The organism is Psychrobacter vallis (assembly GCF_904846715.1).
GTDB classification, from domain to species: domain Bacteria; phylum Pseudomonadota; class Gammaproteobacteria; order Pseudomonadales; family Moraxellaceae; genus Psychrobacter; species Psychrobacter vallis.
In genome coordinates, this window is sequence record NZ_CAJHBU010000002.1 from 230,686 (window position 1) to 288,356 (window position 57,671).

The 57,671-nt window shown below is 42.6% G+C and carries 42 protein-coding genes (1 of these 42 running past the window's edge); 22 read left to right on the top strand and 20 right to left on the bottom strand.

What is annotated here, in order from left to right:
• Window positions 1–309 precede the first annotated feature (309 nt).
• The 5 genes from JMY02_RS02305 to JMY02_RS02325 all read left to right on the top strand — a co-directional run bounded on the left by JMY02_RS02305 (window position 310) and on the right by JMY02_RS02325 (window position 12,289).
• The gene (locus JMY02_RS02305) at window positions 310–2,367 is read left to right on the top strand and encodes a hypothetical protein (RefSeq protein ID WP_201594779.1); all 2,058 of its coding nucleotides are present in this window, start codon (window positions 310–312) and stop codon (window positions 2,365–2,367) included.
• A gap of 643 nt (window positions 2,368–3,010) precedes the next feature.
• A complete protein-coding gene (locus JMY02_RS02310) occupies window positions 3,011–3,475 on the top strand; it encodes a hypothetical protein (protein ID WP_201594781.1) in 465 nt (154 codons plus the stop codon).
• A gap of 42 nt (window positions 3,476–3,517) precedes the next feature.
• On the top strand, window positions 3,518–5,620 hold the full coding sequence (locus JMY02_RS02315; RefSeq protein WP_201594784.1) for a hypothetical protein: 2,103 nt from the start codon (window positions 3,518–3,520) through the stop codon (window positions 5,618–5,620).
• 128 nt (window positions 5,621–5,748) lie between these two features.
• Window positions 5,749–11,076, top strand: a complete 5,328-nt coding sequence (locus tag JMY02_RS02320) for an SdrD B-like domain-containing protein (protein ID WP_201594786.1) — start codon at window positions 5,749–5,751, stop codon at window positions 11,074–11,076.
• A gap of 433 nt (window positions 11,077–11,509) precedes the next feature.
• Window positions 11,510–12,289, top strand: coding sequence for a hypothetical protein (locus JMY02_RS02325; RefSeq protein ID WP_201594788.1), 780 nt, complete (start codon window positions 11,510–11,512; stop codon window positions 12,287–12,289).
• Window positions 12,290–12,373: 84 nt separating this feature from the next.
• Here the strand turns inward: JMY02_RS02325 and JMY02_RS02330 are convergent, their stop codons facing one another.
• The 4 genes from JMY02_RS02330 to glpK form a co-directional block, all read right to left on the bottom strand.
• On the bottom strand, window positions 12,374–13,066 hold the full coding sequence (locus JMY02_RS02330; RefSeq protein ID WP_201594884.1) for a TetR/AcrR family transcriptional regulator: 693 nt from the start codon (window positions 13,064–13,066) through the stop codon (window positions 12,374–12,376).
• A 236-nt stretch (window positions 13,067–13,302) separates the two neighbouring features.
• Window positions 13,303–14,331: an endonuclease/exonuclease/phosphatase family protein gene (locus JMY02_RS02335; RefSeq protein WP_201594790.1), complete on the bottom strand. Its 1,029-nt coding sequence runs from the start codon at window positions 14,329–14,331 to the stop codon at window positions 13,303–13,305.
• A 280-nt stretch (window positions 14,332–14,611) separates the two neighbouring features.
• Window positions 14,612–15,085 (bottom strand): hypothetical protein, encoded by a 474-nt coding sequence (locus tag JMY02_RS02340; RefSeq protein WP_201594886.1) that lies wholly within the window; start codon window positions 15,083–15,085, stop codon window positions 14,612–14,614.
• A 502-nt stretch (window positions 15,086–15,587) separates the two neighbouring features.
• On the bottom strand, window positions 15,588–17,180 hold the full coding sequence (gene glpK, locus JMY02_RS02345) for a glycerol kinase GlpK (protein WP_201594792.1): 1,593 nt from the start codon (window positions 17,178–17,180) through the stop codon (window positions 15,588–15,590).
• A gap of 428 nt (window positions 17,181–17,608) precedes the next feature.
• Here glpK and JMY02_RS02350 point away from each other — a divergent pair, with 428 nt between their 5' ends.
• The 5 genes from JMY02_RS02350 to JMY02_RS02370 are packed head-to-tail and all read left to right on the top strand — an operon-like array spanning window position 17,609 to window position 24,019.
• Window positions 17,609–19,270, top strand: coding sequence for a TolC family protein (locus JMY02_RS02350; protein WP_201594794.1), 1,662 nt, complete (start codon window positions 17,609–17,611; stop codon window positions 19,268–19,270).
• Between the two features lie 44 nt (window positions 19,271–19,314).
• Window positions 19,315–20,262, top strand: a complete 948-nt coding sequence (locus JMY02_RS02355; RefSeq protein WP_227678375.1) for a YihY/virulence factor BrkB family protein — start codon at window positions 19,315–19,317, stop codon at window positions 20,260–20,262.
• A 47-nt stretch (window positions 20,263–20,309) separates the two neighbouring features.
• Window positions 20,310–21,503, top strand: a complete 1,194-nt coding sequence (locus tag JMY02_RS02360; protein WP_201594798.1) for an HlyD family secretion protein — start codon at window positions 20,310–20,312, stop codon at window positions 21,501–21,503.
• Between the two features lie 3 nt (window positions 21,504–21,506).
• The gene (locus JMY02_RS02365; RefSeq protein WP_201594800.1) at window positions 21,507–22,826 is read left to right on the top strand and encodes an ABC transporter permease; all 1,320 of its coding nucleotides are present in this window, start codon (window positions 21,507–21,509) and stop codon (window positions 22,824–22,826) included.
• A complete protein-coding gene (locus tag JMY02_RS02370) occupies window positions 22,826–24,019 on the top strand; it encodes an ABC transporter permease (RefSeq protein WP_201594802.1) in 1,194 nt (397 codons plus the stop codon). Before JMY02_RS02365 ends, JMY02_RS02370 begins: the two co-directional genes overlap by 1 nt.
• A 68-nt stretch (window positions 24,020–24,087) precedes the next feature.
• Here JMY02_RS02370 and sthA read toward each other — a convergent pair whose 3' ends face one another.
• Together sthA and ppsR are read right to left on the bottom strand one after the other, a co-directional pair.
• Window positions 24,088–25,737, bottom strand: coding sequence for a Si-specific NAD(P)(+) transhydrogenase (sthA, locus tag JMY02_RS02375; RefSeq protein WP_227678376.1), 1,650 nt, complete (start codon window positions 25,735–25,737; stop codon window positions 24,088–24,090).
• Window positions 25,738–25,891: 154 nt separating this feature from the next.
• Window positions 25,892–26,761 (bottom strand): posphoenolpyruvate synthetase regulatory kinase/phosphorylase PpsR, encoded by an 870-nt coding sequence (gene ppsR / locus JMY02_RS02380; RefSeq protein WP_201594890.1) that lies wholly within the window; start codon window positions 26,759–26,761, stop codon window positions 25,892–25,894.
• A 603-nt stretch (window positions 26,762–27,364) separates the two neighbouring features.
• Between ppsR and ppsA the strand changes: the two genes are divergently transcribed.
• The 6 genes from ppsA (at window position 27,365) to JMY02_RS02410 (ending at window position 33,017) form a co-directional block, all read left to right on the top strand.
• Window positions 27,365–29,749: a phosphoenolpyruvate synthase gene (gene ppsA / locus JMY02_RS02385; RefSeq protein ID WP_201594804.1), complete on the top strand. Its 2,385-nt coding sequence runs from the start codon at window positions 27,365–27,367 to the stop codon at window positions 29,747–29,749.
• A 114-nt stretch (window positions 29,750–29,863) separates the two neighbouring features.
• Window positions 29,864–30,847: an RDD family protein gene (locus tag JMY02_RS02390; RefSeq protein WP_201594806.1), complete on the top strand. Its 984-nt coding sequence runs from the start codon at window positions 29,864–29,866 to the stop codon at window positions 30,845–30,847.
• 233 nt (window positions 30,848–31,080) lie between these two features.
• Window positions 31,081–31,485 (top strand): 30S ribosomal protein S6, encoded by a 405-nt coding sequence (gene rpsF / locus JMY02_RS02395; protein ID WP_021814818.1) that lies wholly within the window; start codon window positions 31,081–31,083, stop codon window positions 31,483–31,485.
• Between the two features lie 16 nt (window positions 31,486–31,501).
• Window positions 31,502–31,732 (top strand): 30S ribosomal protein S18, encoded by a 231-nt coding sequence (gene rpsR / locus JMY02_RS02400; RefSeq protein WP_010198808.1) that lies wholly within the window; start codon window positions 31,502–31,504, stop codon window positions 31,730–31,732.
• A 20-nt stretch (window positions 31,733–31,752) separates the two neighbouring features.
• The gene (rplI, locus tag JMY02_RS02405; RefSeq protein WP_021814819.1) at window positions 31,753–32,262 is read left to right on the top strand and encodes a 50S ribosomal protein L9; all 510 of its coding nucleotides are present in this window, start codon (window positions 31,753–31,755) and stop codon (window positions 32,260–32,262) included.
• Window positions 32,263–32,777: 515 nt separating this feature from the next.
• Window positions 32,778–33,017, top strand: coding sequence for a hypothetical protein (locus tag JMY02_RS02410; RefSeq protein WP_201594808.1), 240 nt, complete (start codon window positions 32,778–32,780; stop codon window positions 33,015–33,017).
• 67 nt (window positions 33,018–33,084) lie between these two features.
• Here the strand turns inward: JMY02_RS02410 and JMY02_RS02415 are convergent, their stop codons facing one another.
• Genes JMY02_RS02415 through cobT form a run of 3 tightly spaced genes read right to left on the bottom strand, consistent with a single transcriptional unit; the run spans window position 33,085 to window position 35,597 of the window.
• The gene (locus JMY02_RS02415; RefSeq protein ID WP_201594810.1) at window positions 33,085–33,648 is read right to left on the bottom strand and encodes a histidine phosphatase family protein; all 564 of its coding nucleotides are present in this window, start codon (window positions 33,646–33,648) and stop codon (window positions 33,085–33,087) included.
• 33 nt (window positions 33,649–33,681) lie between these two features.
• A complete protein-coding gene (gene cobS, locus JMY02_RS02420) occupies window positions 33,682–34,503 on the bottom strand; it encodes an adenosylcobinamide-GDP ribazoletransferase (protein ID WP_265087942.1) in 822 nt (273 codons plus the stop codon).
• Between the two features lie 41 nt (window positions 34,504–34,544).
• The gene (gene cobT, locus JMY02_RS02425; protein WP_227678384.1) at window positions 34,545–35,597 is read right to left on the bottom strand and encodes a nicotinate-nucleotide--dimethylbenzimidazole phosphoribosyltransferase; all 1,053 of its coding nucleotides are present in this window, start codon (window positions 35,595–35,597) and stop codon (window positions 34,545–34,547) included.
• 222 nt (window positions 35,598–35,819) lie between these two features.
• Here cobT and JMY02_RS02430 point away from each other — a divergent pair, with 222 nt between their 5' ends.
• Together JMY02_RS02430 and JMY02_RS02435 are read left to right on the top strand one after the other, a co-directional pair.
• Entirely contained in the window at window positions 35,820–37,178 is a 1,359-nt protein-coding gene (locus JMY02_RS02430) for a GntP family permease (RefSeq protein ID WP_201594816.1), read from the top strand.
• 31 nt (window positions 37,179–37,209) lie between these two features.
• Window positions 37,210–38,346: a glycerate kinase gene (locus tag JMY02_RS02435; RefSeq protein ID WP_201594818.1), complete on the top strand. Its 1,137-nt coding sequence runs from the start codon at window positions 37,210–37,212 to the stop codon at window positions 38,344–38,346.
• A 105-nt stretch (window positions 38,347–38,451) separates the two neighbouring features.
• Here the strand turns inward: JMY02_RS02435 and JMY02_RS02440 are convergent, their stop codons facing one another.
• From JMY02_RS02440 to JMY02_RS02470, 6 genes are all read right to left on the bottom strand, one after another.
• The gene (locus JMY02_RS02440; RefSeq protein WP_040642715.1) at window positions 38,452–38,790 is read right to left on the bottom strand and encodes a RidA family protein; all 339 of its coding nucleotides are present in this window, start codon (window positions 38,788–38,790) and stop codon (window positions 38,452–38,454) included.
• Window positions 38,791–38,849: 59 nt separating this feature from the next.
• Window positions 38,850–40,097, bottom strand: a complete 1,248-nt coding sequence (locus tag JMY02_RS02445) for an NAD(P)/FAD-dependent oxidoreductase (protein ID WP_201594820.1) — start codon at window positions 40,095–40,097, stop codon at window positions 38,850–38,852.
• Window positions 40,098–40,413: 316 nt separating this feature from the next.
• The gene (locus tag JMY02_RS02450) at window positions 40,414–42,744 is read right to left on the bottom strand and encodes a DEAD/DEAH box helicase (protein ID WP_227678377.1); all 2,331 of its coding nucleotides are present in this window, start codon (window positions 42,742–42,744) and stop codon (window positions 40,414–40,416) included.
• A 33-nt stretch (window positions 42,745–42,777) separates the two neighbouring features.
• The gene (locus JMY02_RS02460; protein ID WP_201594822.1) at window positions 42,778–44,091 is read right to left on the bottom strand and encodes an ATP-binding protein; all 1,314 of its coding nucleotides are present in this window, start codon (window positions 44,089–44,091) and stop codon (window positions 42,778–42,780) included.
• A gap of 23 nt (window positions 44,092–44,114) precedes the next feature.
• Window positions 44,115–46,508 (bottom strand): tellurite resistance TerB family protein, encoded by a 2,394-nt coding sequence (locus JMY02_RS02465; RefSeq protein WP_201594824.1) that lies wholly within the window; start codon window positions 46,506–46,508, stop codon window positions 44,115–44,117.
• Window positions 46,509–46,626: 118 nt separating this feature from the next.
• The gene (locus JMY02_RS02470) at window positions 46,627–48,783 is read right to left on the bottom strand and encodes an ATP-dependent helicase (protein ID WP_201594826.1); all 2,157 of its coding nucleotides are present in this window, start codon (window positions 48,781–48,783) and stop codon (window positions 46,627–46,629) included.
• Window positions 48,784–49,194: 411 nt separating this feature from the next.
• On the opposite strand from JMY02_RS02470, the gene ychF reads away from it, so the two are divergent.
• The 4 genes from ychF to JMY02_RS02490 all read left to right on the top strand — a co-directional run bounded on the left by ychF (window position 49,195) and on the right by JMY02_RS02490 (window position 53,636).
• Window positions 49,195–50,286: a redox-regulated ATPase YchF gene (gene ychF, locus JMY02_RS02475; protein WP_201594828.1), complete on the top strand. Its 1,092-nt coding sequence runs from the start codon at window positions 49,195–49,197 to the stop codon at window positions 50,284–50,286.
• A 143-nt stretch (window positions 50,287–50,429) separates the two neighbouring features.
• Window positions 50,430–50,990 carry a hypothetical protein gene (locus JMY02_RS02480; RefSeq protein ID WP_201594830.1) on the top strand — a complete coding sequence of 187 codons (561 nt, stop codon included), beginning with the start codon at window positions 50,430–50,432 and terminating at the stop codon, window positions 50,988–50,990.
• Between the two features lie 174 nt (window positions 50,991–51,164).
• Window positions 51,165–52,622, top strand: a complete 1,458-nt coding sequence (locus JMY02_RS02485; RefSeq protein WP_201594832.1) for a deoxyguanosinetriphosphate triphosphohydrolase — start codon at window positions 51,165–51,167, stop codon at window positions 52,620–52,622.
• A 333-nt stretch (window positions 52,623–52,955) separates the two neighbouring features.
• Window positions 52,956–53,636: a TetR family transcriptional regulator gene (locus JMY02_RS02490; protein WP_021814832.1), complete on the top strand. Its 681-nt coding sequence runs from the start codon at window positions 52,956–52,958 to the stop codon at window positions 53,634–53,636.
• Window positions 53,637–53,798: 162 nt separating this feature from the next.
• Here JMY02_RS02490 and gspK read toward each other — a convergent pair whose 3' ends face one another.
• The 5 genes from gspK to JMY02_RS02515 form a co-directional block, all read right to left on the bottom strand.
• Window positions 53,799–54,878 (bottom strand): type II secretion system minor pseudopilin GspK, encoded by a 1,080-nt coding sequence (gspK, locus tag JMY02_RS02495; RefSeq protein WP_201594834.1) that lies wholly within the window; start codon window positions 54,876–54,878, stop codon window positions 53,799–53,801.
• Window positions 54,879–54,929: 51 nt separating this feature from the next.
• The gene (gene gspJ, locus JMY02_RS02500) at window positions 54,930–55,754 is read right to left on the bottom strand and encodes a type II secretion system minor pseudopilin GspJ (RefSeq protein ID WP_201594836.1); all 825 of its coding nucleotides are present in this window, start codon (window positions 55,752–55,754) and stop codon (window positions 54,930–54,932) included.
• Window positions 55,751–56,245: a type II secretion system minor pseudopilin GspI gene (gene gspI, locus JMY02_RS02505; protein WP_201594838.1), complete on the bottom strand. Its 495-nt coding sequence runs from the start codon at window positions 56,243–56,245 to the stop codon at window positions 55,751–55,753. The genes gspJ and gspI overlap by 4 nt, the downstream gene beginning before the upstream one ends.
• Before the next feature lie 3 nt (window positions 56,246–56,248).
• Window positions 56,249–57,088 carry a prepilin-type N-terminal cleavage/methylation domain-containing protein gene (locus JMY02_RS02510; protein ID WP_201594840.1) on the bottom strand — a complete coding sequence of 280 codons (840 nt, stop codon included), beginning with the start codon at window positions 57,086–57,088 and terminating at the stop codon, window positions 56,249–56,251.
• Window positions 57,089–57,245: 157 nt separating this feature from the next.
• A protein-coding gene (locus JMY02_RS02515) for a TetR/AcrR family transcriptional regulator (RefSeq protein WP_021814837.1) crosses the window boundary here: on the bottom strand, window positions 57,246–57,671 show its 3' portion. 258 nt of this gene lie beyond the right edge of the window; the window shows 426 of its 684 coding nt (coding positions 259–684); its start codon lies beyond the right edge, outside the window; its stop codon occupies window positions 57,246–57,248.

Sequence of the window (57,671 nt, forward strand, 5' to 3'; positions counted from 1 at the left end):
TTGATAATAACCCTTTATTATAGGCGCTTATGACGTGGTTGTTTATAGCGATAAGAAAATGATGATATGACAAGTATTTCTTAAATAAATAATGATTAGTGAGCAGGTAAATATTTGCTAAGAATATCATTATTTTCCATAATAACAAATGCGCTAGTACTGGCTACTTATCATCCTATTCAACCTTCTATCTTTTTTAATAAGCTTTTTGCTACATGCTTCGTTATATTTGACTATTTAAGGTTACTAATTTTTACTTTTATTGTATAGTAATTCTAATTTATATAGATTTAGCCTCGAGGTAGTTAGGTGTCCAACAATCAATGTCTATGCTTAAGCAATCGCTTCAAAGACAACATAAATTCATATTCTGTTGTCTTTACTCTGCTATTTTTTATGTTACTAATGTCTAACAGCGCTCACGCTAACTTTGCATCGAATGAAACCTCTGCAAACGGCATGTGTCCTGTTAATCATAAAATGTATTACATTGGCGCTAATCCTCCTGCCTCTACTTCAACTTTTCCTGTAGCCTCCCAAGCGTTGAGCTGGACTGCAGGCAGCACTACTAGGACTTTTACTTTCACTGAGTCATCAGGTAATAAAATATTTAGAATTACCTTCTCCAACATATTAGATAAAACTACAACTACAATTAGTGTACCGTCAAATGCCGAAACACCTTTTTATGATAGCCTTAGCGGTGTAACCACATCAGCCATAAATTTAGTTCATAGCTCTCCAGTATCAACCATTTCTAAAACTAACCATAGTATGGGGATTGCAGTTAACCGATCTACTAGTAAGTCGGGCTATAAAATACAAGACTTGGATTCTGTCACAACGAATAATGCAACGCCATATATAGAACAAGTAGATGTGTCTGCCAATAGCGGTAAACTGACTCATAACAGCAATTTTCATACGATAAACGCGGCTGGCAATATTGTTACTGGTAGAAGAGGACTGAACTGTGGAGTAGGTGCATGTACTATTGATGCAAATTGGGACTACACACTCGCTGATATTGCACTCAATTTGAGGCATAATAACGTCTTAAGTGAAGTAAACAGCCCGCATGCGGTCGGTTATTCAGACTTTTATTTCTGCTTAGCACCACCTAAGTTAATCATTAAAAAAGCACTCAATGGCAACCGTGTCAATGATAGTGATACTAAACGAGATCAATTTGAGCTAACTGCTACCGGAGGCTCAATAGCGACAAACAGCTTTACGACAACTGGCACAGGTTCAACCATCACCAATGGTACTAGCGCTACCCTTAGCTTAGCAGAGAACACAAGTTACATCATTACAGAACGAGCTATGAATGGTACATCACTGGGTAATATAGCAGACTATGATGCTACCTATACTTGCACCAATGCCACGACTGGTAGCACCACCGTTATGCCAACTGCTGCAATGACTTACAACGCCACCGCTAACACTCGCTCATTTACACTTGCTAATGCGACATATGGTGATGAGATCACTTGTACAATTACAAACACTCCGAGATCTTATACTTTTTCGGGTATTGTTTTTAATGATAATGGCGGTATCGTAGATAATAACAACACCAGACAAGATATATCGAGTACCTTTACAGGTAATAGCAGTTACTTTAATGGCATTTATGATAGTGGAAGTGAGCTTGGAATCTATGACAGTACCTTAAATATACGTTTAACCGACTGTAATGGTAATAATATCGTAACCCCCTCATCAAACCCCCAAACTGTCTCAAATCTTTCGACCTCTATAGGAAGATATAGCTTTGTAGTAGCTGCCAGCGCACTAGTCAATAGAACCAAGGTTTGTGTGATTGAGAATGAACCAAGCGTATGGGACTATACCGTAGACACAACTGCTGATAACAGAGAAATTGTACTAACAGCCAACGTCTATGATTATAGCAATTTAAACTTTGGCGAAATCAAAGCCAATAATTCGGCATTAGTACTAATAAAATCACAATATGTGCATGAATGTAATGATAATTTAAATTATCAAAGTATCAGCAGAAATAGCGCTGACCCGACCATAGGTTTCAGTGTCAACTCTATTAGTGGCATCAGTCCAGGAAAGTGTGTTGCCTACGCAGTTCAAGCCTATAATCGTGGACATATAGGACTTCAACAAGTACAAATTCGTGACCAGCTACAAACCACTCCGGTTACCTCGGTGTTTAGACTGCCTGCACCTTTGTTTATTCCTACTTCAGTAGGTAGTCCTTCGGTTAACTATGGCAGCAATGGTGAGATTCGGTCTAATCAATTCGGTTTAGCAGCTGTGCCTCCTGGCAGTACGCAACCAAGCTCAGCAACATTGTACTTCAACACCAAATACGGTCAAACACAATAGGATTTATAGAAAAAATCTATAACCTATAAAAATTGGTCCAGAACGATATAACAGACATTCTTTATCATAAAGATGTCTGTTTTTTTACGCATACGCTAAGTAATGTGGGTAATGTTAGAGATACTTATATTATTAGACCCACTGGTAACGATGATCCTAATATCACGATGTCAACTTCAAATTATGCTCTTGGCATCACTGATATCACCTATATTTTTAAGCAATAAGACGGCAGTGCTTTGATGCCCGCTCAGAATTCCGCAATAAACTTCTCTATCCTACTCTTTTTATAACTACACACAGCAAATATTAAAAGAATTCGGCATATTTTTTATGACAATAATTGCCATCTTACTGACATTTATAGTCAGCTATATGCCTCCCCAGTAATTCTAAGAATGAGCCAAAATATCCATAAAATTATATTTTGGTTTAATGATTGCCATTAGACTGCCTGAAAATACCACTCGTCACTTATAACATGACTCGTTAGCATATTATTTGTAATAATGTAACTAGGTACGCTATATCTTGTTTTTATGTAGTTTATTTGATTCTTTATCATAGATATGGCGCGATTATTGCATACGTGCCAATAGGTAAAATTTTTACCAAAAATTATGGTCTTAGCAAGGATAAAAATATGAACATCTTCAATGCTTTACGTATCGTTTTACTAGCGTCTTTAGCCTCTTTTTCATTACTAAGTGTTGCCCATGCTGATAATGCACTGCAAATGGAACTCACCGCTAATAAAGTCATTAAGAATGCAGAGGGAAAAGTCAGTTATTTACCTGTGAGCACTGCACCAGCAGGCACTACTATCCAATACAAAGCGACTTACACCAATACGATCAATAAAGATATTAATGACCTAATGGTAACGTTACCTATCCCTGCAAATATGATATTTACTGGTGAGGCAAACCCTGCCAGCGCACAAGCCAGTACTGATGGTAAAAACTACGCCGATATGCCACTGATGCAAAAAGTAAATGGCAAGCTGGTCAAAACACCTTTATCTGAATACCGTACTCTACGTTGGAATATCAAACTATTACCAGCCATGAAGTCTGCTGCCGTTGCTCTAAACACAACCGTTAATTAATAAACTATTTTATCTTTCATTTTTGCTCAGGAAAATCACTGAATGAACTCCAATATGTTTAAGTACTCTATACTTGCCGCAGCTATCATTACCTCTTTAGGTATGGTCAGCACAGCCAACGCTGCTAAATCTATAGCCGACTCGACACCTACCATTGATAACGTCGCTACTGCCACTTATAGCATTGGCGGTGTTTCACAAACGCCTGTAGAGTCTAACAAAGTAACCGTTAACATTACGCAAAGTGCGGCATTTAGCTTAACCGCTAAGAATGCAGATGGCGATCTGACCGATGATTACAACACGTCAGTCTCTGTAACACCCAAAGGCAGAGTGGCTTTTAACCATACATTGACCAACTCGGGCAACGTAGAAGATACCTATACACTCGCCTTGGTTCAAGGTGGTAACATCCCAAACAGCCCGCAAGGTGTCGGGTCTTATGACTTTGCTAGTACCAATGTAACTTACGTTATATACAATGCAGACAACACTCAAAAGAGCACTAATACCGTTACAGGAACGGTATTTCAAAACACCAAGATAGTTCTTGCGCCCAATGAACGTGCTGACATTTTGGTTTCTGCTAAAACATCTGGTAACGTTGGTGGTGACTCACAGAACCTAACGTTAACTGCCACCAGTGCATTTTTCACAACGTCTGACACTACCAAAGCGACTTTGACCAATATTAGTAACAGCGTTACAAAAGTACCTGTCTTCAAAATTACCAGTAAAGTAAGCAGTACTCTGAACTTGAATGATCCTACGTCAAAAGTCACTTACACCGTTACCGTGCGTAATGATGAAAATGCTGCATACACTACTAATGCTAACAACATTATGGTTTTTGACGGTCTACCAGAAGGTTTACGTTTAGCAGATCAGCCAAATATCAGCGTCAGCAACAATGCAACCATTACCTCAGGAAATGAAGGTAAAGGTACTAGTAGTTCAAGCGATAGCATTAGAGTCACTTTACTTAACCTTGCACCAGGTCAAGAAGCCACCATAAAATTTGATGTACAGAAGGATCAAGCAGAAGTGTTGGCTGATCCTAAGAATACAATCAATCATGCAGCCGTTACTCTTGATCTTGGCGAAAACCAAGTCATGTATGATACAACTGATGCTACTGATACCAAGCAAAACACGGCTAACTTCTACCCTCTAACTGATGATAGTGAAACTACAGATGGTACGGTAAGCACAGCAGTAGGTAGTGATTCAGCAGCACCGTTAACCTCTAATCAACGTGCCGTTAGCATCGTATCACCTACCAAAATGGACGTTCCTACAACGACCACTGCCACCACACTTGTGACCCATTCTGTGGTAATCAGTAACACAGGTAAAGAAACTGAAGGTGATCAAGTTGGTGAAATTAAGGTGAAGATCACCTCAGAGGCTGATAGTAAAGTGAGCGTGGTCGCAGGATCAGTTGAGTTGGTGTACGATGCTGATAATAATCCAGCCACACCCAATGCTACTTACACGCTTACCAGAGACGGCAATGGTGACTACGACTTCAGTACTGCTAAACCTAAAAATGGTGCGCCAGCTTGGACGGGTATGGTACCAAACTCAACCGCAACCTTTAATTATCAAGTTGAATCTAGCCAAGCCGTTATTGATACCACAGAAAGCATCACTGTCACATTAATTGTTGGCGGCCAAGACGCACCAACTCTAGGCGATCGTATTGTTAAAAACGAAAGTACAGTAAGAGGATTGAAGCTCGTTAAAGAACAAGCGCTCAATGAAAGCTGTACTGCCAATAGTACACTTACCTTTACTCAAGGAGCAATTGCTGCTAAGCCTGGTAATTGTATTGTATATAAAATTACTGCCTTTAATAACTTCTCTGCTGCAGATCCACGCTTTACTTTTGACAACGTGCTCATAACAGATACAACAGACCGTTTTAATAACAAAGCAACGGTACAAAGTGCCAGTACTGCTTATGCATTCCCAGTCAAATTGGGTGATGTGACCAATGGTAATGAAGCACCTGCAACCAACAGCTATAACGCATCTGCTAGCAACTCAGCTGTCAGCGGTACCGTAACCAGCTTAGCACCGCAAAAATATGCAGCAATGGTGTTTGCTGTAAAGATTAACGCTGCAGGCTCTGCAACTCCTTAATACCAGTTTGTTCTGTACCATGTTATTTGTCCTTAAAGGGATAAATAACATGATTACGGTCATTACTCCCTCAAAAAGAAGTAAAAGTAATTTTATACATTCTGTTGGTTTTATTGGATAAGCGACATATGACTCTATCTACCATAACACTGTCTAATCGTTCTTCATTGTGCACAGCGAAGATCTCGGCGCTGTCATTGGCAATGTTGCTTATGCAATCAAACACGGCATTTGCTGCGTCTGATTCACTCTTACAGTTAATCAACAACACGGCGCAAGCCAGCTACAATATTAACAATCAACCAGAGGTAACGATCAGTACAGCCTCAAACCAAGTACAGGTCAAAGTTTCTGAGCTTTCTAAATACGGTATTAGCTTAACTCAGCAACCGTTACGCACGGTCATGCCTAATAGCTTAGTAAACTGGGTCAACGTTCTAAATAATACTAGCTATAGCGATCAGACTGTTGAGCTCACGTTAGATGTATCGCCAACTCTTTCTAATCTAAAAGTTTATCAAGATATCAATAAAAACGGCATCATTGACAGCGCCGATACTGAAGTTATCTTTGACAACTTAAGTGCTCAAATCAAGCTTGGACATAGCGAAAGCATTCAATTTATTGTGCAAGCTTTATCAGATGCTAACGGTAGGAGTGGCGATACTGCTAGCATTAAGCTTGGTGCGGTCGTGTTAGAAGATCCGTCTGTATTAGCCGCTAATGCGACTAACAACCTGCTTATCGTTGAACCTGAAGTAAAATTTACTACCCCTCAATTTGATGGAAATAAAACCACCTCACAAGTTAGTGAAAACATCTATATCGACGCTAACTATGCGCAATGTAATGTTCAATTAGATAAACCAGATCAAGTATGGGTCACGATCACCTCTTTATTGACGGGTGACAAGTACTCATTGAAAGCGATTGAGACTGGTAATAGCACTGGTAAGTATCAGTTGTCCGCACCAACTCAAAACAATGCCAACGCAATCAATGATAGGATTGTTCAAACATTAGCAAACGATACGTTAACTGCCAGCTTGGACGCTTGTATTGCTCCTTCTGTCGGTACTGGTGCCGATCAGTTACCGAGCGATGGCGACTTTACGGTACGTATCGATGATTTAAATACTCAAATCAATATCGTCGATGCCAGTCCAAGTTTAGTAGTCACCAAAGAGAGTGATGTTAAAAGTGCCGAACTTGGTGACTATGTCAATTATACCATTAACATAACCAATAGTGGCAATGCTACTGCCTTTGATGTACAACTAAAAGATGCTTTACCACGTGGTTTCAATTACGCGGATGGTAGTGTACGCGTTAGCCAAACTGCTGATATCGATATCAATAAAGTACAAACCACTGAGTTTAAAGCTGATGGTAGATATCAGGTGTTAAACTTAGGTAACATGGCAAATGGTGAAAGCAAAAAAATTACTTACCGTGTATTGATCGGTGCCTCATCATTAGGCGGTGACGGTATCAATCGTGCAACCGCAGTTGCTAATAATGAACAAGGTCAACGCTTCGCATCAAGAGAAGCACAGTGGAAGATTGACGTAGAGCGCGGCATCATGAATACAGACGGTATCATCGTTGGTAAGGTCTATCATGATATCAACCGTGATGGTATCCAACAAAAAGACGATGGCGAGCTTGGTGTTGCTGGCGTCCGCATCTATATGGAAAACGGCAATTTCATTGTGACCGATCCTGAAGGCAAGTACAACTTCTATGGCGTTAGCGCCAAGACTCATGTATTAAAAGTTGACCGCACTACTCTCCCTAACGCAACTGAAATGGTCACACAAAGCAATCGTAATGCTGGCGACGCGGGTAGCCGTTTCGTTGATTTAAAGTATGGTGAATTGCATCGTGCTGACTTTGGTATTGTTGGCGGGATGGGTGATAGTACTGAGCGTTTGAATTCAGAGCTGATCGCTCGTAGCAAATCAGTGGGTGTTAAAAATAATACGCTTGACCAAGCGGTGAAAACAGAGCTAACCTTAGATCCTGACTACAATCGCGACTTTAATGATAATATTAAAGCCAGCGGCTGTCATATCAACGGTGATCTAGACTTTGGTACTCACTGCGACTCCGCTATCATTAATGAGATCGTCAATCCAGTGGGCAATCGCGTAAATATGGCGGTAACCACTATTGCGCCGCCAGTAGAAAAAGAGCTCGAAGAATACTTAAAAGAAGTGGCTAATAATGATGTGACTTTCATCAACCTAAACGAAGGTCAGCAGCTTAGTACCTATAAGCAAATGGTACAAGTACAAGCACCACTCGGCTCACTATTCACGCTATACGCCAATGGTAAAGCGGTATCAGAGCAACAAATCGGTAAAACTGCTAAGCAAGAAAAGCAAAATGTAACTGCTTTTGACTATTATGCGGTTGATCTACAGCGCGGCAACAACGCATTACGCGGCGTGGCTACCGATATTAATGGCAAAGTTATCTCAGAACAAACGATCAACCTACTAACACCTGACAGCTTACAAGCTATTAATTATCGAACCCAAACGCAGCTAGTAGCAGCCGATGGTATTAGCGAATATCAAATCGTTATCAGCCTAAAAGATCGTGATGGCCGCCCTTATATTGCCTCAACACCCATCACTATCGATACCAACATTGGCCGTATCAACTTGAATGATGGCAGTAAAGATCAGGCTGGTACGCAAGTTATTGTGTCGGGCGGCGAGCTATTAATACCAGTGACTGCCCCAAGCGTACCGGGCAAAGGTGAGATGATCATCGATACTGGTAGCAGCAAACAAATCATCCCATTACAATTCACCGCTCAACTGCGTCCTCTGATCGCAGTGGGTATCGTCGAAGGCGCCATCTCACTCAAAGACTTTGATGGTAGTAGTATTACAGATGCTCAAGGTGCATTTGAGCAAGAGCTCAATGATTTTGCTGGCAATGATGATTATGCCGCCTCTGGTCGTGCGGCTATGTTCCTTAAAGGAAAGGTACGCGGTGATTATCTGCTCACCTTGGCTTATGACAGCGATAAAAAAGGTGAGCGCCTGTTCCGTGATATCGAACCTGGTGAGTATTATCCGGTATACGGTGATTCATCAGCCAAAGGCTTTGATGCGCAGTCTACCAGTAAGCTATATGTGCGTTTGGACAAAGGTCGCTCATTCGCTATGTATGGCGATCTGAAAACACAGATTGACAATGATGAAGGCATCAAACTTGGTCAATATAATCGTACGTTAACTGGTGTAAAAGCCCAATTTGAAGACAATAATACTCGCGTTACTGCCTTTGTAGCAGAAACCAGTACGAGCCAGCGCGTCAATGAGACTCGTGGTTTAGGCATCTCAGGTCCCTACCCATTGGCTGAAAACTTTGACGCGGTATTAGAAAACTCAGAAATTATTGAGGTGATTACCCGTGACGCAAACAATCCTGGGTTGATTATCAGTCGCAAAACGCTTACTCGCTTCGCCGATTACGAGATTGACCCTATTACCCGCAGCTTATTCCTCAAAGCGCCTATTGCCAGTCAGGACATCGAAGGCAATCCTATCTATATTCGTGTTACCGTAGAAGTAGATGAAGGCGGTGAAGAGTATTTAGTCGGCGGTATTGCAGCCAAACAACAGCTCACTGACAAAATAGCGATTGGTGGTAGTTACATCAATAGTGACGACCCGCTGAATAAAGAAGAGCTGGCCAGTGTCAACAGCGTCATCAAGTTCAATGAGCAACTAAAGCTGGTCGCAGAATATGCGATGAACAAAGCTGAAAATCCGAATTTTCAGCCAAGCAATCAGATCAATACGGCAGAATTAAACGGTAATGACGTTGAAGGCAATGCATTACGTATCGAGCTGGACTTTGATAATAAGAAAAATACCCGTGCCAAAGCTTATTATAAAGATACTGACGAAGGTTTTGTGACTGGTGCCTCGCCACAAACTGCTGGCCGTGAAGAATCTGGCATCGAAGCCACACACCTACTCAATGATAAAAACACCGCATTAAAATTAGAAGGCGTGCGCACTAAAGATCATACGACTGAGGCCAATCGTCAAGGCATCTTAGCCAGTATTGAGCAACGCTTAAGTACCAACATCGTTGGCGAGATTGGCGTGCGTTATTATAAGCAAGACGCCACTGCTGCCTCACGCAATACTCAAGCGGCAACAGATGTCGTGGACATTACAGATGATACTGTCTTTAATGATGACATCATCAATCAATCGGCACTCAATAGTGTCAATGATGCTGAAAAAGACATAGAAGGTATCACTGCTCGCGCTCGCATCACCGCTCGCCTGCCCAAGCTTAACAATTCTTTGGTATTTGCAGAGTACGAACAAGATATTGACAACAGTAATCGCAATGCAACTTCTATTGGTGGCGAGACGCCACTAGGTGCATTAGGCCGTTTATATGCTCGTCATGATTTGATCAACAGCCTATCTGGTAGTTATGGTTTGGATGATACTGAAGAGCGTCAACGTACAGTAGTTGGTTTTGATGCCAACTATATGAAAGACGGCAAGGTCTATAGCGAATACCGTATGCGTGACGCTATCAGCGCTCGCGAAGCCGAGGCAGCTATTGGTCTAAAGAACAAATGGCATATCCAGAAAGGCTTAACAGTAAACACCTTGTTTGAGCGTATTGAATCTCTAGAAGGTGATACCGAAAACACCGCAACGGCAGCAGGCATCGGTGTTGAATATCTTGCAAAAGAAGACTATAAAGCCTCTGCTCGTTTTGAGAAACGTTGGGGTGAGACCAGTGATACGTTACTAGGTAGCGCTGGTATTGCTTATCGCTATACCAATGAAGTCACCTTACTGGCCAAAGACATTTACTCGCAAGTCGCCTACGATGATGGTGATCGTACGATTAACCGTTTCCAACTGGGTGCCGCTTATCGTGATTACGATAGCAATCAGTTAGACATGTTAACGAAGCTCGAGTATCGCTTAGATGACAACAACACTGGTGATGACGCATATCAAAAAGACACGGTTATCTGGTCATTGAGTGGTAACTATCACCCCACACGTCCGCTGACCTTATCCGGTCACTATGCTGGTAAGTACACACAGTTTAATGCCGATAATATCAGCAGTGATAATACGGCTCATGCACTTTATACTCGTGGTCTTTATGACATTAGTGAACGCTGGGATGTAGGCTTGCAAGCAGGTACTTACTGGAACAAGCAATCGGATGATATGTCTTATATGCTGGGTGCTGAAGTGGGTTATAGCCCGATGACCAACCTTTGGTTATCATTAGGTTATAATTTCATGGGCTTTGAGGACGAAGACATCGCTTATGATGACACCACCCAACAGGGCGCTTATTTTAGACTACGCTTCAAATTTGATGAAGACTTATTCAAGCGTGATGATCCTCGCAAAAACCAGCGCCTGATGCCTGTTTCTGAACTATAATGTATGTCTATTGTCTCATATTGTCATCATATAACTTTATGGCAATGCGAGCGGTATGCCCTGTTTCATCACGTTATACGACAGATATATTTCATTGAGCGATAAGATCAGTTTCGAAAATAACAAGCACTGACACCAATTGGTTTAGGGCGTGTTTGATAATTCAACCATGGCACTGACAGAGACTATTTTTTAGGCGATTCGAAGGTAAAGATAGTGAGTATAGTCATTCTATACGTCTATTTTTAGCAATGAAGCGGCAAAAAAGAGTCCTGTCCTTTCAGGCTGATGCTAAAACTGCCCCATACTGCGTTGCAAGTCTAGTTAAGGTATTAACATTATCGTAGACTTGCGCCTTGTCTGGAACAATTTTAGCAATCAGCAGTGCCTATTTGTGAATATTCAACACGCCCTAATACAAGGTTTTTGCATTATGTTTAATTCTGCGACCAAAATAAACGTTTGTAAACAAGCTATCTATATCCTGTTATCAGCCGCCTTATTATTGAACACCGCGTTGTCCGCTTCTGCGTCAAGCCATCATTCTCTTGAAGAAACAGCTTTAAAGAATGACGCTTACGATTGCGCCAATGATATTCAAACGCAGGCCAATCATTATAAATATCAAAGTACACACCAACGCGCCATGACGTGTATGTTGACAGAGCTAAAAAACTATCAACAAAAAAACATGACAGCACATCAACAGTACTTTGCTTACAAAGCTCAAGCTTGGCTTAATTATGCCATTCACCAAGACAGTATGAATAGTCGTTCATCTGCAGGTAAGCAAGCAGCGCAAAATGCAGAAACTATTTTGGCAATGTTAAAAAGTGGTAAAGAAAAAGACCTGAATCTCATCCAAGACATCCCTTCTAACTCTGCTTTAATGAGACCGGACCTATGGGCAGTTTTAAATGCCCTTAAGGAATCTGGCGGTATAACATCAGCACCACGTGAGTTAGCTTTTAGCGAAGTTGCCCTGATTTGGGCGGCAACCAATCAATGTCAGCGTGATTGGCGTGAGTCAGGCAGTCATTTTCGTATGGCAGATCGCTGGCTTGAACAAGCACGTGAGGCTTATATCAACGCCCATGATTCGCAAACCAACGTCGTTCTAGAGCAATTAATCGTCCACTACTATGAACAATACGCGCCTTTAGATGCGACCAAAGATGTTTGTCGTGGACAAGTATTAATGCCGATTCATTAAAATGATTCATTAAGACAACCAAAAAAAGCCGACATATAATGTCGGCTTTTTCTATAATAGTATGCTGTTATTTCACAACCTATATTAGCGGTTTTTACGCGGTAGCTTTTCTGGTAAATAGCAACGCAGATACGCGATAAAAGCGGTATTGGCTTCTTGAATATATTCATTGGTAATACTTTGATGACGGCGATAAGACAATGTGAATATAGCATTGATAATACTATAAGCAATCAATAATGTGTCTTGGATATCGTCAAAATTCGGCATTTCATAACGCTCTGCCAAACGCTTATAGACCAAGTCAACGATTTGATGATCAATATCTTCACCAAAGCTATCACCTTCAAATTCAGGCGTGTTGGTATCATAAATAAGCTTGGCTTTGGTTTCATCATTATGAAATATAGTCACACATTGGTCGATAAGTGCGGTTAGATATCCTTGCCATCTGTCGTAATTGCCGACATCAACTGTTTCTACCATTTCTAATATTTCGATAGCATTCAAAAAGCGTAGTGCTAAAAATATTGCTTCGATATTAGGGAAGAAGTGATAAGCAGAGGCTCTTGGAATACCCGCTTCTTCACAAACAGCAGCCAATGTAATATCATTAATGGCGTGTGTTTCACTCAGTTTTTTGGCACCAGCCAAAAGTTTCTGACGGCGCGCACGGCCTTGTTGGCTGGTAAATTTAAACTTATTTGGTACAAGCTTTTTTGCCAGTTCCGAGTCTACCAACACATCTTCGATTTTTTCGTCTTTATTTTCGCTCATCATAAGTCTCTTAATATTACACCCTATTTTATAGATACAATCTTCATTGGATAGTATTTGTCCCAAATTGAAGGATTACTTTTTATTAGCTCATAACGTAGAACCGATACCAGCGCTACTCAAGCTAATGGAAAGGCATCATAAACGCTTGTACACTAGCAAGCAAGGGAGATGAATGGGTTAAAATAATGTATGGGTCAACAATTTGACAAAATTGACCATGCAATGTAATAAAATTAATCGTTCAGTTTAATTTTCGCTCTTATAATACCATGATCGGTGACTCTATCTGCATAATCCCACTTCAAATGGTCATTAAAATAGTCTACTCGTTCAACTTGACCAAGCGAAAACTTGCTATCCGCCAAAAACTCTTCTGAAACAAACAATTGATCAATCACTTCTGGCATGCCCTGATATATATGCGTATAAGCCACATCCTTCATCCAGCCATAACGTGCTTGAATACGAGCAGCATCAAACAAGGCGACATCGCGCATGCCTTTATCATAGTTGACCTCACCAGTCTCAGTCATCAATTGCGTGGTCACACTACCAGTGACATCATTCATATCACCCAATAAGATCAATGGCTCACGAGTATGATGCAAACGCTCAATGATAGACATGCGAATAGATGCCGCTTCTGCTGCACGCATGCACAAACTACGCAGCTTAGCACGGATTCTGATATTTGGATCGTCCATGTCTTCTAGTAGATGACCGTTTTCATCACGCAAGAAAAAAGCACGTTTACTTTTGAGATGCGCGGTAATAATCGTTATTGGCTGACCAAACACATTCACCCGTAATACTAAGGGCGGACGGTTAAAGCGTTGGTAAGGCCCAACATCAGGAATATCAATCACTGCTTTTGGCATGATTTCGTCTAACAAACTGCTCTCTAGTTGTTCAAAGCGACTAATAATACCAACAGCAGGCGTATTCTGTGCCCCTTTGCCTTGTGTATACGGACTCGCACTGTCATTGCTTGCCAATGGAATCACCACATGCTCAGGCTTAAATCCTAACGAAACAGCCAATGCTTCTAGCGCATTACTGTCCCATACTTCTTGTACTGCAATAATATCGGCATGTGCTTTGGCCAATAGATCAGTAATGCCACGTAGCTTATGCTCATATTCTTTATTATTATAGGCGGGAGCATTCTCGTAATAAATGCGATTAGGATTAGCAAAATTCAGCAAATTCGCAGTCGCTATATAAAACTCCTTCTGACTGCTTTTATTGGCGTGGTTGACCATAGACTACCTATTATTATATTTGATGATGGGTTGCTAATCTTAAAACATAGTCAGAAATATAAAGCAAAAAAGCCTCCAAAAGATATCTTTGGAGGCTTCAAAATAGCATATATGCAACTTACTTTGTTCATCAAAATAGCAACATCTACAATCAAGCTAAATTTAGTGATGAGATAGTAAGCTTCTGCATTGTTTACTTACTTAAATTAAATAGGCCATTAGTTATGCCTCATTAATTTTAGCTTATATACCATCATTTCGCTATTATTTTAGCTAACTGTTATTTTGACACGCGGTTCCATGCATCACGTGATGCGCGGCGAGCATCATTCCACTCCATGCGTGACTCACCTTTCACTTCCTGCCATGAACGCTCTAAATCCGCTTCGTGGTCTTCAAAACGAGCATCAGCAGGATAACGAGCGCGGTTGGCATAACCTACTGCATAGGCTGGATGCAAATCACGGTCAAAGTCATGACCTTCTCTGTAATAGTCAGCGTTTGCATGTTCTGCACGCCAGTACGCTTCTTCATGTGTTGGATCGATGGCTTCCGCTGCTGCATGTCCTGCACCGCCACCAACGATAGCACCGATAGCACCACCAATTAGCGTACCTAATGGTCCCGCCATTGTACCGATAGCCGCGCCTGCTGCTGCACCGCCAATACCACCAATACCAGTGCCTACTGGATGCGAACCTGGCTCACCTGTAATAACGTCAGCATTTAAATCTTTTTTGGTCTCTTTTGACATACCTTTAACAGCGCTGCGATCAATCGCATCATGGTCATGGATGATATTGTCATTTTCATGGGCAACAACTCTACTGTTGTCTATCGCATGATCACTGCCAGTCACTCTACGTTCGTTATCGTCAATTATACGCTCTCTGTCACCTACTTCTAGGTAATCATCAGCAATTACATGGTTCTCAGTATCTGTAATACGGCCATCGTTATTCATAATATTGTCCTTAAATGGATTGTTATATATTAGAGTTATTAAGTACTAATTTATTAAGTAATAAAAAAATCAGCAATGTTGCTTGATTCATCTAAAGTATAAGAATTTATAGGTGCGGACAGATAGAACGATTATGTAAGCTGTGTTCGAATTACGAATATCTTGCGTTACAGCCTGTATCTTTAGACTCCTTTTGTATGACAGTTACATTCTTTAAGTAATAATTGATTAAACACTTTATTAAGTGATTGTTGATTAATCTGGTACAGCACTTCATGACGCTACTCAGTATTTATATCACGCTCAACGCTCTATTTATAGCTTGTTGCCACTTATAAAGATGCGCCTCACGCACATCAACAGACATGGTGGGTTCAAAAACTCGATCGACTTGCCATGAGGCTTGCATCGTTGCTTCATCATATAGACCGGTTTTTAACCCAGCAAGTAACGCCGCACCTTTGGCCGTGATTTCTGTATCTTTTGGACGCAGTACCGGCACATCCAGCAAATCTGCCTGAAACTGCATGAGTAAGTCATTATTAGCAGCCCCGCCATCCACTCTTAGCTCGGTGAGTGGCTGAGGACTGTCTTTTTGCATAGCGATCAGTACGTCGTAAGTTTGATAGGCAATCGCTTCTAAAGCCGCTCGCGCAATATGAGCTTTGGTGGTGCCACGGTTCATCCCCGTAATACTCGCGCTGATATCCGAGCGCCAATAAGGAGCCCCAAGCCCTGTAAATGCAGGCAGCAATACTACCTCGCCACTACTATCGACTTGCCGTGCCAAATGTTCAACCTCACCGCTTTGTTGAATCATACCCAGATTATCGCGCAGCCACTGGACAATGGCACCTGCCATAAATACACTGCCTTCTAGGGCATAAGTAACTTCCTTTTTTGGTGGTTGTAACATGCGTCGTCCTGATTGGACGATTTGATCAAATGAGAGACTCTCTGGACGAGTTGACGCAGATTTTCGTTGCCAAGCGATGGTGGTCAATAGTTTATGCTCACTGAGCTTGGGTTTTTGGCCAATATTCATCAGCATAAAACAACCCGTACCATACGTATTTTTGGCCATGCCTGCATCAAGGCAACCTTGTCCAAACAGCGCCGCTTGTTGGTCGCCCAATACCGCATGAATAGGAATCTGTTTGGCAAATAATCCTTTTTTGGTTTTCCCAAAATCACCATCAGAAGACAAAACTTTGGGCAACATACCCATCGGTATCGCAAAAAGAGCACATAAGTCTTCTGACCACGCCATTTTATGGATGTCATATAACAAAGTACGAGAAGCATTGGTCACATCAATGACATGCTCACCACCTGTGAGCTTGTATATGAGCCAACTGTCTATGGTGCCGACCGCTATTTCGCCTTTGTTGGCGCGCGTACGCCATTTAGGATTGTGTTCTAGCAGCCAAGCGATTTTGCTGGCACTAAAATACGGATCTAAGCGTAAGCCTGTGATACGTTGTATGTCACTTGCTATGTCGTCCTGATTGCCATTATTGATGCTGGTAGGAAGCTCAGTCGCAAGGGTTTTACAATAGTTTGCGGTGCGTCTGTCTTGCCAAATGATGGCAGGCGCTAAAGGTTTGCCCGTTTGTTTATCCCAAATAACAATGGACTCGCGCTGATTGGTAATCGCAATACTGTTAACATCGGTAGCGAGTAGTCCTGCTTGGTTAATCACATCATGGGCACAACTGATTTGAGTTTGCCAAATTTGCTGCGCGTCTTGTTCAACAAAATCTGCTTGTGGCGTTTTTAACGTCGTCGGCTGCTGTGCCATTTTAATTGGACGCGCATGATCATCGTATAATATCGCTCGACTTGACGTTGTCCCTTGATCTAAGGCCAAAATATATCCTGCCATTACTCACACCCTGTTTTATCTCACTCATTTATATTTTATAGCTTTCTATTCATCGCTATCACCTATTTATGATGCTTGAGACCGTATTGTAGAAAAACCAGCAAATTCAAAAAATCTCAACACTTAACCTTCTGATCTTTAAGTCAATCTATTTTTATTACCTATTAACAAATGATGATATCATCTAGTATAGAAACAGATGTTTAGCACAAAATTATGATTCGTTCAACGCTATGCAAGAGAATACTAAGCATTGACCGGTCACCATTGTGGTACTACAGTGTACGCCTTATTGTTAATGACAAAATTCCAGTCTCTATTGATAGTCTATAGTATCGTCCCCGATTTAACAGTGATGGGTTATAAACAATGACTCCTGTCAATAACTCTAAAATACCTTGCATTCTAATTAATAGCTTGTGCGACTTATGAAATTTGCCTTATCGACACTGTCTAGTGCTGTAATTGCAGTGACACTTATAAGTCTAACTGTATCTGCCTCCGCTAACGCGAACGAAAATCATAATATTGAATGGCAACATGACATAACACCAGTCGCAGTGACACAAATTATCGACGCTGATAGTGCTGACAGTCAAATTAATACTCAAAATCTAACCGTAGTGACAAATACTGATACTGATAAAGTTGAGCGCCAAACTGGCTTGACTACTTTGATTGACCCTATCACTCATAAAAGTATCGATAACAGTTATCCATTAGAAGTCTCTAGCCTGTTAAGCCTTGAGCAAGCTCAAAATATTCTATTGCAAGTGTCACCAAAAATTGCTGCCAATCAAGCCGCAATTGCCGCTAGCGAATATCAAACGGACGCGCTTAGAACCATAGACAACCCGTTGGTATTTGCCAGAGTATCAGCCAGTGCTTATAACCTAGATACAGATATTGATTTATCCACGCTCAAGAGTGGTCTTATCAATGAGGTAAATGACGGTGTTACCCCTTCTGTTCCTATCCTACCTGACTTGCCAAATTTTGGAGAGTTAATCGGTGAACGTATTCCTGATTCATACGAATTAAAGCGCTCAGGCTCAACGACAGGTGCAGGCATTGGTGTGGCATGGCCAATTTATACCGCTGGACGCGCAGCAGCATTAACGGGAGTATCTAATGCCCGTACCCAAGAAGTGCTAGCAGACAGCATACTCGATAAAAACGAACTATATAACACCTTGATTGAACGGTATTTTAAGGCGCAACTGGCAATCATTGCCGCTTATTTACGTGACGATGCTTATGATACGTTACAGCAGACCGATCACATGGCAGAGCGATTGTTTGAAGAAGGTTTCATCTCACGCGTTGATCGCTTGGAAGCACAATCAGCACTTGCCGACGCAAAAAGCGAATCGGTGAAGGCTAATAATGATGCGCGTCTTGCGATGATGGCTTTGCAGCGGCTACTGCGCACGGATTACCGTATCAAACCCACGACGCCTCTGTTTGTCTCCAGTCGCCCTCTACCAGAGGTCAATTACTTTCAGAATTTAGCACTCACCAACCATCCCAGTCTGCAAAAAGTTGCTGCCAAACGCGCACAGGCTCAGCAACTACATGCGCTATCAGATACCGGTTATAAGCCCACGGTCCTGCTATATGGCTATGGACAAGTCGAAAAAGACCCAAGCTGGGTAGCAGGCGTCTCTGCGAGCTGGAAACTCTGGGGCGGACTTGATAAAACAGCGTCACTGGCATCAAGTAATGCCAAAATACGCCAAGCCGATCTGTCTGAAATTGAGGTCAGTGACAATTTATTATTGCTGGTCGAAAAAAACTGGCATGATGTCAATAATGCTCAGTCCCGTTATCAGGCATTACAAAGCAACGTGGACTTGGCCGCAGAAGTATTGCGTTTGCGTCGATTGGGACTACAAGAAGGCCTGAACACACCTATCGATGTGGTACAAGCACAGACACAATATCTCAAATCACGCACTGAACAAGCGCAATCAGCAAACAGTTATGTACAAGCATTGGCAGCTCTTATGCAAAGCTGCGGTACGCCACTCGCCTTTAACGCTTATCTCAATGCCGCTGACATCCACCTGCCGACTTTGTATACTGAATGATGATTTCATATTAAAAATTATCAGGTATATTGGTAAGCGCTCATATGACTATTATGCAGCTACTAAATGGTCATCCTATAACTACTAATGACCATACTATTAATAATCCTATTGTGAATAACTGTTTTATGAAAAAAATGACTTTCAAATTGACAAGTTGGCTACCGCCTTTATTAAACACATGGCGTATCGCGAATAGCTCTAATATTTGGGCACATTGCGCGAGCGTCGGTTTTTTTGGTTTTTTGTCCATTTTTCCAGTAATGGCTGTATTTGTGCTGCTTTATGGACTCGCATTTTCACCTATTGAGATGCAAGAACAGATCTCACTTTTGCGTTCCTTTATACCTAACACCGTATATGAAGTCCTTGATTCGCGCTTAAGCGAGTTAGCCTCTAACACCTCATCCACACTCACTCTCAGTCTTCTTGTCTCAACCTTACTCGCCCTTTATGCTGGCTCTAAAGGCATAAAATCTTTAATTATTCTTATCAATCTTGCCTTTTATATCACCCAAGAACGTAGCTTAATACAGGGCACGATTCGAGCGGTTGGTTTGACCTTTGCCGCAGTCGTGGTTTTAATCATAGCGATATCCTCTATTGCTATTATTCCTTTAGTGGCAGCTTATTTCCCCTTCCCTCAAGTGGCTAAGACGATTGCGCTTTGGAGTAGATGGCCAATATTGGCTGGTATCATATTCTTAAGCTTTTTAGGCCTATATCGCCTAGCCCCGAACCGTGACGCAGTCGCGCTAAAAAAACTGATACCAGGCGCAACTCTGGCGACTGTTTTTTGGATTATATTATCTGTGTTGTTTTCGATTTATGTGCAAAACTTTAATAACTATAGTGCTGAGTTTGGAGCACTTTCAGCTGCCGTGGTCATTATGCTGTGGCTTTATTATTCAGCATTTATCATCGCTTTTGGTGCTATTTTCAATGCTGAAACCATAGAAAACGCCAAACCTTGTGCTATTCGTGTGTACTAGTAATAAGCCTTTTATTCTCAACTTTGTTACTTTAGGATCTCACCGTCATGACTGAATTACCACACGAATCAGACAACTCCCATCAATCAGATGATGCAACCGAGTCAGTAACCTCTCAAGAGGGAAAAGTTTCAGATAATACCACAGAGGATGTGCCTGAGATTGAGGCAGAACAACCAGTGCCTAGTTATAAACGCACACCAGACAAAACCGATAAATCTATTAAGATAAAAAAAGCGCTTTTTGCCTTAATTTTTCTGATAATAATCGCTGTGATTGCTTATGGTTTATATAAGAGCAATCAACATAGCGAGCCTACAATCGTGACTTTGCAGGGACAGATGCAAATGCAGCAAACGTCCATAGCATCAAAAGTGTCAGGACGTATTGCCCAAATCTTAGTGACAGAAGGCGACACCGTTACTGTCGGTCAACAGCTCATTGAAATGGACTCGCCTGAGATTAATGCCAAAATCAATCAAGCACGTGCTGGCAAGCAAATGGCGCAAAGTCAGTTAGACAAAGCAGAAAACGGTGCTCGCCCGCAAGAGATTGCTCAAGCAAAGGCGGCATGGCAAGCCAATAAAGCGGCATCTGATTTGGCAGAAAATACCTATCAGCGTATCAATCGTCTTTATGAAGAAGGCTTAATGGCACGGCAAAAACGCGATGAGGCCTATGCTCAGTATTTAGCCACTCAAGATCAAACGGAAGCCGCACGCTTGCAATATGACCTAGCAATGGAAGGCACGCGCAGTGAAGACAAGTCCGCTGCGACAGCACAAGTCGCGCAGGTCGATGCCCAACTAGACGAAGCACTAGTGGCAAAAGAAGAGGCCAATTTAAAAAGTCCTATTGCTGGTATTGTTGACAATGTCATTGTCAATGCAGGTGAAGTAGTCGGCCAAGGCGTTCCTATTTTAACGCTGGTCAACACTAATGACCAATGGGTGGTGTTAAACGTCACCGAATCCCATTTAAATAAGTTTGCTATCGGTCAGCAATTTATGGGTACTATTCCCGCGCTGTCATCCGCCAATGAACCTTACACAAGACAATTTACGGTCTACGCCACATCCACGCTCTCTGATTTTGCGACTTGGCGCCCGACTAACAATGATGATGGCTTTGATGTACGTACCTTTGAAGTAAAAGCGCGGCCAACAAATACTGACGACCGTATTCGCTCGGGTATGAGTGTTATTGTGCGTATTGACTCAACCAATCAGACCCAAGAGTAAGTCATGAGCCTAACTAAGCTAAGTGGGGCTTTTATACGCAGTGCTGCCTACGAGCGACGGTTTTTAACCAAGAATCCATGGGACTTCACCATGGTAGTCTGGATACCGTTGATAACGGTATTAGTCATTTGGTGGATATTTTCACAAACTCAAATTACCGACTTGCCCATTGGAGTCATAGATCAAGACAACAGTCCTGTTGCCAATACCGCCGTACGTTACTTAGAAGCCAGTCCTACTCTGACGGTGAGACAGCTTTATTACTCAAATGCTGAGGCAGAAGCAGCGATCTTGCAACGTGATATTTATGCAGTTGTGATTATCCCTGAAAACTTTTCTCGCAATATTTTATCTGGCAAACCTGCCCCATTAATTTTGCAAGTAAACGCTCAGTATGGTACACACTCGGGTATCATTCAAACCAGTGTTCAAGCCGTCGCTGGTACATTATCAGCAGGCGTTGAGATACAACAGTTAGTCAAACAAGGCATCGCACCAACCCAAGCGGCAATTGCTTACTCACCAATTAAAATACAGCGCATCAGCCTATTCAACGCAGCAACCGACTATCAGCAGTTTTTAGCATCAACCGTCATCCCTGCTCTATTGCACATTTTGGCAATGGTCATCGGTGCGACGACCATTGGTCGTGAATTGCGTGACAAAAAACTTGGTCACTGGTATCGCTTTATCAATACGGAGATTTCTGATAAAGCTTTTCTCACGAAAAATGAAACAACATCAGCGTTAGAAACAGCTCAAACGAACAATAGTCAACATTTTAATAATAAAGGCAAGCTGCCTAACAAACATCTCGAGCAAGTAAGTGTCGTAGTTTTATTATTTGGCTTGTTGGGTAAATACCTTTGGCCAATGTTGGCTTATAGCATTTGGGCAATGCTGGCTTTATTGCTATCTAGGCCTCAAGAGTCCATTGCCATCGGCTCAATCCTTGCTACTTATGCCGGTTTAATACTACTAATAATGCTATCCTTTTGGCTCGGCGCTATTTTTACTTTAAGCTCATTTTCATTACGAATGGGCTTGTCTGCTACTGCTTTTATTTCCGCCCCTTCTTATGCGTTTGCAGGTGTCACTTTCCCCTATATCGCTATTAGCAGCAGTGCTCAGCATTGGTCAAACGCCCTACCGCTCACTCACTATCTAAAATTGCATGTTGCTCAATTGCAGATGCACGCGCCTGCTGCCGTATCATTACCGATTGTCTATGGGCTGACCATCGCAACGATGATTGCGATGAGCTTGACTGCTTTATTAACCAAACGCGCACTGGCGCACCCTGAACGCTGGGGAGCACGCTGATGTCATTATCGCCAAAAGATCATTTATCTACCGAAACGACAGCTGCAGACTCATACTCATCACAAAAATTTTTAGACAGTTTTTTGCAGACTATTAAAGATATCTTTTCTGATAAAGGTGTGCTTTTATTATTAATGATTGCGCCCGTTATTTACGGTTTCTTTTATCCTTGGCCCTATTCGAGCGAAGTGATCAATCATGTGCCAGTGGGTATCATTGATAAAGAAAATAGCAATCTGTCAAGTACCCTCATCCGTTATGCGAGTGCCAGTCCGCAGTTAGATACACGGCGTTTTATCGATGAGCAAACGGCCAAAGAAGCCATGTGGTCAAACGACATCGCTGGATATATGATCATTCCAAGTGGACTGGAGCAACAAATACTGTCTGGAAAATCCGCAAGTGTCAGCGTTCTTGGCAACGGTGGTTATTTTTTGTTGAACAAAAACGTACAAATGGGGTTTTTACAAGCAGTCAGCACGGTTTCAGCAGGTATTGAGGTCAAAAAAAGCGTGGCGCAAGGGGCATATTCAGCTACCGCAGCAGCCAACACTCAAGCTGTGCCGTTGAAAATTATCCCTTTATACAATCAAACTGAAGGTTATGGTGCTTACGTCGTACCAGCAGTCTCTATTCTTATTTTGCAGCAAACCCTTTTGATCGCCACAGCAATGCTAATTGGCACGTGGTATGAGCAACGTCGTCATATGACCAGCATAAGCGGCTGGCTTGGGCGTATTGTAGCGCTTAGTATGTTCAGCTTTATAGTCGGCTGCTTTTATTATGGCTGGGCATTTGAGCTCCATCACTATCCACGTGGACAAAATATGATCGGAAGTTTGTTATTTTTAACACTGTTTTGTCCGACAGTAGCCACACTTGGATGCTTACTGGGGCTCTGGTTTCGACAACGTGAGCGCAGTATGCAACTCTTAATCTTTAGCTCACTGCCCATGTTTTTTGTGAGTGGCTATCCATGGCCCGCAGATCAACTTCCAGAGTTGCTACAAATCATACGTTGGCTCATACCAACAACGCCTGCCATCAATACATCTGTCCAACTGAATCAAATGGGTGCCAATGTCTCGCAAGTTGCTATGGGATTTTACGCATTGATAGCATTGTGGGCGTTTTACTTTGCCTTGCTCATGTTGGTTCGCCGGCACCTTTCAACAAGAATCGATAAAAGATGAACAAAAAAAGCGCCTACAATACCAGTAGGCGCTTTTTTGTTCACAGTATCTTCTAAACACTTTATAAATTAAAACACTCGATTCAAGCCGTTCAATGCCGCCACGCGGTAAGCTTCTGCCATCGTTGGATAATTGAATGTGGTATTGACAAAATACTCAAGCGTATTGTTACTCTTACATTTCATTACTGCTTGTCCAATGTGAATAATCTCTGAAGCATGATTGCCGTAGCAATGGATGCCTAATATCTCTAACGTCTCACGGTGGAATAGTATCTTTAGAACGCCAGTACGCTCACCAATGATTTGCGCACGAGCAAGATGTTTGAAAAATGCTTGTCCCACTTCATAAGGTACTTTTTCATCGGTAAGCTCTTGCTCAGTTTTACCAATACACGATATTTCAGGAATCGTATAAATACCAGTCGGGACACTTGATACTGGCTCAGCATCTCTATCACCTACCATAAAGGCGGCGGCGCAGCGCCCTTGGTCGTAAGCGGCAGACGCGAGCGACGGCCAGCCGATGACATCACCAGCGGCATAAATGTTTTCGATCTCAGTACGATAGGTGTCGTCAACTTTTAATTGACCACGGCTATTGGCATTCAGACCGATGGCTTCTAAGTTTAGACTTTCCGTATTACCCGAGCGTCCATTTGACCAAAGAATGGCATCAGATTTGATTTTTTTACCACTTTTTAGATGCAAAATTACATAATCATCATGGGTTTCAAGGTGATCAATCTCTTCATTGCTGCGGATAAGGACACCAAATTGTCTAAAATCGTGGGCGATAGCATCACTGATTTCACTATCTAAATAACTGAGTAGCTGATCTTGGTTATTGATCAAATCAACTTTGTAACCAAGCCCTGTAAAGATAGAGGCATACTCACAACCAATCACGCCAGCACCATAAATAATGATTTTTTTGACGATATAGTCCATTTGTAGGATTTTATCAGAGTCAAACACACGTGGATGATTAAAATCTAAAATGTCAGGACGATATGGGCGACTACCCACGGTCACAATGGCTTTGTTAAAGGTAATGGTTTCAAAAACATTGTCATCGGTTTCGATACGTAAAGTATGGTTATCGATAAAACTTGCCCAACCTTGAATAACTTCAATGCGGTTACGTTCATAAAAACGTGTGTGCGTATTTACCTGACGGCGTATCACTTGACGGGCATTGGCCAGTACGCTATTGAGAGGTACTTGCTTATACTCCATCGCCTTGGTAAACATAGGGTCACGGCGAAAGTTAATTAAGTTAAATACCGATTGGCGTAGTGCTTTACTCGGAATGGTACCCACATGCGTAGAGTTGCCACCAACTTGGTCACGCGGATCAACGACCACCACTCTTTTACCAGACTTGGTCAGCTTCATCGCAGCAGCTTCACCAGCAGGGCCTGCTCCTAATACAACAGCATCATACTCATACTCGTGATCGTCACTTTTTAAACGGCGAGAATCTTTAGCAAAACCAGATTTGATGTCAATACGGATATCATCGAGCGGATTGATAAGATCGGGGTGATGCATGACATCATCAGTGACTTGCTCATGAGTCTGCGCAATTTTTTGTTTCTCACTTTGCCCTTCAGTGTGCTCAGGACTGGGCACACGACCACTCTCTTTATTCGATACTTCAGTATGAGTATCCTCATCGATATTATTAGTAGCGTCGCTTGTTTTTTTACTTACCATCATGTCCTCTTTATGCGTATTTATTTATCGTTTAAACCAATAAGTGAATTTATACATAGATGAGTCGAAATTTTAATACTAAGGCATGCTCACCATACGTTTTGACACTACATTTTGCAATGTCCAATACCCAGTCAGTCGTTGTTATCCTTTATCAACCGATGCGGCGCTTAAGACCTGTCATCTGCAAAATACGCGTGGCGATTTCTTCAACAGACATCTCAGACACATCTAAGCTTGGAATACCATGGGTAATATAAATCCCTTGTATCGCGCGCTGCTCTTGCTGACATTGCTGATAGCTTGAGTAACGACTGCCTGCGCGGCGTTCTTGACGAATTTTGACCAAACGATCAGTGTCAATCAGTAGGCCAAATAGCTTGTCTTTGTGTGCGCGTAATGCTTTTGGTAATTGATTGTCATACAAATCATCCTCGGTCAAAGGATAATTGGCGGCGCGAATACCAAATTGTAATGCTAAATATAATGAAGTTGGCGTTTTGCCCGAGCGAGACACCCCAATCAAAATAATATCGGCCGCATCATAATGACGCGTTCGCGCACCATCGTCATTGTCTAAGGCAAAATGAACCGCATTGATGCGTTCTTTATAAGTCTCAGAGTCTACATCATCATGCGCATGACCTGAGTGTCCATCTGGCTCTACTCCTGTCTCTTCTGCGACGCGCCCAATCAAACCTTCATACATATCTAAATTACAGCTTTGAGCAGAGTTAATCTTTTCACGAATATCAGGGTTAACAATCGTATCAAACACCAAAGGCAACAAGCCATCTCGTTGATAGGCCATATTGATTTGTTTGACCGCCTCTTCTGCGCCTTCTAAACTATCTACATAAGGCAATACTCGTGTCTCAAAAGGTACTGAGGCAAACTGACTCAAAATAGCGCGGCCAAGGGTTTCAGCAGTAATCGCTGTACCGTCCGAAATAAAGAACGCCGTCCTGACAGATTGTGAACTGTTTGAGTTTAGCGCATCACGATTTTGAATAGTGGGATTCATTTGTTCGGCTGGATTGCTTGCGTACATAACTTTGGCACCTCGATTGAGAACACAATAGTAACCTTCATTTGATATTTGGCTGTTATCTGTTTTTAACTGCCCTAATTGGCTGGTTATTTACTACTGAATGATTTGCTACTGACTATAAATATTGATTATTAAGGCTGAAATTGAACACTGATATAATCATAAGTCTCTACTATTCACGCCTTGTATTATACGCACAATAGTGACTCAATAGAAATTAATGTTACAGGCGTACACTTAGAAACCCACACTATTTTTCATCTCCTGATTCAATCAATTGTGCCTTTCGTGATTGAGTTTAACCGATTTTACCTTCCAATTCGTTTTGACTGATTTTATATCACCTTTTTATAAGCCAATTTAAAAATATCACAGAATAGAATATGAGCTTTTCCTAACGTTTTGTAAGCTCGCTAAAAAATAAAATTGGCACACTGACGATAAAATATGTAGCAAACCCCACAATTTGTATATTTTTAACAAGTTTTTTGGTTAAACTCCTCGAAATCCTCTTAATATGGCGGTATAATTCACCGTTATAATCTTTACTAAATAACCTTATTTTCTGGAGTTATCATGGCAGCGCAATCTACAGCACTTGTAATCAATCTTGATCAGCTAGGAAAAGACGACATTGAGATGGTCGGTGGCAAAAATGCCTCACTTGGTGAGATGATCAGCCATCTTTCTGATTTAGGCGTTAGTGTTCCAGGCGGCTTTGCCACCACTTCAAATGCATTCAACCGTTTTTTGACCGAAACGGGCTTACTTGACAAAATCAACAGTGAGCTAAAAACATTAGATGTGAATGATGTCAATAAGCTTGCAGTCACTGGCAAAAAGATCCGTACTTGGATTATTGAGCAAGAACTGCCAAAAGATCTTGAGCAAGAAGTGCGTCAATCATTTGAGACCATGAGTGGCGGCGAAGATATCGCTGTTGCTGTACGTTCTTCTGCAACTGCTGAAGATTTGCCAGATGCATCATTTGCCGGTCAACAAGAAACGTTCTTGAACATTCGCGGCATTGATAACGTCCTAATTGCTATTAAAGAAGTATTTGCCTCTCTTTATAACGACCGTGCCATCTCTTACCGTGTCCATAAAGGTTTTGAGCATGAAGGCGTCGCCCTATCCGCTGCGGTACAGCGCATGGTGCGTTCAGAAACTGGCGCTGCTGGTGTGATGTTTACGCTAGATACCGAAAGTGGCTTTGATCAAGTGGTTTTCATCACATCAAGCTACGGTCTAGGCGAAATGGTTGTACAGGGTGCTGTAAACCCAGATGAATTCTACATCTCAAAACGTCTACTAGCCGATGGTAAACCTTCTGTTATCCGCCGTAATCTCGGTAGTAAGCATAAGAAGATGATCTACGGTGACGAAGGCAGCACTGCCAAATCAGTCAAAACGGTCGATGTTGAAAAACAAGATCGTATGCAGTTCTCTTTATCTACTGAAGAGCTGACGTCACTTGCCAAGCAAGCAGTAACGATTGAAAAGCATTATGGCCAAGCGATGGACATCGAATGGGCAAAAGATGGTGATACTAACGAGATCTTCATCGTTCAAGCACGTCCTGAGACTGTTAAGAGCCGTCAAGACAGTAATGTGATGGAACGTTATATCATCGATACCACTAATGCAAAAGTATTGTGTGAAGGTCGCTCAATCGGTCAACGTATCGGTTCAGGCAAAGTACGTATCGTGAGTAATTTGAACGAGATGGACAAGGTACAAGAAGGCGATGTACTCGTATCAGACATGACTGATCCGGATTGGGAGCCAGTTATGAAGCGTGCTTCTGCCATCATCACTAACCGCGGCGGCCGTACTTGTCACGCTGCGATTATCGCTCGTGAGCTTGGTGTACCAGCCATCGTTGGTTGTGGTAATGCCACTGAGCTATTGGTCGATGGCCAAGACGTGACCGCTTCTTGTGCTGAAGGCGATACTGGTTTCATCTATGAGAGTCAGATTGATTTTGAAGTACAGACCAACTCTGTTGAATCTATGCCAGACCTAGCATTTAAAGTCATGATGAACGTTGGTAACCCAGATCGTGCGTTCTCATTCACGCAAATGCCAAACGAAGGTATTGGTCTTGCACGTCTAGAATTCATCATCAACCGTATGATTGGTGTGCATCCAAAAGCTTTATTAAACATGAACAGCTTGCCACGTGAGATTTCACAAGCCATCAATGAGCGTATCGCTGGTTATGCCTCACCCGTTGACTTCTACGTTGATAAATTGGTCGAAGGTATCTCAACGTTAGCCGTTGCCTTTATGGATCAGCCTGTTATCGTTCGTATGTCAGATTTCAAATCAAACGAATACGCGAACTTGCTCGGCGGTAAATTATACGAGCCATCAGAAGAAAACCCAATGCTGGGCTTCCGCGGTGCTAGCCGTTATGTGTCTGATAATTTCCGTGATTGCTTTGAGCTTGAGTGTAAAGCGCTCAAACGTGTGCGTGATGAGATGGGCTTGACCAATGTCGAGATTATGATTCCATTCGTACGTACGGTTGACGAAGCAGCACAAGTAATCGAATTGCTTGAGAAAAACGGTCTAAAACGCGGTGAGAACGGTCTACGTGTCATTATGATGTGTGAACTGCCGACCAACGCTTTATTAGCAGAAGAGTTCCTAGAGCACTTTGATGGTTTCTCAATTGGTTCTAACGATTTGACTCAGTTGACGCTTGGTCTTGACCGTGACTCAGGTATCGTCTCACATCTATTTGACGAGCGTGACCCTGCTGTTAAGAAACTGTTGACCATGGCTATCGAAGCTTGCCGTAAGCAGAACAAATACGTCGGTATCTGTGGTCAAGGCCCATCAGACCATCCAGATCTAGCGTTCTGGCTCATGGAGCAAGGTATCAGTTCGGTATCATTGAACCCTGATTCAGTATTAGATACTTGGTTTTTCTTAGCGGGTGAAGAAGCGAAATAAGCCATCACGTTAAGTCACAGCAATAATTCACACAGTCATTAAAGCTAACGCTTTTAGGGTCTATTTGATTTTTTCAGATAGACCCTAATATAATGACTTAAGATATGACTAACTATGCAGGCAATTATGCAGATTTTCCTTGCTCGAAATAACGTACAAGCTGGTCCATACAACTTGGAGCAGCTTAATATTATGCTGGCCTCTGGTGAAGTGTCACTAGATGATTTGATGTGGCATGAAGGCTTAGATCAATGGCAGCGCGTCGGTAATTTGACCAATAATCAAACGCTTTATCAACCGACTATTGCTAACAGACCTGAAGTGAATGACTCTATCATCAATAATGTGACTGTCTTTCCTGAAGACACAGCCACTAATGCTAAAGATGGTAAGTCCGTATCGCTAGATAGACTATATGGTAAGCCTGAGAACCCTAAAAACGTGAAAGCAGATATGACGAACAATCGTCATCAAACGCCGCACAATAATGTATCCTTAAGTAAGTCTAGTATCAAAAAAGCTACCACAGACAAGGATAAAATCGTTGGCAATGTGGTACTTGCTCCTATCATGTCGCGAGTGCTCGCTACTGCCATTAATGGCTTATTGTATTTATTGGCAATTGTCCCATTAGTGCTGGCATTGACTAAAATGGATGTAGATTATACTAAGTTTCAAAACATCCAGGATATGGACGCTGCTTATCAATACTCAATGACGCTAATGGAAAGCCTTCCCAGTAGCACATTGATGATGTCGCAAGTCATGGTTTTTGGTTTATTTGCGCTACAACTGGTCTTTATTACGCTACGTGGGCAATCATTGGGTAAGCTACTTACTGGTATTCGTGTCGTGGATCAAACCACCCATCGTCTGCCATCATTTACCAAGCTTATCGGTGTGCGAACCTTGTTGCTGTTTATTATTTACAATTTGTTGTTCTCTTTCACCAGTTTCTTAGGATTTGTCATTATTGCTATCCATTATTACATGGCTTCCAAAAGCCCTGAAAACATCGGTTGGCATGACAAACTGGCTAAAACGTTGGTTGTAAAAGCTGATAGCAGTCAATTGGTAAAAGAGCCAAAAATAAAATAATCTTCTTAAATAAAACAATCTTCTTTTAGCCACGTTTTTAATTTGGTTCATCATATATTTTATTAGCAGCGCCTCAGTGATTAACCTTTGTGTTAATGATTAAGTCCTGTTATAATACGGCGCTTTATAAACTAAGCTTATGCCCCGCTATATTTGCTCGGTATCAGGCTTACCTTATAAATCTCCTTGCTATTAACATAGGGTTAATAGCTACTAATCCGTAAGGAGTCATAATGCGACATTACGAACTGGTGTTACTTGTACACCCAGACCAAAGCGACCAAGTGGTCGGCATGGTCGAGCGCTATATCAAGTTAGTTCAAGACAACAACGGCACTATCCATCGTCTAGAAGATTGGGGTCGTCGTCAACTGGCTTATCCAATCAACAAGATTCACAAAGCTCATTACGTTCTTTTCAACATTGAAACTGACGGTGAAACTTTGGCTGAACTTGAAGAATTATTCCGTTATAACGACGCGATCATTCGTAGTCTAGTTATGCGCCGTGACGAAGCTGTCACTGAAGAGTCGCAGTTAGCCAAGAATGCCGATGAAAAACGCGCACGCAAAGCAACTACTCGTCGTCCAGACAGTCGTGAAAACGATGGTGACGACAACGACAACAGTGAAGACTAATTAAAGGAGAATACTCATGGCACGTTTCTATCGCCGTCGCAAATTCTGCCGTTTCACTGCTGAAGGCATCACTCACATCGATTATAAAGATGTTGAATTGCTAAAACAGTATATCAGTGATAATGGTAAAATCGTACCAAGCCGCATTACCGGTACATCTACTAAGTATCAGCGTCAACTGGCCACTGCTATCAAGCAGGCTCGTTATTTATCGCTACTTCCATACACTGATAACCATCAAGGTTAACCGTTAACTAGGAATGACTCATGCAAATTATTTTGTTACAGCGTATCGTCAACCTTGGTAAACTCGGTGAAACTGTCGATGTAAAACCAGGTTACGGACGTAACTTTCTTGTCCCACAGGGCAAAGCGCTACCTGCAACTAAAGCTAACATTGAAAAGTTCGAAACACGTCGTGCCGAGCTTGAAGCTGAAGAAGCCAAAGAAGTTAGTATTGCTCAAGAACGTGCTGAAGCGTTAACTGACGTTAATGTTATTATGCGTGCTAAATCAGGTGACGAAGGCAAGCTATTCGGCTCTATCGGTACACGCGATATCGCTGAAGCCTTGACTAACTCGGGTCTAGAAGTAGATCGTGCTGAAATCAAGCTTCCTGAAGGCACTTTACGTCAAATTGGCGAATACAATGTTGATATTCAGCTACACCATGACGTTACCGCTACTATTCTAGTTACTATTCTTTCTGAAGATGGCGACAACGAAGAGTCAGCAGAAGAAGTTGAAGACGAGAACGAAGATTATTCAGAAGAGTAATTTTTTGAATATTTAGATCTAGTCTAAAGAGGCCAGTAACTTCATGTTGCTGGCCTTTTTTTATGTCTATATTTTACTTGTAAATCATATTCAAGCCACTATAAAATCAGTAAAGCCTGACTGTGCGCACTTTTAAAGTAGTCAAATTATATAGGGCCTGTCTTCATTTTGAAAATGGTTATAAAAATGAGATAAATTGAAGCCAAACGAGAAAAATAGCGCTAATAATATTTGGATATTGACCCGCTATTTGACGCGGTTTTGCCAATATTTAATCATTTTTAGTCCATTTAGTCGCTATCGTTTAGATTGAGTACACACCCTAACATTGTCTACTTACTATCATTTCTTTTTAAAATGATATATTCAAGCAACTATCTGCAATACATTGTTTAAAAACGCTATACTTAACAATAAGATATTACCTATAAACTCATCTTTATAATTATTAATTAAGTTGCTATTCTTTTTTTCATATTATTTACCGACTCTTATTTTTTGACAAGGCATGAAGTATGATAAACACTATTGAAATAAAAACCAATGATAAATTATTGTGTATACGGGGTAATGATTTTTATTTAGAAGGTGAGATTTACACCGTAGGTAGAATTGTGAATAATAAATATTTTCAGCTGTTGACTGGCAGTAATGACGATCACTGGTATGCAACATTAGATGAGCAAGGTATCTACGTGAGCTTTGACTCTACGACGGCCAAAAATAGTAAAGCGTGGTTTGATAGAATCGCGTAGCTCTCAGTAACAGAGGAAAATATGGAGTGCTTCTAAAAGCGACCATCAACTCTGATTATGTCTTTGATCAAAAATCTAATCGATGATGTGTCAGATAATTGACAGACTGTGGCCATTCAGAAGCTATCTTTGGCACGCTTTTTTTGGCAGCAATCATTTTTGCAGCGTTAATCCAGCCTGCATGACCAACCACTAATATTGGCTGACTATTGCTCTCAAAGTCACTTTCGATAACTCTATCGCGCAACCAACTGGCGGCACGCTCAAACAGTTGCTGCAAGCTTTCACCATCATTAGGGGCAAAATAGGCAAAATTACGACACCAATCATCAATTTCTGTCTTAGCGATTTGTTCCCAAGTATGGCCGTCCCATACACCAAAATTAATCTCAGCAAGTTCAGATGCAATTTTGTATTGAAAACCACGTTGCGCTAATATCTGCCCAACGAGCAATGAGCGCTGTAATGGGCTAACCCAAATAACCTTGGGCAATTGATGCAGGCGTGCAAAACGCTCGATTTTATTGGCAAGCCGTTTTAGTTTACGTTTATCTACCGCTATGTCCGTCTGCCCGATGCACTTGCCTTTTGCTAAAATTGGTTTGGGATGACGCCAAATATAGAGAATCATAGCTGTGTGTATTTCCTACTTGATTGCTAAAACTTAGACAAACGGTACAGATGCTGCCAGTCCCATATATATCGCAACTTCGCTAAGCTGCTGCGTCGCGCCTAGTCCATCACCAGTATAACCATCAAGTCGTCTGCGTAATAGTCGCCGCATATAGTCGGTTGCGATTAGTGTCAGCAATAAAGCCAGCAACCATTGACTCAGTCCGATTTGTTGGATGCCACTAGGAAATATGGCGATTACCAATATCCCTGCCAACAGCAGCCAACCAGTGCTCAACACTCCCTGCAATAGCGTCAGCTGCTGCGCCATCGGTTTGGCTTTGGCATGTTCAATCTCACCGCCATAAGGCAATAAAGCGATCAAGCTAATGCATAGCAAGCGCGAAGCCGTATGACCGATAATAAGCGCAACGATAGCAACCGATGGCGGCATAGAGGCCAACAAGGTGATTTTGAGCAGAAGCACTGAAACTAAGCCTAAAACGCCATAAGTTCCTAAGCGCGAATCTTTCATGATCGTTAAAGTACGCTCACGAGTCAAACCGCCACCCAAGCCATCGCAGCTATCCGCCAGACCATCTTCATGAAAAGCACCTGTCAGTCTAATACCAAATATAGTACTTATCACTGCGGCAATCAGCGGCGTAAATAAAACACTACCAAGCCAAAACACGCCAGCACAAAGCAGCCCAACCAACAGACCCACAGCAGGGAAATGACGGCTACTCTGATGTAACCACTGCGGATCATAATTGGTAAATGAAGGTACGGGCAGTCGCGTCAAGAACTGTACGGCAACGAGCAGCAGACGCCACTCATGTTTGATGAGCTGTATCATATTTGGTTTAGACACAGAGTGTTTTGACTGCTTTGGTGGTTTTAAAGGCGATGACATCAGTGATTTTTCTCACTGATACCAGCATCACTAAAACTTGCCATCTCTTTAATAATGGCACATGCTGATTGCAATAGCGGGTACGCTAGCGCCGCCCCACTTCCCTCACCCAAACGCATGCCCATGTCCAATAATGGCTTAGCTGCCAATAGCTTTAATAAATGTGCATGACCTGGCTCGACTGAGTGGTGAGCAAATACCGCATATTGGGCAACGCCTGGCGCTAAACGTTCAGCAACCAACAAGGCGACACTGGCAATAAAACCATCCATTAAAAGGATACGGCGTTCGCTGGCAGCGCCAATCAGTGCACCCGCCATCATCGCAATCTCTAAGCCGCCAAGGGCTGCAAGGGCGGCTAATGGCGCTTTTGCCTCACTATGACGCACTAATACTTGCGTTAAAATATGGGTTTTGTGCTGCAACCCTACATCATCAAGACCGGTGCCACGACCAATACAATCAGCAATAGGTATATCACCCAATCTTGCCAACAATGAGCTAGCGGCTGAGGTATTGCCAATACCCATCTCGCCTACAATCAATAGATTACCGGGTAAATCCTTGACTACTTCCATACCGCTCTTTAAGGCAGCCAAACACTCATTTTCTGTCATGGCAGACTCTGTTAATGCGTCACGGCTACCACGGCGTATTTTGTAGTCCAGTAGTTGTGGATGCGGTGCAAAATCTGCATCTACCCCCGCATCGACAACCTTGAGCGCAATATTATGCTGGCGTGCCAATACATTGATTGCCGCCCCACCTTGCAAAAAGTTATATACCATTTGCGCGGTAACCGCGCTAGGATAAGCAGATATGCCATGCTTGGTTAAACCATGATCCGCCGCAAACACTCTGATTTGTGGCTGTTCAATGTGCGGCGTAGTTGTCCCTTGAATCATACCCAATTGCAACGCCAGCGCCTCTAATCGTCCAAGCGCACCAAGCGGTTTGGTTTTTAGGCCAAGAATGTGCTGTAGCTGCTGATGAAGTACATCATTTTCTATATTGGCGATAGGGGGTGCGGTGAATCTGGTCAAGAGAAGCATCCTGATATTGGTAGAGGTTAAACAAAAACACATACTAGCAGAGTATGGAATTTTTGCCATTAACTTTGCCATTAACAAAGTCATATCTGTTCCGAATAGATTTCCTAGTAGCGCATATTTACGATAGAATATGCCCCTTTAAAAATCCCTATCATTATTGATGTCGAATGAAGTGACAGCGGCATAAATGATTCACTAAATATCAACTATATAGAGACAGTAATGATCGTATTTTGGCTGGTGCTGACCATTCTTTTTATTATTTTCGCCACAGCAAAGTTGAAGTGGCATCCTTTTTTAGTCTTGATATTGTCCGCTTTTTTGGTCGCGCTTTTTTATCAAGTGCCGCTCAACACAGTGGCAAAGACAATCTCTGATGGCTTTGGTGGTATCTTAGGCTATATTGGTTTGGTGATTGTCTTTGGTACTATTATCGGGCTAATCCTTGAAAAAACAGGTGCTGCTATTGTAATGGCAGAAACGGTCATTAAGGTTTTGGGGCCGCGCTTCCCTACCTTGACCATGTCCATCGTTGGTGCTGTGGTGTCAGTACCAGTGTTTTGTGATTCAGGCTACATCATCTTAAACTCTTTAAAAGAGTCTTTGGCTGAGCGGTTGCAGGTATCCAGCGTGGCAATGAGTATTGCCTTAGCAACGGGTTTATATGCAACCCATACCTTTGTGCCACCAACACCTGGTCCGATTGCAGCAGCAGGAAACTTGGGGCTTGAGTCAAACTTAGGCTTGGTCATCATGGTTGGTGTGGTGGTAACGGCTGTGGCCGTACTGGCAGGCTGGTGGTGGTCTAATCGCTTTTTGAATGTCGCTCCTGATAATATAGATGCACTGGACGCGCCAGCCGCGACATTACCTGAGAATATGAAAACCCGCGACGACTATAGCCATATGCCTTCAGCAACGATGGCCTTTTTGCCTATTATCGTGCCAATCGTATTGATTTGCTTGTCCTCTATTGCCAACCTCCCAAGTACGCCGTTTGGCAGTGGTATGATGACTGATATTTTGATATTCATCGGCAATCCACTCACCGCGCTGCTCATTGGTTTGTTTCTCTCATTTTTACTTATCAATACTGAGCAAAAAACACAGCAAATTAGCGACAGCATCGCACAAGGTTTGGTAGTGGCTGCTCCTATCCTTCTGATCACTGGTGCTGGTGGTGCATTTGGTGCCATGCTAAAGGTCACTCCGATCGGTGATTATTTGGGCACGACTCTATCAGCATTAGGACTGGGCATTTTTATGCCATTTGTCGTCTCTGCTGCTTTAAAAACTGCGCAAGGTTCGACCACAGTCGCTTTGGTCACTACCTCTGCGATGATTGCTCCGTTAATGAGCCAAATTGGTCTCGATAGTGAGCTTGGCCGAGTATTTTGTGTGATGGCCATCGGTGCAGGTGCAATGACCGTCTCGCACGCGAATGACAGTTTCTTTTGGATTGTCAGTCAGTTTAGTCGTATGAGTGTGGCACAGGCTTATAAAGCCCATTCAGTGGCTACTGGTATTCAAGGCGTGACCAGCATCGTGTTTATCTGGTTATTAACCTTGGTATTTATTTAACGCATTAATTGAAATAGGCAAAGAGAATTTCATGAAAATTTTAATCGCCCCCGATTCGTTCAAAGAAAGCTTAGAAGCATTGGATGTTTGCCGTGCCATTCAATCTGGGTTTAGCCAAGTGTTTCCAGATGCTGATTATACGTTGTTACCGATGGCTGATGGCGGTGAAGGCACGTCTGCGGTGTTGTCTTATGTATTGGGGGGATGCTGGAAAGAAGTGCGCGTGCACGACCCACTTATGAGACCCATTACTGCAAAATATTTGTTATTGCCGGATGCGACTGCGGTTATCGAAATCGCTCAGGCTTGCGGATTGCATCTATTGACAGCCGCAGAGCGTAATCCTTTGGTCGCTAGTACTTATGGGGTTGGTGAGCTTATCGCGGACGCTTTAGGAGAAGGTGTCAAACGTATCGTTATCGGGCTGGGCGGTAGTGCGACTAATGATGCAGGTGTTGGGATGTTAACCGCGCTCGGCATGACGTTTCATGATATGAATGACGACATTTTAGCTCAAGGTGGTGGCGCACTCGCTCGCTTGCAACGACTCGATAACACTAACTTTCACGCAAGCGTACTAGACACAGTATTTGAAGTGGCGTGTGATGTGACCAACCCATTATATGGTCGGTTGGGGGCAAGCGCGGTATTTGGGCCACAAAAAGGCGCTTGTCCAGAGCAAGTCAATACCTTGGATAAAGCGCTGAGTCACTTTGCAACTATATCTGGACACCACGGTTATGAAGCGTGTCAAGACGTCGCGGGTGCTGGGGCTGCTGGCGGTCTTGGCTATGCATTGATGACTTTTTGCCGTGCTCAACTGAAATCAGGTTTTGACACTGTGGCTGAGGTGGCTCAACTGTCACAGCATATTGCTGATGCTGACTTGGTCATCACTGGCGAAGGTAAACTTGATGCACAAACAGCCATGGGCAAAGTGGCTGGCGGTATCAGTCAGTTTGCCAAAGACAGTCATACGCCAGTCATCGCTATTTGCGGCAGTGTAGATGGTTTAAAACCTGCTCAAACCAGCCAATTCGATGTCGTCATGCCCAGTATTCAAAAGATAGATTCTATTAATAATGTGCTGAGCGCCGCTTATGACAATATTGAGACAACCGCCGTGAATATCGCTGCAGCGATGCGACTGGGTCAAAGCATGAGATAATCAGATTGAGGGCACGCCCTATATAAATGATGTTTTTTCTCATAAAAAAGGACATGATATCGCTATCATGTCCTTTTTAGTTATACGAGTACTATCGTCAAACGACTACTCAGCAGCGATGGCGATCATCTCAACCAATAGCTCAGGACGTGCCAATGCTGATTCGCCACAAGCACGAGCTGGTGGCTGTATGCCTTCAAACCATTTGTCATAAACTTCGTTCATAGCAGCAAAGTCTGCCATGTCTTTGATCCAAACCGTCACGGATAGCAGCTTTGATTTATCGCTACCAACTTCTTCTAACAACGTCTGGATTTTTTCCAAACAAGTCAACGTTTGCGCTTTGATATCGTCTTCTGCGTTACCCACCTGACCACATAAGTAAACAGTCTGGTTGTGGACAACAATTCTGCTCATACGTTGAGTGCTATGTAGCTTTTTTATCATATTCTATACCTTCAAATTATTAATTTAAATCTGTGCTAATTCAGTTAAACACGTTATTAGTTAGAAAAACGCTGGGCGCTAAACGGTGCTAAATTTACTAATGCTGGCTTGTCATGAATCATCTCTTCAACGAGACGCCCTGTCATTGGTCCAAGTGTGAAACCTTGATGGCTGTGACCGAATGCAAACCATAATTTGTCGTGCTTATCAGCAGGACCGATTACTGGCTTCATGTCAGGCATGCAAGGACGTGATCCTGCCCATGCTTCACTCTCCACCGCATCTTCTAAAGGCAGGATTTTTTTAGCAAGCTTCAATACCGTTTTTAATTGACCAAAGTTCTTTGGCGCGTCCATGGTCGTCATCTCAGCACCGGTTGTGATACGGATACCTTGCTGCATCGGCCCCATGACGAAGCCTTTGTCCATATCAAACATACTATGATTGATGGTGTTTTTTTCCGTTACTTTGAAATGCTGATGGTAGCCACGCATTGGGAACAATGGCAGATTGTAACCAAGTGGTCTGATCAAATCGTTAGACCATGGGCCTGCTGCAATGACCAATTTATCACTGTAGTAAGTGTCTTTATCAGTAATAACTTTCCAGCCATCTGCATCTTGGACGATTTCTTTTACACCGCTTTCTTTGATCGTGCCGCCCATGTCTTGGAAATTTTTCGCATACGCTTTTACCAGCGAGCTTGGGTTTGATACTTGCCAAGAGTTTTTCCAGTGAATGGCACCAACGAAACCTTCAAAATTGGCGCTAGGCTCCATGGCTTTTAGCTCTTCAAGGTTTAGGACGTTGTGTTCCACACCTTGGTTGCGAGCATCAATGGCGGACACTTGCGCTTCTTTAAACGTCTCTTCCGAGCGATGCAGTTGTAACCAACCATCGCGGGTAATCAATTCATCAGCACCAGAGGCGCTAATCATGGTTTGGTGCTCACTGGTACAATGCTCAATCAGCGTCTGCCACTCAGCTTCGATTTTTTTGACAGTGGCAGGTACAGAGTATTTCCAATACTGTAATAGCGCCTGATGGTAACGCAGAATTGCTGGAATACGATAGCGAATATCAGTCCCTTGGTTCGGCAATACTCGTATCATTTCGGTCAATTGACGCGGAAAAGGATGCGTATGAATGGCTTCGCGCTGAATCAATCCTGCATTGCCATATGAGGTCTCTGACCCTGGCAATTTCTTATCTAACATTAATACATTTGAGTTATTTTTTTGTAGATGCCAAGCGATTGACGTACCAACCATACCTGCACCGATAACGATAACTTCATAGCGCATAACCTATCCTTTTCTTAGGGTGTTAATACAGAGTATAAGATGTAAAGGTCTAACAGAATAAGGTGGTAATAGTAACGCATTAAGCTGAATATTAAACCCCAATCTCATAAATATTTTTGCTATTAAATACTTTTGGTTATAGGGTTTTAAAAAAGGTATTTTTGATAGGAATAATTTAATAACCTAACGAAGGTTTTGCCTTTAAATTATTCTTTCTAAACTGAATACATGTAATTCTAGTCGGTTATTTAGAAACACTATTGAAGTAATAAACATATTTTATAAGAAGGTGGTGCGTTTAGTAGCTTCCAAAATTTTATTTGTAGTCAACTTCTCTTTCAAATAATAGCTGCAACCAGTCACTGAGACCATCAATATCAAAGGTTTTTGCACCATAACCAATATTTAGTAAATCCTCAGGCAAATACTCATCAAACTTCTCAATCATTTTATTGGGTACACTTTTGGCAAGCTCAGTAGCAGACGGCATAGGATTGGAGGCTAAATCTCTCAAAAACCTAATAACCTGAACCGAATCGGCTTTATTGACACGTATTACTCCAGCATAAAATTCAATATCATAATTATGCAGCATAAATAGTGCTACTAAAGTAGCAACTACCTTATCTCCACGCCACGTAAAGATGTAAGCATGGCCGTCTTGATTTATTACTAGTCGATGACGCAATTGACACCTGTCAAAAGTCTCAATGCTTTCTTTAAACAACTCATGCGCCGTTTTATCAGCGAAATCGACTTTTTGATCACCAACTGAAATACGATAATCGCCTTTAGCTAATATGTCATACATCTCTTGACGGACTCGGTCGTGTATCGACATATCTTCGCCCCCATTAAAGTCTGGAGGCTGACCGCCGCCTTGGACAGCGTTCACATAAATGACCTTTTTATCCATATCTATATCTTTGACTTGCCAGCGTATACCAGCGAAGATGATGTATTGTTCGGGTAGCAGCAGAGTAGTGACGGGTAATGTGCCCAGTGTTTTACTACCAGCCACAAGACGATATTCTTCTGGCGTTTTAAACACCGCATAAAAAGTATAATGACCAACGATACGCTCGCCTACTATCCCTAACACTAATTGCTGATTACCAAGCTGGGTAATCAGTTGCATCTCACCCATTTGTGATAGTAATGATTTAAAATGAGTAGGTGTTATCTTTTGAAAAGGACCTTGCCTACATAGCAAAGTATAAATTTGATCGGCACGGATACCGCCCCATTGACCAATGGTTGCGAGCACTTGATGAAGGAGCGTTGAGAAGTGATAGAGCGACGTATCCGCAGGCTCAAACCATCTGCTAGCGATAAGCAGTCTTATCATTGCTAATGACTGAATAAGCTCTAAGCGTAGCCTATCCACCAAGCCAGTATCTACATCGATTTGTTTTTCGGTGATAAGCATGCGCAAAACTGATGAACCGCCGCGCCTACCCGAGCGCCCAAGCCGTTGCCGTAAGCTTGAAACTGAATGCGGTGCGGTCACTTGCACAACAGAATCAACTTTACCGATATCTATACCTAGCTCCAAAGTCATCGTACAGACAGCAGTAGTCGGCAAATCCTCTTTTTGCAAACGCTGCTCTAATCCTTCTCTTAACTCTTTCGCTAACGAGCCATGATGAGGAAAAAACTCATTTGGAACGATGTTTTGCTCACATTTCTCACTTAGTAATGTGGCTATAAGTTCAGTACGCTTACGGCTATTGGCGAATATAAGATGGTTACCCCCACGGCAGAAGCGATATAAATCCGTGCATATTTGTGATTGAGCATCATAGAAAATTTCAAAATTACTACTCTCAATAATGGCACTCTCTAAACCAATACCTGTAAACCTTTTTTCTTCAGTTTTATTACTTTCATAATAAGTCTCAACACCATCAATTTTTTGTAGCATCTGCATTATCTGACTAGGTTCTATATAACCTTTTAGCTGAACTTTAACGTTTGATGTCGATTCAGTATCTTTAATAATGACGCAAGGTAAAGAATAATTAGGACGAAGCGATAAAGGTACAGTGTCTAAATTGCCCAAAGTGGCGCTTAGTGCGACTCTAGGAATAGGCGTCTCTAACCGCCCCGCCACATGCTCAAGGCGATTCAACAACGACAATAAATGCTGTCCACGCTCACTACCCAGAAACGCATGAAACTCATCTATGGCAATATATTTGAGCTCGCCAAAAGCTTGTTTTACCCAGCCTGCATCTCTTATCAATAAGGATTCAAGTGATTCAGGAGTAATCAAAATAATGCCCGATGGTGACTTTTTTTGTTGTTTCTTTTTACTTAACAGACTGTCGCCATGCCATGGAGTCAATTGCATATCTAGTAGCTCCGCTAGACTTTGCAAGCGTCGATACTGGTCATTAATTAAAGCTTTTAACGGACTGATATAAAGAATGCCAACGCCCTTGTCTTGATGAGCAATAGCGCTACAAGCAGGCAAAAAGAAAGCTTCTGTTTTACCCGCAGCGGTTGCCGCACTAATAAGCACATCCGTTTGCCCTGATAAGATGGGCGCAATGGCTTTAGCTTGTACTTCGCGTAGCCCATGCCAGCCTTGATTAAAAATCCAGCGTTGCACGCGTTTATCGAGCTCGGTATGGGCATCTCTCAAAGTAATTTTCCATCCTAAAATTAAGTGTCAAACTTATAAGCTAAAGTCTGCAAGTTCATCATCTCCATCAATATCGCTCATATCGATGTCCATATCGGAGGGCGTCTCAGGATCGATAGTTACCGAATTGATTAGATGATCCCATGAGATAGTAGGATTTTGGTCAATAACGGCCAGCATATCCAAAAACGCCTTGATGGTATTGCGCGGCGTTCTAAAGTAAGCATCGCCAATCGTCTGGCTACAATGTTGCAAAAAAGCTTGTAGTGATTCATCAGGTACAAGATAAGCAGTCTCATCACCGCCTGCATAAACATGACGTAAGTTTTTGAGTAAGATATAAAGCTCCTCTGGCGTTAAGCTGGCTAAATGTAGAGCAGGAGATGAGTAATCAATCACTCCTGCTTTTTTAGCAAAGCTATTATCCGCCAAACGCGTTTGCAGGGCATCGTAGCTGTATAACCCTTTGCGCGGATCGAGTAAAAACTCAGGAGTACCGCCTAATAAAAACCCTAAATGCTCAGCCGTTCCTTGTAAACAATCATTTAAGATACGCAAAATTTGCTCATAGTTGCCTTGACGCGCCTGCGCGCTATTGAGCTTATATAAATTTACCATTTCATCCAAATTTACCAGTAATCCTTGATAACCTGCTTGGCGCACGAATAAACTCATGATTTTTAATGAGTCGTAGAAGGAAGCATCAGAGATAATTGTGCGCACACCCAAATCATGTTTCGCATCGGTCTTAGTAGAGTATTCTGCCCGCAGCCAGCGAATAGCGTTAACTTTTAACTCGTCATTGCCTTCTTCGTGTCCTTGCCAATACGCCTCAATAACCTTGGCAAAATCATAGCCGCCTACAAGTTCAGTCAGCTCCGCTAAATTGTGCTGGATAACGTCACTAATAGCCTCCCCACTGCTATCCGCTTGTTTGCGGGCTTCAGTAATAAAACGCTCAACCACACTAGCAAGACCATTACCATCAGGCTTATTGCGCGTCGATAAATTACGCATCAGCTCAGAATATAAATTTCTCGCTTGCCCTGATGACGCTTGGATACGTCTATCAGGTGATAAATCGGCATTAACGGTGACCAGTTTACGCTCCAGGGCAATAGCGCGAACCACGCTTAAAAAGAAAGTCTTTCCTGAACCATATTCCCCGATAATCAGCCGAAAGGCAGAGCCACCGTCAGCTACACGTTCAATATCGTCTATCAAGGCTTTGAGCTCGTTAATACGTCCGACTTGAATGTGCTGAATACCAACTTTAGGAGTCACGCCAGACTTGAGCGACTGGATAATTGCATCGCGCTCTTTGGCTCTGATTTTTTTAACGCTCATATTTATTCCCTTTATTTACTGTTTTATTGACTGAAAGCTTTTAGCTCTTCTACAATTTCAAAATCGACTATGACTTCGTCATCATCTTCTAATACAGGCGCATCGACGTTTTCATATGCCCAATCGTTAATAGTTTCAATGGCGCCATTTATCATTAGGTTAAGCGACTCGCACAATACGTTAACAGCTTCACGTTGCCATACCTCAGCATTAATAAGCTGATGATATAATTGGCTATGACTACTATCTAAGCCATCTATAGTCGGCTTATTATCTGAGTTTTCAATAGGTACATTACTCTGCTGGTCAGTCGCCGTCTGATTACTTATCTCTAAGGTTTCATTTTCTTCTGACTCATCCTCTACGGCAAAAATACTGCTTAGCATAGCTTTAGCTACTGCTGTCTCGCGTTCATGTAGGGCTAATAGTTCGGCGTCAAAACTAAATAAGGTGCTGTTTTTACTGCTATTACCTTTTGCTTGGAACGCATTATTTATGCCCGTGTTTACTTGTTTATTCGTCGTCAGCTGATGGATAGCACTAGTCACTAACGTTTTATCTAAACCTAAAGCTTGATATAACTTTTCGATCTGTTTAATTTGACTAGGTTCGATATTACCATTCGCTAAGGCAACGGTAATAATGAAACGGCTGATAAAACCAATGTATTGCTCATCAAGAGTAGCCAATGTTGACTTTAGGCCCGCCATATTTGCTGGAGTGTTTAATTGCCATAACAAATAAGCTCTAAGCGAGTCTTTTTCAATAGTGCTCAGCTGACTGTCTTCATTGAGCAGCGTTAATAAGGTGTCCACTTCCCTTTTATCAACATAGCCATTAATAGTCGCTACCATAGCGCCCAGCCTCATGGCTAAACCGACTTGATAGAAAGATGAACTAGGATTAAATTCTTCACTAAACCCATCATGACCACCAGCAAATAACACAGCGTAACCATCTGATTGCAAGCGCGTCTGATGATAACGTTGGTCAGGGGCAATACCAAAACCGGCAAGCTCTAGCAGATTAATGATCAGCTCGTTTTGTTTTTTACTCAGCGCTTTGTTAGCTGTTGATAGCAAAGGCTCGTTTAAATATGACCATAGCTCTTTAGTCGTTGTCAGCCCTTCATTATTTTCTATAACAGATTCAGCCCATCTCTTAAATTTTTCAATGACAGGGTAACGGCTGTTATGAAGTAAAGGTTTTGGCAGTAGCATGATAGCGACAACGTCATCAGCCGAGCTGCCCTCTTTACCCAAATAACGACTGTAAGCATCTAAAGCGTCATTGCACTGCTCAGCGATATTTATAAGCTTTTTAACAGGTGCCCGTAAGACGCTAGGATCTGGTAGATCATCAAGGGTAAGCTCTACACTAATAATAGAGCGACTGGCAGCATTATAGCTAAGCTTGAGCCTCGTTTTATTAGCAGAAACTAAAAATCCGTTTGAATTATCTTCATGATATAGAGTTTGGAATAACGCTTTAAACTCAGTCTCGCAGCGCTTGGCAGGAGTTTTAAAGTTGTATTCATTAGAATAGACAAGCCACTCCCACGCTAATAGTGCAGGAATAGGCAGTTGCAACGCTACTATCTTTGCCAAACGCATCTTAAATTCTAAGTTTTGGCCAGTTACGGGTGGCGGTAGTAAATGCCCAGTCTGCGCTTCATCTTCAAACAATAATGAGCGAATAAGAGTCATAAATGCTAAAAAATGGGCTGAATAACTGTCGAAAGAAGCAGACTGACTGCCGTAGATACGATTGAGTCGTGTGATCTCTTCATAGATAGCTATAAACTCAGCGTCAGAGACGATATCGTCGTTAATGTGCTCAATAATACGACGTTCAAAACCACCAAAATAAATGAATATATAACCAATAGGAGTACTTGGATAGGCGCGATTTGAGGCTAGCCAATCAAGATAGGCTCCTCGGCACTTAGAGGATAAGCGCTCATAACTGGGCCAGTAACCAAGAGAGTCATCCTGATGAATTTGTGAGGTACTATGGATCATTTTAGAAGAGCTAGCAGACAAGCTATCATCGAGTAGTGACGGTTCACACCCAAACCCCGTTAGCATTTCCAGCTGGCCACCAAAATAATAAAAACCGCGCTTAATAGAGCGTCCGTTAATATTCAAAGTTTCGTTTTCTTTGATCCAGCGTCCTAGCTGTTTATTGGATGAAATATTCGAAGCGTTAGATTTAGCAGATGAGATAATAAATGACGCAAACTCATCGCTATCGTCATTTTGAATAGAACGGCTGTCTCTACGAAAGTTATGAGAATTGTCAGGCTTGATATCAGGGGGTAATTCTATAAAGGTGGGCTTCGCTGTTTTATTACCTTGAGCGTCGGCATCATATTTTTGTTTAAAAAGTGCCTTTACGTCTGCAATAAAATTCTTCATCAATGATAATATCCATGCTAATTAATATCAAAGTTGTTATAAAAAAGCATATAACTAACATTCATTCTAACAACAAACGTGCATTTTTTAATATTTATTTATTAAAATAAGCAACTTATCACCACCACACTGGTTCATCACTTTCTTTAGTAGGTTTTTTAACCGTCTCAACAGTTACCTTGTCAGCAGACAGCTCTGCAATAAAACGGGACACTTTATCAAAGTAACCTGAATAACTAGAAAAATAATCTGGTGCCGTTAAAAACAGTCGGTTCTTCGCGCGGCTACAAGCAACATAAAACAGCTTACGCTCTTCCTCCAATGCTTCAAAATCACTTAATGAGCGATAATGCGGCATCATGCCATCGACTAAGGAGTTGACGAACACCACTGGCCATTCAAGTCCTTTTGCACTATGAATGGTAGAAATGGTTAATTTATCATCGTCTTCCCCTTCTGCCTCACCTGACGTGGCGACCGAATCATTGGGCGGATCGAGAGCCAATTTTTCCAAAAAATCATCAAGATTGTCATGCTCTGCCGCTAAGTTTGTAAGAACACGAAAATCCTCGCTACGCTCTCGCCAGTTGTCTTCATTGATTTTTAGAACAGGAATATAAAACTCAAGAATCAGCTCGATAACTTGTTCAACGGTATCCGCGCGGCTTGCTTTGCTCAGCAATTCATACAATAGCGCAAGTTGTGTGCTTTTTTTGGCAAATTTTGCCGTCAGTAGTGGCGCAAAAGAATTATTGTCGGCGGTAATCGCTTGCGTTAAGCGAGTTGCAGTCACTGCGCCTACACCTTTAAACAAAGTCAAAATCCGATGCCAAGCAATGGTATCGTTGGGGTTATAGAGTATTTTGACAAATGCTAATACATCTTTGATATGACGCCTTTCAATGAACTTAAGACCGCCGACGACAATAAACGGAATGCGGCGCTCCATAAATTCCAGCTGGATATAATTGGACTGAAAAGACGTGCGGCACAATACCGCAAAATCCTTGTAGTCATACTCTGACTTTAACGCGATGATTTTATCAGCGATATATTTTGCTTCTTTGCTTTCATTACTTGAGCGGCAAAATGTTGGCGTTATCCCTTCTACTACTGAGCCGGAATACAACTGCTTTTGATAACCTAACGTGATTTGATCTGACAAAGCGTTAATATAATTTAAAACAGCGGGCGTACTACGATAATTTTGCTCAAGCTTGATAAGCTTGGCATTAGGGTATGTCTCACCAAACAAAAGAATGTTTTCGTAATTGGCACCGCGAAAGGCGTAGATACTTTGATTGTCATCGCCAACCACCATCAGCGAGACCGATTCAGGAGCGCAAATGAGATCAATCAGTGCTTTTTGCGGGATATTGGTGTCTTGATATTCATCCACCATAATATAACGATATTGGTTTTGTAGGAGCTGACGAAACTTATCGTTCGTTTTTAGGTGCCGTACGACTTGACCAATAATGTCGTCAAAATCGTATAAGTGATTGATGCGTTTGTATTCGTGAAAATCAATCGCCAATTTTTCTATTGCAGGTATGTGTATGGCAATATCAGGATAACTACTTTCAATCAACTCACGGAGTTGAATACGCCGATTTCTAGAAGTAGAGAATATTTTTTGCAAGGTTTTTTTGCGCGGAAAAGCTTGACTGGTGATATTGATTGCGTATTTTTTCTCTTTATTAATCAAGTCTATGGCGTCTTCACTATCGCCCGTATCCAAAATAGTAAATCTTGGATTGATACCAAGCAGTCCGGAGTATTGACGCAGCAGCATGGTACAAAACGAATGAAAAGTACCACTATTGATAGCATTGAGCGTTTTACTGTCTTTTTCGCCATCTGTGTCACTCGCTAATCTGCTTGCCAGCAACGTCTTAGCACGCCCTTTAATTTCATTGGCAGCTTTACGAGTAAAGGTTAGCAGCAAAATCTCTTTGGGCGGCACACCATTTTCTATCAAATAACTAGTGCGATAGGTCAGCGTTTTGGTTTTACCAGAACCCGCGCCTGCAATCACAAGTACCTTACCGTCAATGGTTGTCGCAGCCAAAAGCTGATCGGCGTTTAGCTCACTGGCGTAATCCACTTCCAATGCTAAGCTGTCAAGCCGCTGATTGAGTAACTCAGCATCCGCCTTTATCAAATTGGCTTCGAGTTTTGCAATCGCCTGCTCAAGACGCGCAAGCTTGGGTTTCATCTCGATAAAGTTTTGTGGATAATTATAACGGCGTGTCTCAAAAATCGTAGAGGTCATTTTACAATCTTGCCTTTAATAAGGGTTGTCGCGCAATCAATCATTAGATTAAAGCAGGTGAATAGCCATTTAACATAAGCAATAAGTCGTAGCTTATCATAATTGTGACAGTACTAAACCTTACTGAGACTGAGTCGTGAAAATCCAAGTATCTAGCATATAGCCAGCTGAAAATGAAAATGTTGCATCAATTTAAACGCGCTACTGGAAGAAATTTTACGCAGCCTCTGTCTGCGAAGGCACAGCACGCAAGTAACATTTATTCCAGTAGCGCTATCATATTTTTAAAGCGTCTCAACTATAACAACATCACCCCTATTGAGTGAAATTTGCTACAATATGCGCAATTTTGATTTACTATTTAACCAAGTTGTAGATCAACTGATTTTATTACTATATTGAGAGAACGTTATGGGTTTTAATTGCGGCATCGTCGGTCTACCAAACGTGGGTAAATCCACCCTGTTTAACGCCTTGACCAAAGCGGGTATCGCCGCTGAAAACTTTCCATTTTGTACCAAAGATCCCAATACAGGTATCGTTCCTGTGCCAGACCCACGCCTAAAGAAACTGGCTGATATCGTCAATCCTGAGCGTGTATTGCCAACGACGATGGAGTTCGTTGACATCGCAGGCTTGGTCGCTGGCGCGTCAAAAGGTGAAGGCATGGGCAATCAGTTCCTAGCCAATATTCGTGAGACTGATGCGATTGCGCATGTCGTACGCTGTTTTGATGATGACAACGTGGTACACGTCGATGGTCGCGTCAGCCCCATTGATGACATCGAAACCATCAACACCGAGTTGGCGTTGGCAGATTTGGAAGCGGTTGAGCGTGCTATCCTTAACTTAACCAAAAAAGCCAAAGGCGGCGATAAAGATGCGAGCGCCATGCTTGATGTGTTCAAAAAAATCGAACCACTATTGGCAGAAGGTAAAGCGGCTCGTGCAGCCAACCTTGATAGTGATGAGAAAAAACTCATCAGAAGTTATGGTCTAATTACCCTAAAGCCAACCATGTATATCGCCAACGTTGCTGAAGATGGTTTTGAAAATAACCCGTACCTCGACGCTGTCCGCGGTTATGCCACTGGTGAAGAGTCTATCGTCATCGCCCTCTGCAACCAAATCGAATCTGAAATCGCTCAACTTGATGAAGACGATAAGAAAGACTTTTTGGAAGATATGGGTATGGAAGAAGCGGGTCTCGATCAAGTGATTCGTGGTGGTTATGACTTACTTGATATGCAGACTTACTTTACTGCTGGGGTAAAAGAAGTGCGCGCATGGACCGTTGCTATTGGCGCTACTGCCCCGCAAGCAGCGGGCGTGATTCATACTGATTTTGAGCGCGGCTTTATTCGCGCCGAAGTCATCGCTTATGACGATTTTATTGAGCACAACGGTGAAAAAGGTGCGGCAGCTGCTGGCAAATCACGTCTAGAAGGCAAAACCTATATCGTCCAAGATGGCGATGTGATGCACTTTAGATTTAACGTGTAATACCACTGGCAGTTTGATGTAAAAAACCAATATAGAGCAATCTATGTTGGTTTTTTTTAAGACTAATATGTTATATTATAACGTAACTATTTACGCTTTTATTCTCACACTACTATCACTTTATATTTACAAAGGCATTTTTCATGATAACGCTTACTCGTACTCACTCTAAAACTGCTCTACTTTGCGTTGCTTTTCTATTGGCAGGCGCAGGTTGCCAACAACAAGCCGATACACCGCAACCAATTGATAATGAAGCTGCTGCAACTGACTCAACCACTGAGATGGCACATGATGCGCATGCAGATCATGATGCACACGAGCATGAAGAACAAGGACATGAAGAAGACGATCACGGGCATGAAGGCCATAATCACGCAGCAGCAGATATGACCACTTACACGTGTCAGCCGGAACAGATGATCGAAGCCCATTATGATACTGCAAATGGCGATCAAGCTGCTAACAGCGCCCATCTATTGATTGACGGGGTAGAATATGATCTGACTGCCATGACACCACCGGCAGGCAGTAATGGCTTTACTGCGTATGAGACGGATATTGGTATCAATAATGATGCAGGCATGAAATGGCAAGTCAGTACCGACACCAATAAGGCCATACTAAGTAATAAAACATTAGATGGTAGTATTGCTGAGAGTGCTGAAGCTGTATTGTTTGATTGCCAAAAAACAGATAGTTAATACTGCTCAATAAATACTTATCTGAAGCACTACTTTCTAAAAATCATCCAAAAAAAGTTGTCGCTGTCTGATCATCAAATAGGCAGCCACAACAGATGAACCGACACGACTATTTTGCTATGCTAAGAACAATATAACAAATACCGTCCGTTCATCATTGGGATCATAATAATAATGTCTAACCACCTATCATTCTCCTCTGCCACTACCCAGTGGTCACACTTGCTAAACGCCCAACGCCTCGGATCAGCCAAAAAACCCAAAACCGGTGAAACAGCACGCTCGCACTTTCATAAAGATTATGACAGACTGGTTTTTTCTCACTCCTTTCGGCAGCTCAACCAAAAGACACAAGTTCATCCATTAACCAATCAGCTCGGCATTCATACTCGCTTGACGCATTCGCTTGAAGTGTCTTGTATTGGTCGCTCTTTGGGAATGATGGCAGCAGAAAAACTCCATGACAAAATAGATAACGGTTTACCAGCGGGCATCTCGCCAGCCGACGTTGGAGTCATTGTACAAGCAGCATGCCTCGCACACGATATCGGCAATCCACCATTTGGTCATGCGGGAGAATATGCGATTCGTGATTGGTTCAGAAATCCTAACGCTCAGGCTGTTTTGCAAAACCTGAGCATCAATGAGCAATTAGACTTGCTGGCATACGAAGGCAATGCACAAGGATTTCGACTGTTAGCGCGCAATGAGCATCATCCTGATAAAGGCGGTATGCGTCTCACTTGTGCAACGCTGGGCGCTTTTATGAAATACCCTTGGCTGGCAACGCATAGCAATGATGTCAGTAATAATAGTCTAGACAGTAACGTGAATCTAAGCAGTGCCGTTAGTATAAACAGTAACGTGCAGAAATTTGGCTGTTTTGATAGTGAGTCAGCGCAGTTAGAAGCATTAGCAGCGACACTGCACTTACCTCGCTCAGAGCAGCACGACGGTTTTGCCCGTCATCCATTGGCTTATTTACTAGAAGCCGCAGACGACATCTGCTATGCCCTGATCGATTTAGAGGATGGCATCAATTTGAATATGCTGACCTATACCGATGTGGCCAGCATATTTTATGAGCTAATTGGCGAGCGTCCTAGTAGCATTCATGTACCAGCACACATGTCAGTGCGGCAGAGTCTCGCATCATTACGAGCGCGTGCCATGATGCGGTTGGTCAATACGGTCACTGATGCCTTTGTCGCAAATAATGATGCCATGCTGGCGGGCACACTACACGGCAGCTTATTTACTCATTGCGATACCAGTGTGCAAAACGGTATCAATCAAGCCAAGCAATTGGCACGTGAGCAAATATTCAATCACCCAAGTAAAGTAAGAATGGAGCTGATGGCCAATCAATGCTTGCATCGTCTGCTAGATGCTTTTATGCCGCTGGCGTGGACAGGTGGTCAAACAGCCTCCATGTCCTCCGTATCTATGTCCTTTGAGCAACAGCGTTTGCTAAGCTTATTGCAACCACATCTTTACGAACATCGCCGTGAGCTGGCAAATGACACCTATCTTAACATTCTGAATGTTTTGGATTTTATTACCGGTATGAATGACCATGAGGCTTATCGCTTGGCTCAGGAACTACAAGGGCATTGGGGGACGATGGTGTAGTCATATCAAACCTAAAAAATACAATTAACTGTGTCAAATTCGCTTAGCCTACAATACGTATAGTTAATCCTAAATAAAAAAGGCACAACCATTGTAACGCGCTGCTAGGATAATATTTTCTTGCTTGCTGTGCCTTCGCAGACAGAGGCTACGAAAAATTATCCCAGCAGCACTATATTTATTTTATAGTGAATTGACTGTAGCGATTGCACTCGTTTTCCTTCCTACTCTGATTTTTGGGATTGGTATAAATTCACCCAAGTTGCGTATTTCAGTCGTATTTTTACGCTGAAATGAGTATGATAAACCTCTATCGGATAATTTTGAACTATTATGAGCAGTCGCGAACAAAAGAAACTTCAGACTCGGCACGCTTTTTTTAATGCGGTGCTCGACTTGTGTATGACAGGGCAGTCATTTAGCTCTATCAGCTTAAGGCAGGTAACCCGCGAGGTTGGCGTTGTGCCGACAGCGTTTTATCGACATTTCAATGATATGGAATCGCTTGGGCGAGCATTGGTGGTAGAAGAGCTGGGCGGTACCTTGGCCATATTGAGCGATAGCTTACAGATTGGCCGCAAACGCAGCTTTGATCGCCAAATTGCCAAGAGTATTCAGCTGTTTCTATACATGGTCAGTGAGCAGCCTTATTACTGGCAGTTTTTGGTCAGTGAGCGTTATGGTGGCTCGGAAGCCGTGCGTAAGGCAATCAATGAGCTGGTCAAAAAACACGCGCAAAGCTTAGCTGACGATCTCGCGCTACAGCCAGCATTTACCCATATCAATGGCTACGATCGTCGTTTATTGGCTGAGGCTGGCGTCAATATGTTCTTTTCTTGGATTATCGATTGGCTGGAATTGACCTATACTGAAGACCATGACGATGAAATAGATTTGAATGAGATTGAAGAAAATAAGCAATTGATGCTACATAACTGTACCCGCCAAGCACAGATGCTGTTTTATGGCGCTTATAATTGGAAGTCTAGCGAAGAAACGCTCTTAAAAGATTAGAGCCCGTTTGATTGCTTATAATGAGTTCAGTATAGAAACGAGTCAGCGTAACTGGAATGAATTTTTTGCAGCCTCTGTCTGCGAAGGCACAGCAAGCGAGAAAAATTTATACCAGTTACGCATTAAAATATAATGTATCTGTTTTATTTGGAATCAACTTTATCAAAAACTGGGTCTGAACGCCCATAATCGCTGGGTGACCACTTTAACGTCCTTTGCTTTGTCGCTATTGCTCGCATCACCCAGAGTAGAATTATTGTTATTGGGATTACTGTTGTTAGGGTTATTACCGTTAGAGTTACTGTTACTTTCTGTCTCGGTAGCCGTTTTACGGATTAAAACCGTCGCAAAACGCTGTCTTGTTTGGTCACTATCTGCACTATCGGTCGCTGTAATAAGCGCCATAAAAGCCTGACTGTCAACGGCCAATAATGGTGTTAATGCCTTACGCTGCTCTTCATTTAGACTGCTCAATAGTGGCAATTGCCACATGTCATCGACAGAGGTTAACGCTTGCTTTTCACGTATAGCGACCAGCTCTTGCATCTGCTCGCCAGTGCCACCTTCTATCAAGGCAGCTAATAGGACTGGACTGGCTGTATTAACATTGATAGCTAGAAAGTAAGGCGTCGCTGTAATATAAGGACGAAGTGCCGCTAGTACATCAGCATCAATGCCTCGAATCTCTTGCAACTGATCGATACTTATAAAAGGCTGATTTGGTAATGTATTAGCGGCTATAGTATTCGACTGCTGAGTGTATACCACACTCTCATTACCACCATCTTCATGCACTTCACTGTCTGTATCTTGATAATCAAGTACCGCAATGGCAATTTCAGCGTCCAAATTCAACTGTGTCAAAAGCCGTTGAAATATGGCCAAAGCGGTCGTATCAACTGCCCCGTTTTGATATAAATTATTGATATTAAAGCGACTGGCCTCATCACGCAATTCGATGCTGATACTGTGTGTGCCGAAATTATAAGGCGGTATTGGCTGCGCCCAGATATCTTGCATGCTGTCCGTATCATTCAATTTATTATCAGCACGAATCATAGTAACGGCCAACTGCTGACCTGCATTGATATCTTGTAATAACTGATTTTGATCAAACAACAAACCACTGCGCCTAATAGCAATCTTTTGGCTGGCAAGCATCGCCCCTGCGACCACAGTAATACTGACCACCAATAGCAAGATAGTGAGTAGCGCCACCCCGCGCTGAGATCTGGCTATCATTGACATGCACAGCTTTTGTTATTGACCCAATGGTACATGCTCATGTCTACCTTATCGATTGCCATTTTCTGCACCATCGTTCGCAGTCTCGCCACCATTGGTGTTGTCATTATTGTTATTGCCATCATTATCGCCATTGCTATTAGGAATGTTTTGACTATTGTTGCGTGGTATTGGTTGCGGGGCAAGCGCCCACTGCCACGTGATGGGCATGTCTTGATAAGTGAATTTGACAGCGATGCCTTTTGGTAACAAAACTACTTTAGGCTGCGCGTTTTCTGGATTGACCGTTTGTCCAAAAGTGGGATTTGTAGTGCTATTATTGCTTTCTGCGTTGGGGAACGTGGTGCTCAACTCTGGTAAATAGGCTTGCCAACGCCCAGCGCTAACACCTTCAAGCAACACACTGTCTAAACTGACGCTATCGCGCCCACCATCCACGCTGCTATATTGACGGCGAATTAAACGCTCATCGGCAAAAATATATTCGATATGCTGCACGCTTTGGCTACTTTGATAACGTGGATCAGGATCAGCAAAGCGTACAAAGCTGACGTGCTCACCATCCAAACTCAAAAAAGGCTCAGGTGCTATCTCGTTTGCTTGATTACTATTGCTTGTATTGCCATTTGTACTGGTACTTGCCGCATTATTTTTTTGCGTAGCGGCTGCTTGATAAGGAATAATCTGCCCCATATCTTGCTGCAATTGCAGATACGCATATTGTAATACCGCTAAATTGTCAGCATGGAATTGCGCCCGTTCACGAGCACGATTGACACTATCAAACACTTGCCAACCCGCCACTGCCAACATGGCAAATATAGCCATCGCAACCATCAGCTCAAGCAGAGTAAATCCATACTGCGGCCTCACAAACGATCTCCCGTTTGCCCTGCGATACCTGCGCCCAAACCACCCAAATCTAAACTGCCAATATCCTGCTCGGGATTGCTCAATATCACATCGATATCCGTCACTGCGTTGCGCGTCTGTCCATCTATAATAGGTGCAACGGTAATGTTTACTTCTTTTAATGCTGGTGTCATCGCCTCGCTGACCGTCATCACCACTTGCCAATCACGCCCTTGAGCATTGATCGTTTGCGTCCGTTTGGCTGTCAGCCATGTATCTTGAATACGCAAATCGGCCGCAGCGTTTTGGGCAACAAAGTGTGCGAGCGTACGAGTGCGCAATACATCGACTGAGCTAAGATAAGCACTACTTGCACGGCTAGCAGCGACGGCAACCACTGCCAAAATGGCCAAAGCTACCATCACCTCAATCAAGGTAAAGCCCCCTTCACGCTTAGACTGAGAAAACACAGGCGCAGCAGAAGTCGTCAGCGACTTAGAAGAAATAGTCATCAACTACGACCCCTGTCCTATCATCATACTACCATCGGGCATGATCATAATGACCTCACCGACCAAACGCGAGTTATGAATCACTTCAATGGTCACGGGTGTCGCTTGCCCTGTCCCAAACCATAGCACCTGCGGCACGGTTTGGTCGGTAAACCAAGGCTGTAGCGTTTGGCTCTGTACCGCATTTACTGTGTTACCAGACTCCAAGCTTTGCACCCGCAAACTGACACCAGCAGGCAGTTCAGGCAAGCTAACCTCTGGCTCAATATCCCAGCTCGGCGTGGGTTGTTCGCTAGTAACGCCTGACATACCTGTCAGATCTGCAGACAACTCCATGGCATTTTTGGGGCGACTATTCATACTATCTGATGAGCTATCAGCAGTTTGATAAGCAATATAAGGATTGGATAAGGTAACAATCACTGGCGCTACTTGACCTTGCTTATCCGCTTGTAGACTCAAACCCATGGGCTGCATACGCTCCGCTGATAACAGTCGAACGTAACTTAATGAATCGGTCAAGTGTTCATAAAACGCGCGGTTTTTGCGAGACTCACTACTGCCGACCGACAAGCTCATCATGCCAGCAAATATAGACAAAATAACCACCACCACCACAATTTCAACGAGAGTAAAACCCGTTTGTGAGTGAGAAATGCTTGGTGAGTTAACACTTGATAGGTTAAAAGAGGAAGCCTGAATATTTTTTAACGAGGAAACTTCACTGCAACAATGACGAAATGGCGGATTGATATCTGTCTGATTGTATAGCGAATGTCGATTGATTGCGCTGAGATGGCAACTGGCCGCTGAGCTGGACTGAATCTTGGCAGTGACCGGCATGTTGCACCTATAAGCCTATCATTGGCTTGTCATATGTGAGGTAGTATCGTGAGCTTTCAAAAATATAAAAAATAGCATTAAACAGGTTGCCATCTAGATAATGGCAACGCAGGTTTTCATAAAAGCCTACTATTATAAAAATTGTCTAAAAAACATCCTAATAATTGGTATTACGATGTTCTTCTGATTCAGTATCGATTTGCTCTACTAATTCTTGCATATCCTCATCCATCACCTCATCCTCAGCGGCAGGATAATGGCTCGGCAGCTCTAGCATTTGCTGAACGAAAGCATATCGCAAGGTATCGCGGCGACCCAAATAGCGCTGATAAAAACTTGAATTCAACAGCCCTGCACCGCCTTGACCCATCGCCCAAATAGAAGACAAATAATCACGCGTGCTCAAACTGCTGTGTTCATCTTTTAGATAAGCACTGATAATATCAATCAAACGCTTCATACGCTGACGGCGAATATCATACAACTCACCAAATAAGCGATTGAGACCCGTCACCGACGCCGCCAAACGCTCTTCGATTTGATTGAGTAACATCGCTTTTTGTGGATTAAATAGCTGTTGAAA

Excerpts from the sequence above, each read along its gene's own strand:
- JMY02_RS02310 (WP_201594781.1), top strand. The coding sequence starts at position 3,011 with ATGAACATCTTCAATGCTTTACGTATCGTTTTACTAGCGTCTTTAGCC.
- JMY02_RS02315 (WP_201594784.1), top strand. The coding sequence starts at position 3,518 with ATGAACTCCAATATGTTTAAGTACTCTATACTTGCCGCAGCTATCATT.
- JMY02_RS02320 (WP_201594786.1), top strand. The coding sequence starts at position 5,749 with ATGACTCTATCTACCATAACACTGTCTAATCGTTCTTCATTGTGCACA.
- JMY02_RS02325 (WP_201594788.1), top strand. The coding sequence starts at position 11,510 with ATGTTTAATTCTGCGACCAAAATAAACGTTTGTAAACAAGCTATCTAT.
- JMY02_RS02330 (WP_201594884.1), bottom strand. The coding sequence starts at position 13,066 with ATGAGCGAAAATAAAGACGAAAAAATCGAAGATGTGTTGGTAGACTCG.
- JMY02_RS02335 (WP_201594790.1), bottom strand. The coding sequence starts at position 14,331 with ATGGTCAACCACGCCAATAAAAGCAGTCAGAAGGAGTTTTATATAGCG.
- JMY02_RS02340 (WP_201594886.1), bottom strand. The coding sequence starts at position 15,085 with ATGTCAAAAGAGACCAAAAAAGATTTAAATGCTGACGTTATTACAGGT.
- glpK (WP_201594792.1), bottom strand. The coding sequence starts at position 17,180 with ATGGCAGGATATATTTTGGCCTTAGATCAAGGGACAACGTCAAGTCGA.
- JMY02_RS02350 (WP_201594794.1), top strand. The coding sequence starts at position 17,609 with ATGAAATTTGCCTTATCGACACTGTCTAGTGCTGTAATTGCAGTGACA.
- JMY02_RS02355 (WP_227678375.1), top strand. The coding sequence starts at position 19,315 with ATGACTATTATGCAGCTACTAAATGGTCATCCTATAACTACTAATGAC.
- JMY02_RS02360 (WP_201594798.1), top strand. The coding sequence starts at position 20,310 with ATGACTGAATTACCACACGAATCAGACAACTCCCATCAATCAGATGAT.
- JMY02_RS02365 (WP_201594800.1), top strand. The coding sequence starts at position 21,507 with ATGAGCCTAACTAAGCTAAGTGGGGCTTTTATACGCAGTGCTGCCTAC.
- JMY02_RS02370 (WP_201594802.1), top strand. The coding sequence starts at position 22,826 with ATGTCATTATCGCCAAAAGATCATTTATCTACCGAAACGACAGCTGCA.
- sthA (WP_227678376.1), bottom strand. The coding sequence starts at position 25,737 with ATGGTAAGTAAAAAAACAAGCGACGCTACTAATAATATCGATGAGGAT.
- ppsR (WP_201594890.1), bottom strand. The coding sequence starts at position 26,761 with ATGAATCCCACTATTCAAAATCGTGATGCGCTAAACTCAAACAGTTCA.
- ppsA (WP_201594804.1), top strand. The coding sequence starts at position 27,365 with ATGGCAGCGCAATCTACAGCACTTGTAATCAATCTTGATCAGCTAGGA.
- JMY02_RS02390 (WP_201594806.1), top strand. The coding sequence starts at position 29,864 with ATGCAGGCAATTATGCAGATTTTCCTTGCTCGAAATAACGTACAAGCT.
- rpsF (WP_021814818.1), top strand. The coding sequence starts at position 31,081 with ATGCGACATTACGAACTGGTGTTACTTGTACACCCAGACCAAAGCGAC.
- rpsR (WP_010198808.1), top strand. The coding sequence starts at position 31,502 with ATGGCACGTTTCTATCGCCGTCGCAAATTCTGCCGTTTCACTGCTGAA.
- rplI (WP_021814819.1), top strand. The coding sequence starts at position 31,753 with ATGCAAATTATTTTGTTACAGCGTATCGTCAACCTTGGTAAACTCGGT.
- JMY02_RS02410 (WP_201594808.1), top strand. The coding sequence starts at position 32,778 with ATGATAAACACTATTGAAATAAAAACCAATGATAAATTATTGTGTATA.
- JMY02_RS02415 (WP_201594810.1), bottom strand. The coding sequence starts at position 33,648 with ATGATTCTCTATATTTGGCGTCATCCCAAACCAATTTTAGCAAAAGGC.
- cobT (WP_227678384.1), bottom strand. The coding sequence starts at position 35,597 with ATGCTTCTCTTGACCAGATTCACCGCACCCCCTATCGCCAATATAGAA.
- JMY02_RS02430 (WP_201594816.1), top strand. The coding sequence starts at position 35,820 with ATGATCGTATTTTGGCTGGTGCTGACCATTCTTTTTATTATTTTCGCC.
- JMY02_RS02435 (WP_201594818.1), top strand. The coding sequence starts at position 37,210 with ATGAAAATTTTAATCGCCCCCGATTCGTTCAAAGAAAGCTTAGAAGCA.
- JMY02_RS02445 (WP_201594820.1), bottom strand. The coding sequence starts at position 40,097 with ATGCGCTATGAAGTTATCGTTATCGGTGCAGGTATGGTTGGTACGTCA.
- JMY02_RS02460 (WP_201594822.1), bottom strand. The coding sequence starts at position 44,091 with ATGAGCGTTAAAAAAATCAGAGCCAAAGAGCGCGATGCAATTATCCAG.
- JMY02_RS02465 (WP_201594824.1), bottom strand. The coding sequence starts at position 46,508 with ATGAAGAATTTTATTGCAGACGTAAAGGCACTTTTTAAACAAAAATAT.
- JMY02_RS02470 (WP_201594826.1), bottom strand. The coding sequence starts at position 48,783 with ATGACCTCTACGATTTTTGAGACACGCCGTTATAATTATCCACAAAAC.
- ychF (WP_201594828.1), top strand. The coding sequence starts at position 49,195 with ATGGGTTTTAATTGCGGCATCGTCGGTCTACCAAACGTGGGTAAATCC.
- JMY02_RS02480 (WP_201594830.1), top strand. The coding sequence starts at position 50,430 with ATGATAACGCTTACTCGTACTCACTCTAAAACTGCTCTACTTTGCGTT.
- JMY02_RS02485 (WP_201594832.1), top strand. The coding sequence starts at position 51,165 with ATGTCTAACCACCTATCATTCTCCTCTGCCACTACCCAGTGGTCACAC.
- JMY02_RS02490 (WP_021814832.1), top strand. The coding sequence starts at position 52,956 with ATGAGCAGTCGCGAACAAAAGAAACTTCAGACTCGGCACGCTTTTTTT.
- gspK (WP_201594834.1), bottom strand. The coding sequence starts at position 54,878 with ATGATAGCCAGATCTCAGCGCGGGGTGGCGCTACTCACTATCTTGCTA.
- gspI (WP_201594838.1), bottom strand. The coding sequence starts at position 56,245 with ATGACTATTTCTTCTAAGTCGCTGACGACTTCTGCTGCGCCTGTGTTT.
- JMY02_RS02510 (WP_201594840.1), bottom strand. The coding sequence starts at position 57,088 with ATGCCGGTCACTGCCAAGATTCAGTCCAGCTCAGCGGCCAGTTGCCAT.